The organism is Arthrobacter sp. NPDC090010 (assembly GCF_044748305.1).
Lineage (GTDB): Bacteria > Actinomycetota > Actinomycetes > Actinomycetales > Micrococcaceae > Arthrobacter_E.
In genome coordinates this window covers 149,688-204,534 of sequence record NZ_JBIVFT010000007.1, presented here as the reverse complement: position 1 = coordinate 204,534, position 54,847 = coordinate 149,688, and the positions used below count along the sequence as shown (strand labels likewise).

Annotated in this window: 58 protein-coding genes (2 of these 58 only partly in view); 22 read left to right on the top strand and 36 right to left on the bottom strand. The window is 65.7% G+C overall.

The window, feature by feature from the left end; translation table 11 throughout:
* The 3 genes in view from ACIPXZ_RS12260 to ACIPXZ_RS12250 are tightly spaced (at most 45 nt apart) and all read left to right on the top strand, a layout consistent with a single transcriptional unit that may run on beyond the window.
* Window positions 1–702, top strand: the 3' portion of a protein-coding gene (locus tag ACIPXZ_RS12260) for a 1,4-dihydroxy-2-naphthoyl-CoA synthase (protein ID WP_400594488.1). It extends 252 nt beyond the left edge of the window; the window shows 702 of its 954 coding nt (coding positions 253–954); the start codon falls outside the window, past its left edge; the stop codon is at window positions 700–702.
* A gap of 22 nt (window positions 703–724) precedes the next feature.
* The gene (locus ACIPXZ_RS12255) at window positions 725–1,840 is read left to right on the top strand and encodes an AMP-binding protein (protein ID WP_400594485.1); all 1,116 of its coding nucleotides are present in this window, start codon (window positions 725–727) and stop codon (window positions 1,838–1,840) included.
* A 45-nt stretch (window positions 1,841–1,885) separates the two neighbouring features.
* Window positions 1,886–2,767 (top strand): 1,4-dihydroxy-2-naphthoate polyprenyltransferase, encoded by an 882-nt coding sequence (locus tag ACIPXZ_RS12250; RefSeq protein ID WP_400594482.1) that lies wholly within the window; start codon window positions 1,886–1,888, stop codon window positions 2,765–2,767.
* A gap of 339 nt (window positions 2,768–3,106) precedes the next feature.
* Here the strand turns inward: ACIPXZ_RS12250 and ACIPXZ_RS12245 are convergent, their stop codons facing one another.
* Window positions 3,107–3,418 (bottom strand): hypothetical protein, encoded by a 312-nt coding sequence (locus tag ACIPXZ_RS12245; RefSeq protein WP_400594479.1) that lies wholly within the window; start codon window positions 3,416–3,418, stop codon window positions 3,107–3,109.
* Window positions 3,419–3,448: 30 nt separating this feature from the next.
* Window positions 3,449–4,012: a hypothetical protein gene (locus tag ACIPXZ_RS12240; RefSeq protein WP_400594476.1), complete on the bottom strand. Its 564-nt coding sequence runs from the start codon at window positions 4,010–4,012 to the stop codon at window positions 3,449–3,451.
* A 477-nt stretch (window positions 4,013–4,489) separates the two neighbouring features.
* Here ACIPXZ_RS12240 and ACIPXZ_RS12235 point away from each other — a divergent pair, with 477 nt between their 5' ends.
* The gene (locus ACIPXZ_RS12235; protein ID WP_400594473.1) at window positions 4,490–5,122 is read left to right on the top strand and encodes a TetR/AcrR family transcriptional regulator; all 633 of its coding nucleotides are present in this window, start codon (window positions 4,490–4,492) and stop codon (window positions 5,120–5,122) included.
* Window positions 5,123–5,264: 142 nt separating this feature from the next.
* Here the strand turns inward: ACIPXZ_RS12235 and ACIPXZ_RS12230 are convergent, their stop codons facing one another.
* Entirely contained in the window at window positions 5,265–5,537 is a 273-nt protein-coding gene (locus ACIPXZ_RS12230; RefSeq protein ID WP_400594590.1) for a DUF4229 domain-containing protein, read from the bottom strand.
* Window positions 5,538–5,662: 125 nt separating this feature from the next.
* Here ACIPXZ_RS12230 and ACIPXZ_RS12225 point away from each other — a divergent pair, with 125 nt between their 5' ends.
* Entirely contained in the window at window positions 5,663–6,058 is a 396-nt protein-coding gene (locus tag ACIPXZ_RS12225; protein ID WP_400594470.1) for a PLDc N-terminal domain-containing protein, read from the top strand.
* 22 nt (window positions 6,059–6,080) lie between these two features.
* Here ACIPXZ_RS12225 and ccsB read toward each other — a convergent pair whose 3' ends face one another.
* From ccsB to ACIPXZ_RS12200, 5 genes are read right to left on the bottom strand one after another with little or no spacing between them, the layout of a single operon-like run.
* Entirely contained in the window at window positions 6,081–7,121 is a 1,041-nt protein-coding gene (gene ccsB / locus ACIPXZ_RS12220; RefSeq protein WP_400594467.1) for a c-type cytochrome biogenesis protein CcsB, read from the bottom strand.
* On the bottom strand, window positions 7,118–8,821 hold the full coding sequence (locus ACIPXZ_RS12215) for a cytochrome c biogenesis protein ResB (RefSeq protein WP_400594465.1): 1,704 nt from the start codon (window positions 8,819–8,821) through the stop codon (window positions 7,118–7,120). Before ACIPXZ_RS12215 ends, ccsB begins: the two co-directional genes overlap by 4 nt.
* 47 nt (window positions 8,822–8,868) lie before the next feature.
* Window positions 8,869–9,627 (bottom strand): cytochrome c biogenesis CcdA family protein, encoded by a 759-nt coding sequence (locus tag ACIPXZ_RS12210; RefSeq protein WP_400594463.1) that lies wholly within the window; start codon window positions 9,625–9,627, stop codon window positions 8,869–8,871.
* Between the two features lie 3 nt (window positions 9,628–9,630).
* Window positions 9,631–10,269 (bottom strand): TlpA family protein disulfide reductase, encoded by a 639-nt coding sequence (locus tag ACIPXZ_RS12205; protein WP_400594460.1) that lies wholly within the window; start codon window positions 10,267–10,269, stop codon window positions 9,631–9,633.
* Window positions 10,270–10,271: 2 nt separating this feature from the next.
* The gene (locus ACIPXZ_RS12200; protein ID WP_400594457.1) at window positions 10,272–10,937 is read right to left on the bottom strand and encodes a histidine phosphatase family protein; all 666 of its coding nucleotides are present in this window, start codon (window positions 10,935–10,937) and stop codon (window positions 10,272–10,274) included.
* 304 nt (window positions 10,938–11,241) lie between these two features.
* Here ACIPXZ_RS12200 and ACIPXZ_RS12195 point away from each other — a divergent pair, with 304 nt between their 5' ends.
* The 4 genes from ACIPXZ_RS12195 to ACIPXZ_RS12180 all read left to right on the top strand — a co-directional run bounded on the left by ACIPXZ_RS12195 (window position 11,242) and on the right by ACIPXZ_RS12180 (window position 14,423).
* Window positions 11,242–11,787 (top strand): YceI family protein, encoded by a 546-nt coding sequence (locus ACIPXZ_RS12195; RefSeq protein WP_400594454.1) that lies wholly within the window; start codon window positions 11,242–11,244, stop codon window positions 11,785–11,787.
* A gap of 208 nt (window positions 11,788–11,995) precedes the next feature.
* Complete coding sequence (locus ACIPXZ_RS12190; protein WP_400594451.1) at window positions 11,996–12,505, top strand: hypothetical protein; 510 nt, start codon at window positions 11,996–11,998, stop codon at window positions 12,503–12,505.
* A 108-nt stretch (window positions 12,506–12,613) separates the two neighbouring features.
* On the top strand, window positions 12,614–13,354 hold the full coding sequence (locus tag ACIPXZ_RS12185) for a hypothetical protein (RefSeq protein ID WP_400594448.1): 741 nt from the start codon (window positions 12,614–12,616) through the stop codon (window positions 13,352–13,354).
* Between the two features lie 109 nt (window positions 13,355–13,463).
* A complete protein-coding gene (locus ACIPXZ_RS12180; protein ID WP_400594445.1) occupies window positions 13,464–14,423 on the top strand; it encodes a hypothetical protein in 960 nt (319 codons plus the stop codon).
* Window positions 14,424–14,448: 25 nt separating this feature from the next.
* Here ACIPXZ_RS12180 and ACIPXZ_RS12175 read toward each other — a convergent pair whose 3' ends face one another.
* Both ACIPXZ_RS12175 and ACIPXZ_RS12170 read right to left on the bottom strand, forming a co-directional pair.
* A complete protein-coding gene (locus ACIPXZ_RS12175) occupies window positions 14,449–15,168 on the bottom strand; it encodes a redox-sensing transcriptional repressor Rex (protein WP_400594442.1) in 720 nt (239 codons plus the stop codon).
* 12 nt (window positions 15,169–15,180) lie between these two features.
* Window positions 15,181–15,435, bottom strand: coding sequence for a glutaredoxin family protein (locus ACIPXZ_RS12170; protein WP_400594439.1), 255 nt, complete (start codon window positions 15,433–15,435; stop codon window positions 15,181–15,183).
* 64 nt (window positions 15,436–15,499) lie between these two features.
* Here ACIPXZ_RS12170 and ACIPXZ_RS12165 point away from each other — a divergent pair, with 64 nt between their 5' ends.
* Complete coding sequence (locus tag ACIPXZ_RS12165; protein ID WP_400594436.1) at window positions 15,500–16,318, top strand: HAD family hydrolase; 819 nt, start codon at window positions 15,500–15,502, stop codon at window positions 16,316–16,318.
* 193 nt (window positions 16,319–16,511) lie between these two features.
* Here ACIPXZ_RS12165 and ACIPXZ_RS12160 read toward each other — a convergent pair whose 3' ends face one another.
* The 3 genes from ACIPXZ_RS12160 to ACIPXZ_RS12150 all read right to left on the bottom strand — a co-directional run bounded on the left by ACIPXZ_RS12160 (window position 16,512) and on the right by ACIPXZ_RS12150 (window position 18,267).
* Window positions 16,512–16,610, bottom strand: a complete 99-nt coding sequence (locus tag ACIPXZ_RS12160; protein WP_003792170.1) for a 30S ribosomal protein bS22 — start codon at window positions 16,608–16,610, stop codon at window positions 16,512–16,514.
* Window positions 16,611–16,758: 148 nt separating this feature from the next.
* Window positions 16,759–16,962 carry a helix-turn-helix domain-containing protein gene (locus ACIPXZ_RS12155; protein ID WP_400594433.1) on the bottom strand — a complete coding sequence of 68 codons (204 nt, stop codon included), beginning with the start codon at window positions 16,960–16,962 and terminating at the stop codon, window positions 16,759–16,761.
* 171 nt (window positions 16,963–17,133) lie between these two features.
* Window positions 17,134–18,267, bottom strand: coding sequence for a 3-deoxy-7-phosphoheptulonate synthase (locus tag ACIPXZ_RS12150; protein WP_400594430.1), 1,134 nt, complete (start codon window positions 18,265–18,267; stop codon window positions 17,134–17,136).
* Window positions 18,268–18,701: 434 nt separating this feature from the next.
* On the opposite strand from ACIPXZ_RS12150, the gene ACIPXZ_RS12145 reads away from it, so the two are divergent.
* From ACIPXZ_RS12145 to ACIPXZ_RS12130, 4 genes are read left to right on the top strand one after another with little or no spacing between them, the layout of a single operon-like run.
* Window positions 18,702–19,715, top strand: a complete 1,014-nt coding sequence (locus ACIPXZ_RS12145) for a sulfate ABC transporter substrate-binding protein (RefSeq protein ID WP_400594427.1) — start codon at window positions 18,702–18,704, stop codon at window positions 19,713–19,715.
* Window positions 19,712–20,506, top strand: coding sequence for a sulfate ABC transporter permease subunit CysT (cysT, locus tag ACIPXZ_RS12140; protein ID WP_400594424.1), 795 nt, complete (start codon window positions 19,712–19,714; stop codon window positions 20,504–20,506). The genes ACIPXZ_RS12145 and cysT overlap by 4 nt, the downstream gene beginning before the upstream one ends.
* Window positions 20,499–21,425, top strand: a complete 927-nt coding sequence (locus ACIPXZ_RS12135; RefSeq protein ID WP_400594422.1) for a sulfate ABC transporter permease — start codon at window positions 20,499–20,501, stop codon at window positions 21,423–21,425. Before cysT ends, ACIPXZ_RS12135 begins: the two co-directional genes overlap by 8 nt.
* A complete protein-coding gene (locus ACIPXZ_RS12130; RefSeq protein ID WP_400594419.1) occupies window positions 21,422–22,378 on the top strand; it encodes a sulfate/molybdate ABC transporter ATP-binding protein in 957 nt (318 codons plus the stop codon). The genes ACIPXZ_RS12135 and ACIPXZ_RS12130 overlap by 4 nt, the downstream gene beginning before the upstream one ends.
* A gap of 22 nt (window positions 22,379–22,400) precedes the next feature.
* On the opposite strand, the gene ACIPXZ_RS12125 is transcribed toward ACIPXZ_RS12130, so the two are convergent.
* Both ACIPXZ_RS12125 and ACIPXZ_RS12120 read right to left on the bottom strand, forming a co-directional pair.
* A complete protein-coding gene (locus ACIPXZ_RS12125) occupies window positions 22,401–22,928 on the bottom strand; it encodes an ArsR/SmtB family transcription factor (protein WP_400594417.1) in 528 nt (175 codons plus the stop codon).
* Window positions 22,929–23,031: 103 nt separating this feature from the next.
* A complete protein-coding gene (locus ACIPXZ_RS12120) occupies window positions 23,032–24,279 on the bottom strand; it encodes an acetoin utilization protein AcuC (RefSeq protein ID WP_400594414.1) in 1,248 nt (415 codons plus the stop codon).
* 104 nt (window positions 24,280–24,383) lie between these two features.
* Here ACIPXZ_RS12120 and ACIPXZ_RS12115 point away from each other — a divergent pair, with 104 nt between their 5' ends.
* Both ACIPXZ_RS12115 and ACIPXZ_RS12110 read left to right on the top strand, forming a co-directional pair.
* Window positions 24,384–25,934, top strand: a complete 1,551-nt coding sequence (locus tag ACIPXZ_RS12115) for a TrkH family potassium uptake protein (RefSeq protein ID WP_400594411.1) — start codon at window positions 24,384–24,386, stop codon at window positions 25,932–25,934.
* The gene (locus ACIPXZ_RS12110; protein WP_400594408.1) at window positions 25,927–26,613 is read left to right on the top strand and encodes a potassium channel family protein; all 687 of its coding nucleotides are present in this window, start codon (window positions 25,927–25,929) and stop codon (window positions 26,611–26,613) included. The genes ACIPXZ_RS12115 and ACIPXZ_RS12110 overlap by 8 nt, the downstream gene beginning before the upstream one ends.
* 90 nt (window positions 26,614–26,703) lie before the next feature.
* Here the strand turns inward: ACIPXZ_RS12110 and proC are convergent, their stop codons facing one another.
* From proC to ACIPXZ_RS12050, 12 genes are all read right to left on the bottom strand, one after another.
* Window positions 26,704–27,531 (bottom strand): pyrroline-5-carboxylate reductase, encoded by an 828-nt coding sequence (proC, locus tag ACIPXZ_RS12105; protein WP_400594405.1) that lies wholly within the window; start codon window positions 27,529–27,531, stop codon window positions 26,704–26,706.
* Window positions 27,532–28,220: 689 nt separating this feature from the next.
* Window positions 28,221–28,817, bottom strand: a complete 597-nt coding sequence (locus ACIPXZ_RS12100) for a DUF305 domain-containing protein (protein WP_400594402.1) — start codon at window positions 28,815–28,817, stop codon at window positions 28,221–28,223.
* Window positions 28,818–28,864: 47 nt separating this feature from the next.
* Entirely contained in the window at window positions 28,865–29,275 is a 411-nt protein-coding gene (locus ACIPXZ_RS12095) for a hypothetical protein (protein ID WP_400594399.1), read from the bottom strand.
* Between the two features lie 7 nt (window positions 29,276–29,282).
* On the bottom strand, window positions 29,283–31,412 hold the full coding sequence (locus ACIPXZ_RS12090; protein WP_400594396.1) for a heavy metal translocating P-type ATPase: 2,130 nt from the start codon (window positions 31,410–31,412) through the stop codon (window positions 29,283–29,285).
* Window positions 31,413–31,483: 71 nt separating this feature from the next.
* Window positions 31,484–31,798, bottom strand: coding sequence for a heavy-metal-associated domain-containing protein (locus ACIPXZ_RS12085; protein ID WP_400594394.1), 315 nt, complete (start codon window positions 31,796–31,798; stop codon window positions 31,484–31,486).
* Between the two features lie 288 nt (window positions 31,799–32,086).
* Window positions 32,087–32,884 carry a sugar phosphate isomerase/epimerase family protein gene (locus ACIPXZ_RS12080; protein WP_400594391.1) on the bottom strand — a complete coding sequence of 266 codons (798 nt, stop codon included), beginning with the start codon at window positions 32,882–32,884 and terminating at the stop codon, window positions 32,087–32,089.
* A 1-nt stretch (window position 32,885) separates the two neighbouring features.
* Window positions 32,886–33,863 carry a Ppx/GppA phosphatase family protein gene (locus ACIPXZ_RS12075; RefSeq protein ID WP_400594389.1) on the bottom strand — a complete coding sequence of 326 codons (978 nt, stop codon included), beginning with the start codon at window positions 33,861–33,863 and terminating at the stop codon, window positions 32,886–32,888.
* A gap of 19 nt (window positions 33,864–33,882) precedes the next feature.
* A complete protein-coding gene (topA, locus tag ACIPXZ_RS12070) occupies window positions 33,883–36,621 on the bottom strand; it encodes a type I DNA topoisomerase (RefSeq protein ID WP_400594386.1) in 2,739 nt (912 codons plus the stop codon).
* A gap of 136 nt (window positions 36,622–36,757) precedes the next feature.
* Window positions 36,758–37,363 (bottom strand): MarR family transcriptional regulator, encoded by a 606-nt coding sequence (locus tag ACIPXZ_RS12065; RefSeq protein ID WP_400594383.1) that lies wholly within the window; start codon window positions 37,361–37,363, stop codon window positions 36,758–36,760.
* 395 nt (window positions 37,364–37,758) lie between these two features.
* Window positions 37,759–38,556, bottom strand: a complete 798-nt coding sequence (locus ACIPXZ_RS12060) for a hypothetical protein (protein ID WP_400594380.1) — start codon at window positions 38,554–38,556, stop codon at window positions 37,759–37,761.
* A 49-nt stretch (window positions 38,557–38,605) separates the two neighbouring features.
* The gene (locus ACIPXZ_RS12055) at window positions 38,606–39,397 is read right to left on the bottom strand and encodes a hypothetical protein (protein ID WP_400594377.1); all 792 of its coding nucleotides are present in this window, start codon (window positions 39,395–39,397) and stop codon (window positions 38,606–38,608) included.
* A 559-nt stretch (window positions 39,398–39,956) separates the two neighbouring features.
* Window positions 39,957–41,606: a methyltransferase gene (locus tag ACIPXZ_RS12050; protein ID WP_400594374.1), complete on the bottom strand. Its 1,650-nt coding sequence runs from the start codon at window positions 41,604–41,606 to the stop codon at window positions 39,957–39,959.
* 447 nt (window positions 41,607–42,053) lie between these two features.
* On the opposite strand from ACIPXZ_RS12050, the gene ACIPXZ_RS12045 reads away from it, so the two are divergent.
* The 3 genes from ACIPXZ_RS12045 (at window position 42,054) to ACIPXZ_RS12035 (ending at window position 45,355) form a co-directional block, all read left to right on the top strand.
* On the top strand, window positions 42,054–42,452 hold the full coding sequence (locus tag ACIPXZ_RS12045) for a YybH family protein (RefSeq protein ID WP_400594371.1): 399 nt from the start codon (window positions 42,054–42,056) through the stop codon (window positions 42,450–42,452).
* Window positions 42,449–43,804: a purine-cytosine permease family protein gene (locus ACIPXZ_RS12040; protein ID WP_400594368.1), complete on the top strand. Its 1,356-nt coding sequence runs from the start codon at window positions 42,449–42,451 to the stop codon at window positions 43,802–43,804. The genes ACIPXZ_RS12045 and ACIPXZ_RS12040 overlap by 4 nt, the downstream gene beginning before the upstream one ends.
* A gap of 105 nt (window positions 43,805–43,909) precedes the next feature.
* Window positions 43,910–45,355 carry a purine-cytosine permease family protein gene (locus ACIPXZ_RS12035; protein WP_400594365.1) on the top strand — a complete coding sequence of 482 codons (1,446 nt, stop codon included), beginning with the start codon at window positions 43,910–43,912 and terminating at the stop codon, window positions 45,353–45,355.
* Window positions 45,356–45,368: 13 nt separating this feature from the next.
* On the opposite strand, the gene ACIPXZ_RS12030 is transcribed toward ACIPXZ_RS12035, so the two are convergent.
* A complete protein-coding gene (locus tag ACIPXZ_RS12030) occupies window positions 45,369–45,956 on the bottom strand; it encodes a TMEM175 family protein (RefSeq protein ID WP_400594362.1) in 588 nt (195 codons plus the stop codon).
* A gap of 58 nt (window positions 45,957–46,014) precedes the next feature.
* Here ACIPXZ_RS12030 and ACIPXZ_RS12025 point away from each other — a divergent pair, with 58 nt between their 5' ends.
* A complete protein-coding gene (locus tag ACIPXZ_RS12025) occupies window positions 46,015–46,452 on the top strand; it encodes a hypothetical protein (RefSeq protein ID WP_400594359.1) in 438 nt (145 codons plus the stop codon).
* Window positions 46,453–46,543: 91 nt separating this feature from the next.
* Here ACIPXZ_RS12025 and ACIPXZ_RS12020 read toward each other — a convergent pair whose 3' ends face one another.
* Complete coding sequence (locus ACIPXZ_RS12020; protein WP_400594356.1) at window positions 46,544–47,437, bottom strand: rhodanese-related sulfurtransferase; 894 nt, start codon at window positions 47,435–47,437, stop codon at window positions 46,544–46,546.
* 163 nt (window positions 47,438–47,600) lie between these two features.
* Here ACIPXZ_RS12020 and ACIPXZ_RS12015 point away from each other — a divergent pair, with 163 nt between their 5' ends.
* Together ACIPXZ_RS12015 and ACIPXZ_RS12010 are read left to right on the top strand one after the other, a co-directional pair.
* Window positions 47,601–48,299 (top strand): GNAT family N-acetyltransferase, encoded by a 699-nt coding sequence (locus ACIPXZ_RS12015; protein WP_400594353.1) that lies wholly within the window; start codon window positions 47,601–47,603, stop codon window positions 48,297–48,299.
* 56 nt (window positions 48,300–48,355) lie between these two features.
* Complete coding sequence (locus tag ACIPXZ_RS12010) at window positions 48,356–50,725, top strand: DEAD/DEAH box helicase (RefSeq protein WP_400594350.1); 2,370 nt, start codon at window positions 48,356–48,358, stop codon at window positions 50,723–50,725.
* Between the two features lie 71 nt (window positions 50,726–50,796).
* On the opposite strand, the gene ACIPXZ_RS12005 is transcribed toward ACIPXZ_RS12010, so the two are convergent.
* From ACIPXZ_RS12005 to ssd, 7 genes are all read right to left on the bottom strand, one after another.
* Window positions 50,797–51,195, bottom strand: coding sequence for an Rv3654c family TadE-like protein (locus ACIPXZ_RS12005; RefSeq protein WP_400594347.1), 399 nt, complete (start codon window positions 51,193–51,195; stop codon window positions 50,797–50,799).
* Entirely contained in the window at window positions 51,192–51,527 is a 336-nt protein-coding gene (locus ACIPXZ_RS12000) for a TadE family type IV pilus minor pilin (protein WP_400594345.1), read from the bottom strand. The genes ACIPXZ_RS12005 and ACIPXZ_RS12000 overlap by 4 nt, the downstream gene beginning before the upstream one ends.
* A 38-nt stretch (window positions 51,528–51,565) precedes the next feature.
* Window positions 51,566–51,865: a DUF4244 domain-containing protein gene (locus tag ACIPXZ_RS11995; protein WP_400594342.1), complete on the bottom strand. Its 300-nt coding sequence runs from the start codon at window positions 51,863–51,865 to the stop codon at window positions 51,566–51,568.
* 63 nt (window positions 51,866–51,928) lie between these two features.
* Complete coding sequence (locus ACIPXZ_RS11990) at window positions 51,929–52,420, bottom strand: type II secretion system F family protein (protein WP_400594340.1); 492 nt, start codon at window positions 52,418–52,420, stop codon at window positions 51,929–51,931.
* 191 nt (window positions 52,421–52,611) lie between these two features.
* Entirely contained in the window at window positions 52,612–53,199 is a 588-nt protein-coding gene (locus ACIPXZ_RS11985; protein ID WP_400594337.1) for a hypothetical protein, read from the bottom strand.
* A 182-nt stretch (window positions 53,200–53,381) separates the two neighbouring features.
* Window positions 53,382–54,557 (bottom strand): TadA family conjugal transfer-associated ATPase, encoded by a 1,176-nt coding sequence (locus tag ACIPXZ_RS11980; RefSeq protein ID WP_400594334.1) that lies wholly within the window; start codon window positions 54,555–54,557, stop codon window positions 53,382–53,384.
* Between the two features lie 122 nt (window positions 54,558–54,679).
* Window positions 54,680–54,847: the 3' portion of a septum site-determining protein Ssd gene (gene ssd, locus ACIPXZ_RS11975; protein ID WP_400594331.1), read on the bottom strand. Its footprint extends 918 nt past the window's final position; 168 of the gene's 1,086 nt are visible here — the last part of the coding sequence; the start codon falls outside the window, past its right edge; the stop codon is at window positions 54,680–54,682.

Genomic DNA, 54,847 nt, shown 5'->3' with positions numbered 1-54,847 from the left:
GTGGCCACTGTACTGCTCACAGGCAACGGCCCATCCTCCAAGGACGGCGGCCATGCCTTCTGCTCCGGCGGCGACCAGCGCATCCGAGGGCGCGACGGCTACAAGTACGCCGAGGGCGAGACCAGCGAGACCGTGGATCCGGCCCGCGCAGGACGCCTCCACATCCTGGAAGTCCAGCGGCTCATCCGCACCATGCCCAAGGTCGTGGTCGCGGTCGTCAACGGCTGGGCCGCAGGCGGCGGCCACTCCCTCCATGTGGTGGCGGATCTGACCATCGCCTCCAAGGAACACGGAAAGTTCAAACAGACGGACGCCACCGTGGGAAGCTTCGACGCGGGCTACGGTTCCGCCCTGCTCGCGCGCCAGATCGGGCAGAAGAACGCCCGCGAGATCTTCTTCCTGGCCCGCGAGTACTCCGCGGACGACATGGTCCGGATGGGCGCCGTCAATGAAGCAGTGCCGCACGAGGACCTGGAGAACGTGGCTCTCGGCTACGCACGGGACATCGCCCGGCAGTCGCCGCAGGCGATCCGCATGCTCAAGTTCGCCTTCAACCTGGCCGACGACGGTCTGGCCGGCCAGCAGGTCTTCGCCGGCGAGGCGACCCGCCTGGCCTACATGACGGACGAAGCGGTGGAGGGCAAACAAGCCTTCCTCGAAAAGAGGGACCCCGACTGGTCCGACTTCCCGTACTATTTCTGATCCGGCCAGGGGAAACAGCCTCATGCAGAACCTCGACACCGTTCTGAAGCAGCTCGCCGCTGCTCTCCAGGGCGAGGGGCCCGCCGTCGAATTCGGCGACGAGATCACCACCGTGAACCTTCCGGAACATCCGGAGGCAGCCGTCGTCGTGCGCACCTCCGGTTCCACCGGCAGGCCCAAGACCGTAGTGCTCTCGGTCGATGCGCTGGCCGCCAGTTCCATGGCCACGGCCGTGGAACTCCGCGGCGAAGGACAGTGGCTCCTGGCGCTGCCCCTGCAGTACGTGGCCGGGGTCCAGGTGCTGGTCCGATCGCTTTTCGCAGGCACCCGTCCCTGGGCGATGGATCTCTCGGAGGGGTTCAGCCCCGATGCGTTCGCGGCTGCCGCCGACGAACTGAGCGACCCCATCCGCTTCACCTCCCTCGTGCCCACACAGCTGGCCCGGCTCCTGGAGGCACCCTCTGACGACGTGCTGCGAGTGCTGCGCCGTTTCGACGCGGTGCTCCTCGGCGGAGCCTCGGTCGCACCTGCGTTGCTCGCCCAGGCACGCGAACTGAACGTGAACGTGGTGACCACGTATGGCTCCGCAGAGACCTCTGGAGGCTGCGTCTACAACGGCCGGCCGCTCGACGGCGTCGAGGTGCGCCTGGTGGACGGGCGCATCCACCTCGGCGGCCCGACGCTCGCCGACTGCTACCTGGACGATCCCGAGGCGACCTCGGCGTCCTTCGTCGAGCTGGAGGATGAACGCTTCTTCCGCACGAGCGATCTGGGCGAACTCGACGACGACGGGCGGCTACGCGTCACAGGCCGCGTGGACGACGTCATCAATTCCGGCGGCAGCAAAGTCTCTGCCGTCGACGTCCAGCGTGCCCTCGAAACGCTCGACGGCGTCCGGCAGGCCTTCGTCGGCGGAATACCCTCCGCGGAGTGGGGCCAGGCCGTGGCGGCCGCCGTCGTCATCGAGCCGGGGGCGTCGTGGAGCGCCGATGCTCTCTCGGAGGCTCTGCGCCCGGAGTTCGGCGTCCTGCGACCACGACGGCTGTCCCTGTGGGCGGCTCTCCCCCTGCTGCCCAACGGCAAAGTCGACCGGCGTTCCATCCTTGCCCGACTCGAGGCCGAACATGGGGGAAAATAGGCTCAGCGCATCCGCGCCGTCGACATCCCCGAGCGAAAGGTAATCGTGGCTACAGCCGCCCAGTGGATCCAAGGGGCTCGCCCCCGCACCCTTCCCGCCGCCATCGCACCCGTGGTGATCGGCAGCGCGGCGGCCTATCAGCTCCACGCCTTCACCCTGCTCAACGCGGTCCTGGCCGCACTCGTGGCCCTTCTCCTGCAGATCGGCGTGAACTACTCGAACGACTATTCGGACGGCATCCGCGGAACCGACGAGGACCGGGTCGGACCGTTCCGTCTGGTGGGGTCGGGGGCTGCGCGCCCCAAGGCCGTCTTGAAGGCGGCCTTGATCAACTACGGCCTGGCCATGCTCGCGGGGCTGGGCCTCGTCCTCATCACGCAGACCTGGTGGATGATCCTTGTCGGCCTGGGAGCGGTCGTGGCGGCCTGGGGGTACACAGGCGGCCGTAACCCCTACGGCTACCAGGGCCTGGGCGAACTGTTCGTCTTCGTCTTCTTCGGTCTGGTGGCAACGCTCGGCACCACCTACACACAGGCAGGCCGGATCAGCCTGGCCGCCGTCATCGGGGCGGTGGGAACGGGCCTCATCGCCTGTGCAGTCTTGATGGCCAACAACGTCCGGGACATCCCGACGGACAAGGCGGCCGGCAAGAACACGCTGGCGGTGCGCCTCGGAGACCGGCTGGCCCGGCGTTCCTACGTGCTGATGCTCGCGGTGGCCGTCCTCTCGGTGGCGGTCCTCGCCCCGGAGAACCCGTGGTTCCTGTTGGTCCTTCTGCTGGTGCCGGCGTCGCTGCTGCCCTGCTGGCTCATGCTCTCAGGGCGTACGGGCAAGGCGCTGATCCCGGTGCTCCAGCAAACCGGCATGCTCAACCTGGGCTACGCGGCACTGTTCGCCGTTGCGGTCATCCTTCAGCACGGGATCTGAGGTCCGAGGACGCTCTTCGAGGGCTTCCAGCACCTGCTGCATGAGCAGCTTCCGCGCTTCGTGGTAATCGGGATCCTCTGCCTCCAGAAGCCGGTTCTCCCCACTCAGCGGGTCCGTCAGGCTCAGAAAAACTTTCATCGTGTGCTTCGCGGTCTTCCTCTTCGTACGGCGGGCTGACGGGAGCGGAGCAGCTGGCCCGGGGGCGCCCCCACTGGAGCCCCCGGGCCACTCTCCCGGTGTTCGTCACCGTCAGCGTGTGAACTGCAGAATGACCTGAGCGCACCGATGAACGCGGTCATGTGCATGACCGCGCAATCCGTGCGCTCAGGTCAAGAACCGCTACTGGGCGGTGGTGATGTTGTCCGAGGACCCGGTGCTGTCGAGCTTCCAGGCCCCGTCCTGCTTGACGATCACCAGCTGCGCCTGCTGACCGCCACCAGTCGCGGAGACCCGCCCGACGGTTCCGTTGCCGGAGAAGGTGGCCGCGTCGATTGCGAAATCGGCCGGGAACTGGACCTTGGCCACGGCTGCACCGGTGGGCTCGACCTCAGGTGCGAAGGCGACGGCCCCGGTGAAGGTGGCGACATTGTTCTGCTTGACGCCGGCGACGATCTCGTCGGCACGGGTCTGGGTGAAATCTGAACTGCTCATATTGTGTTTCTCCTAAGTTCTTGGACGGCGTCAGCTGCGGCCGCAGTAACCGACGAGGATCCCGAACACCGAGACGCCCAGCAGAGTGGTTCCCGCGGAATCGTCGGAGTGGATGCTGTTCGCATTGCCCAGGACGTTGCCCACGGACATCGTGTAGGTGCGGAGCACCTGGGCCGAGAGCAGGCCCGTCACGCGGAGGGTGATCGACGACCCGGCAGGGATGTCCTGGCTCAGGGTGAACTGGGCCGTGGTGCCGTTGATGATGTTGAGGAAGCCCGCACCGTTGGCGTTGCCGAAGGTCAGGTTGCCCAGACCGGTGCCCTGGATGTTGAAGGTCGAACCGGCGAGGATCGGCGCACCGACAGCCGTGATGGTGAACTCCGGGAAGGACTGGCCGACGCCGAGGATGTTGATGCCGTAGCAGCCTGCCGTGATGATCACGTTCTGCTGCGCCGGGGGAACGGAAGCAACTGCCGCCGGGGCGGCCATGGTGGCCGCGATGACGGGCAGCGACCACGCCGCTCCTCTGGTCACCGTACGGCGGGTTATCTGCTTGGTGCCGGTTCCGGACGGCTGCATCGATGTTTGGTTCATTGTTGAAAATCTCTCTTGTTCTGCCGCATGGTGGCGGTCAACGTCTTTGCCAGCGTCCGAGGCACCACGGCCTGGACGTACTCGAGTCACGGTCTTCTGTCTCCCCCTCAGTGCGAATGAATCGGCATCTGGGCAGCCCGGAGAGAACTTTGCGCGTGACCATGTGACCGGCAGACGTCATCGAGGAACGGCGCGAGAGCGCACAACGATGAACCGGCTCATCCGGACGAAATTCCGGCATGGCAGCAGAACGCGGTGTACGGACAGAGGCCCTCCTATGGCCTTGGGTCTGTCGCGGACTCCGCGGAAAACGGGCAGCGGATCTAACGGGCGCCTCCTCGCCCTACAACGCTTGCCCTAGCAGCCTCCTCCCCAGGTGCTCCTACCATTGATTATTCAACAGCCCGTGCGTTTAATCAACGGTGTGTTGATTTTGTCGACATGGGGCTTTATCTCATAGATGCTATGGTCCGAGATGTGATTTCTGGGGCAGAAGACCGGGCGAATCGCCGTCGAAGGGGCACACGGCCTTCCGGTGACGACCGCGAAGCCGCGCTCTTTGAGACTCTGGAACGCCTTCTCCAGGAGCAGAGCTTCGACGAGGTGACGATCGCCGATCTGGCTGAAGGTGCCGGGCTCTCCCGTCCGAGCTTCTATTTCTATTTCGCGTCCAAAGAAGAAGTCCTGGTCGCACTCCTGAAGCGTCTTGTCGCTCAGGCTGAAGAGGCCGGAATGGCTGCCCATCGCCGTCTGGCGGGCCGGCCAGGCCCTCACTGGCGGGAACTGATCGCCGCGCATCATTCCGTCTACTTGCAACGACGGAACATCGTCCTCGCCGGGCTCCAGGCCCAGTGCCGCTATCCGGAAGCCCGTCGCGTCATGGAGGAACTGCGCGAGTACCGCATCCAGCGCACCATCCAGACGATCGAGAAGGAACGTGGGGGCCGAACCCTGGCCAGCGGACTCAGCGCCCGGCAAGCCGCAGTGGCACTGATCGCGATGAACGAAGAAGTCCTCCACGCAGCGCTTCGGAAAGACCGGATGGCCCTTCCCGATGAGGAATCGATCACGGTCCTGGCAGCGCTCTGGACCCAGGTGGTCGACAGCTAGGCCGCCACGGCGTCCCTGGCAGGCCCTACGACGAAACCCCGGCACTCCTGGCACCGGGGTTTCGCGCTATTCAGGGTTCAGTCGTACTCAAAGTCAGGCGACGGCACTCAGGGCGCCGTGACGTTCAGAGCGGACGAAGGCTTCAGGCCTTCCCGTTCTCCGAGGCCTGAGTTCCGTCCAGGGCGGCATCCTCCGCGGCTGCGTCCTCCTCAGCACGCCCGGGCTTGGCCTTCCCCGCGAAGGTCCCCGCAAGCTGCACCGCGGCGTCGTCCCGCTGCCGGGTGAAGAAGAGATACCCAAGAGCAAAGGAGATCAAGGCGGCGAAGATCGCACCGAGAACCAGGCCAGTGCCCACCCACAGACAGATGGCCAAGGCCACCACGAAAAGGGCCAAGCGGATCAACAGGTACTTCATATTCGCCACGGTCCTATTCTACCGGGCCATTCTGGGCACTTCCCCGGCCGCTGGATCGTCGCCGGATCTGCCGATCGCCAACGCACGGTCCCGGCACGGCTCGCGTGGCTCAGTAGACTGGAAAGATGCCTCGCCTCATCCTCACCATCCTCGTAGTGGCCGTCTGCATCTACGCACTGATCGACTGCCTGCGCTCCGATTCCCGTGAGGTCCGGGGCGTTCCGAAATGGGCATGGATCGTGGCCCTGATCGTGTTGCCCGTGCTCGGCACCGTCCTGTGGTTCTTCCTCGGACGTCCCCGGAACACGAGTACTCCTGCCCCGCAACGGCAGGCTCCCGACGCGGCCCAGAACGGACGGCCCATCGGCCCCGATGACGACCCCCAGTTCCTCCGCAATCTGCAGGAGCGCCGTCGTAATGAGCAGGAAGCCCAGCGTCTGGCGGACATGCGGCGCCAGCTGGAAGACAAAGAGCGCCGCCTCCGCAATGGCGAAGACGACGCTCCCGGTCAGGACGGTTGACGCCCCACGGCTGTTCCCCTGCTCAGAGCCCCGAGTAGGAGTGCAGACCGTTGAAGTACTGGTTGACGATGGTGAAGTTGAACACCACGCACAGATAGCCCACGATCGACAGCCAGGCGGCACGGGTGCCGGTCCAGCCGCGAGTGGCCCGGGCGTGCAGGTAGCCTGCGTAGACCACCCAGATCACGAAGGTCCACACTTCCTTGGTGTCCCATCCCCAGAAGCGCCCCCACGCCTTCTCCGCCCAGATCGCCCCGAACATCAGGGTGAAGGTCCAGCCGACGAAGGCGATCGTGTTGATCCGGTAGCTGAGGTTCTCCAGGCTCAAGGCGTTGGGCACCAGGCTCATGAAAGCCAGCTTGTCGTTCCCACCCACTGCCAGCTTCGACTCGCGACGGGATTGAATCAGCTGGAGCACCGACATCGCGAAGGTCAGTGTGAAGAGGGCCGAGGAGAGCACCGCGATCGAGACGTGGATGATCAGCCAGTAGCTCTGCAACGCCGGGACCAGGTGCCCCACCGGGGTCCAGTAGGCTACTGAGGCCGCCACGAGCATGATGATCACCAGCGCCACCACGAAGGTTCCGACGAAGCGCAGATCGCGGCGCAGCAGGACGAGCAGGAAGACCACGGCCACGAGCCAGGCGCCCGTGGTGAGGAATTCGTACATATTGCCCCAGGGGACGCGACCGGCCGCGATACCGCGGCTGATGACCCCGGCGCCGTGGATGACGGCTGCGAGCACGGTCAGTGCGACGGCCACCCTGGCGGGGACCCGTCGCTCCTTGCCGTACCGCATCGATGAATCGGCGGTGACAGCCCCCCTCGGCGGTTCAGCGGACGACGACGTCGGCGCCGGCGCTCCTGCGCCCACCAGCTGCTTGGCGACCGCGGCCGTCTGCACTCCCTGAGTGCGTGCGGCCCGCTCGTCGATCGCCCGGAGGGTGGCACTGCTCTTGGCCAGGTCCCAGGCGAAGGCGATGAGCGCCACCGTGTACGTCCCGGCGGCGAGCAGCATGAAAAGCTCGCTGTACGAACCGAGTGTGAAGTTCAGCTCCGTCATGAGCTTTCCTTTCCATTGGACGCCGTCCCGTGCTGGGGGGCGGCCGAGTTCTTACCATTATCCGCCGATGGCGGTCCATCAGTTCCACCGCTCAGATTCCAGCGATCCTGCAGTGCCTTGCGGATCCGTTCGGTCTCACGCGCCAGGCCGTGATCCTCACCGCGTGCCAGCAGGCCGTATTCGATCATGACCCGGCCGTCCTCGGCGGTTCCGGTGCGGATCCAAGCGCGCCGACGGGCGGTGTAGAGCGAGATGATCAGACCGCCCACGGCGACGAGGGCGAAGATCAGAGCCGGAACCTGGCCTGGATTGTGGCGCACATCGATGGCGATGTAGCGCTTGAGCCCGTCGAAGCTGATCGAGCCCTTGCCGTCCGGCAGCTTGTACGTCTGGCCCGCGTCCAGGACGATGCCCTTGGTCGGCAGATCGCGGCCGTTGAGCTGCTTGAGGCTCTTCACGTCCAGGGTGTAGACGTTCTGCGGTGCGCCCTTGTCCAGGCCGAGGTCGCCATAGTACGAGTTCAGGTTGATCTGCGGCTTGAGCGGATCGGGATCGATGCTGAACGCCACGCCGTCGGCATTGGTCTGAGCCGCCGGCAGGAAGAAGCCGACGAAGCCGAGCTGATCGGGTTTGGCGTCCGGGACCTTGACGACCAGGGTGGAGGTGTAGACACCGTCCGTGGGGATCGACGGCACCGGGCCTTGGAGGGCGATGTTGCCCTTGCCGTCGCGCACCGTGATCACCGGGGCGTAACCGTTGCCCACCAGGTACAGTCCGGTCCCGCCGAGTTCGAGCGGATCGTTGACCTTGAGCACCTGCTTCTTCGGTGCAGCGTCCGGCGAGTCCTTGGTGGTCACGTTGGCGGTGAAGTCGATGGGCTGGCCGAACTGCTTCACCGACTCCCGGTCATAGCGGACGTCGAACTTGTCCAGTTGGACGGAGTACGGGCTCAGCCAGGCGGACTGGAAGTTGGTGCCGGGGCTGAACTGGTCGTAACCCACCAGAGTGTTGACGAACGTCTCGCCCTCAACGAGGGTCCGCTGTCCGCTGTAGCCGAACAGGCCGCCGATTGCCACGGAGACGAGAACGCCGACCAGTGAGGTGTGGAAGATGAGGTTTCCGATCTCCCGGAAGTAACCGACCTCCGCGCCGAGGTTCGGACGCTCGCCTTCCGTGTCACGCTGCTCCACACGGTAGCGACGCTTCTTGAGGACGTCCGCGGCATCCGCCAGGGCCGACGACGCCGTCTCACCCTGCCCTGCGGGGATCACCAGAGTGCCGTACTGGGGCAGGCGCGAGATACGGCGCGGGGTCCGGGGCGGGGCGCTGCGCATGGCCTTGTAGTGGACCCGGACCCGCGGGATGATGCAGCCGATCAGGGAGACGAACAGCAGCAGGTAGATGGCGGAGAACCAGTACGAGGAATAGACGTCGAAGAGCTGGAGCTTGTCCAGCCACGGCCCGTAGTCGGGGTGATCGGTGAGGTACTGGGTGACCACGGACGGGTTCGCCGGGCGCTGCGGAAACAGGGAGCCGGGCACGGCGGCCACGGCCAGCAGGAGCAGCAACAGAAGGGCGGTGCGCATGCTGGTCAGCTGGGTCCAGGCCCAGCGCAGCATGCCGACCGGGCCCAGCGCGGGAACCGCCACGTCCTGCTTGGACGCCTTGTTGCCCTTGCTCTTCTTCACCGTCTCACTCATCCGTGTCGTCTCTGTTCGCGTGTCATCATCGTCTCCATGATCCAGCCCTAGATGGGCAGCTGCACCTCATTCTGGAACCAGGTCTGCAGCTGTACCGTCCAGCTCCCCCACAGACCGCTGATCATCAGAAGTCCGAGCGCTATCAGCATGAGGCCGCCCACCCGCTGGATGGCGAGTTTGTGCTGGCGGAAGAAGCGCATGACTCCGACACCGCGGCGGAACGCCAGTGCGATCAGGAGGAAGGGGATCCCCAGGCCGAGGCTGTAGACGAAGGCCAGCAGCGCACCCTTCGCCGCCGTCGACCCGCCGGAGAGGCTGAGCAATTGCACCGCCGAATAGGTCGGACCGATGCACGGAGCCCAGCCGAGTCCGAACGTCATGCCGAGCAGAGGCGCACCCCAGAGGCCCGCCGGCGGCTTGGTCTTGAGTTTGGCATTGCGCTGGAAGAAGTCGAAGCCGCCCAGGAAGATGATCCCCATCACGACCACGACCACTCCGAGCCACCGGATCACGGTGGGCAGACGGTCCCCCGCGATCAGCCCGCCCAGCTGTCCGAACGCACCGCCCAGCAGAACGAAGACCACCGAGAATCCGAGGACGAAGAGCGCCACTCCGGCGAACATCCTCCCCCGGCGCTGTTTCTCCAGGTCCACTCCGGTGAGCCCCGTGACGTAGCCGAGGTAGCCGGGAACCAGAGGCAGGACGCACGGGGAGAGGAACGAGACCAGTCCGGCCAGGAGGGCGACGGGAACCGACAACAGCAAAGAGCCGTTGAGGATCGTCTCCGCGAAGGGATTGTTGGGCATCTCTCAGGAACGCTCCGCCACTGTCGAGGCGATGAGGGTCTTCAGCGTCCCCTTCTCGAGCTGACCGAGAACGCGCGCGCTGACCCGCCCCTTGCGGTCCAGGACGAGCGTCGTGGGGACGGCACCCGGAGGGACGACGCCGGACAGCGAGAGCAGCACCTGGCCGTCCTTGTCGTTGAAGCTCGGGTAGCCGATCGAGAAGTTCTTCTCGAACGCCTCCGCCGTGGCCTTCTCATCGCGCAGGTTCACGCCGTAGAACTCCACACCCTGGGACGCGAACTCCTCGTGCAGGGCGCGCAGGTCCGGTGCTTCAACTCTGCACGGTGCGCAGGCGGCGAACCAGAAGTTGAGCACCACGACCTTGCCCAGAAGGTCTTTGCTGGCGAGGTGTTTGCCATCGAAGAGCACGCCCTGGAAGTCCCGCGCACTCTTGCGCTGGTCCACTGCATACTCGGTCACGGACCCGTCACCGGCCACATAGTTCTTGTTGTCGCCGGCGCGCGCCTGGGCGGCCAGGGGGTCGTCCTGGCTGCAGGCGCTCAGACCCAGCCCCAGGAGTCCCGCTCCGACGAGGCCCAGGGCCTGACGGCGGCCCAGTTTCTTGTTCTGGCCGCCATCGGCCGCGAATCGTTCGGTGCTCATGATCAGGCTCCCGGAGTGGTGGAGGCGCCCACCAGGAGGTCGGCGGCGGGTTCGCGGTACATGACGCCCAGCAGCCGTCCGCCGTCGTCGAACAGAAGGGACGTGACGGAGGTGAGCGTGCATTCACGCTTGCGCGGGTCGTGGGCGAGGCGACGGCCCTCGGCGGCCAGACGCGTCGCCCAGATGGGCAGCTGATGGCTGACGATCACGGCCTCCGCTCCGGGGCCACCGCGCTCGACGGCGGTGCGTCGCGCCTGCTGCACAGCGGCCATGACACGCTCCACCTGGTGGGCGTACGGTTCGCCCCACGACGGGCGGAGCGGATTGACGAAGTACGGCCAGTGCCGCGGCTTGGCCAGTTCACGAGGCGTGACCTTGAGGCCTTCGAAGTGATTCTCCGCTTCGATGACCCGTTCCTCGGTCTCGATCTCCAGACCGAGGGCCTTCGCGGTCGGAGCGGCGGTCTCCTGGGCACGCAAGAGAGGCGAAGCCACGAGATGGGAGATGACGGCCCCGGATTCACGCTCCTGGGCGAAGAACTCCCCCAGGCGGTCCGCCATCAGGTAGCCACGCTCCGAGAGGTGGAATCCCGGAAGCCTCCCGTAGAGGACTCCGTCCGGGTTGTGAACCTCTCCATGGCGCATCAGATGAACGGTTGCATGGGGCATGCGTCCATTTTCTCAGAGTTTAAGGGCGTCCCGGTCCACTCCCGCCTGGTTCACGGCTGTGAATCCCCCATGAATCCGCACCTTGACCGGCCATCCCCCCGTTCGCCCCGCGCCTCTCACCGACGCCAACAGGCCGGACGTCGCCTCGACGCGCCCGAGCCCGGCTTCGGGGAAGTTCAGAAAAAGTTCGTCACGAAGTGGAATAAAAGATGCATATGCATGTTTATACTGGGTGACATCGATTGGTTGAGCTTTCAATCAATCCCCATGAGTCACCGAACCGTCGAGAAAACAGGAGAACACCATGAGCATCCCCACCAACCTCACCACCGGCACCTGGACCCTGGACCCCTCCCACAGCGAGGCCGCCTGGACCGTCCGTCACGCAGGCATCTCCAAGGTGCGCGGCACGTTCGGCGAGCTGGCCGCCACCGTCACCGTCTCCGATGAGGACGCCGTCGTCGACGCGACCATCCAGTCCGCGAGCATCACCACCGGAGACCCGAACCGTGACGGCCACGTCAAGGGCGAGGACTTCTTCGATGTGGAGAACCACCCGACGCTGACCTTCAAGTCCACCAGCCTGGACGGCTCCGGCGAGGACTTCAAGCTCAACGGCGAACTGACCATCAAGGGCGTCAGCGTCCCCGTGACCTTCGACGCGGAGTTCGGCGGGGTCGCCGTGGATCCGTTCGGCAACACCCGTGCAGGCGTCTCCGCCGAGACCACCATCTCCCGCAAGGAGTTCGGTCTGACCTGGAACGCCGCACTGGAGGCCGGTGGCGTCCTCGTCTCCGACAAGGTCAAGATCAACCTCGAGCTCTCCTTCCTGGCACCGTCCGCCAACTGAGCTTTCAGGGGTCGTTCCGTCACTGACGGCAGCGGGCCCGGGATGTGCCCGGCGACGCTTCACGGCGTCGTCGGGCACATCTGTTTAAGGTCACATCACCGCACGTCACCGTCGCTTCGTGACCTGGCGGTAACGGATGTGTTGCGCGGCGGCGAAAGAACTCACCAGGGGCTATCCGCACGGGGCTGACAAATCTAAAGTGAGCACTATGAGCACCCAATATCCAGGCGCCTCGGGCGCCGCACCCAGCAATGAACCTCCGGCGGGTCTCGGATACGCGGCACCGCCTCGCAATGCCTTCGGTTTCGAGATGAGCAATCTCGGCCGTCGGCTCACGGACGTCAGTGGCGTCCCCCAGCAACTCAGCTACTCCTACTGGCTCTGGCTCGCCGGAGCAGTACTCGGCATCGTCTTCTCCATCATCAGTGTCTTCATGATCAGCGCGAGCTACGGATCGTACGGCGGGGTCATGGCCGGTGCCGCTGTCGGCGGCATCGTGTGGGGAATCATCTGGGCCGCCGTCGTGGCGTTCATCGCCATCCGCCTGAAGGAAGGCTCCCGCTGGGCCCGCATCGTCCTGAGCATTCTTGGCGCTCTCGCCGTGATCGGGCTCCTGGTCAATCTGATCGCCTTCAACCTCAGTGTCATCTCCTCCGCGGCTTCCGTGGCCGCCGCGGTGCTGATGTGGCTTCCCGAGTCACGGAAGTTCTTCGCCTGAAGAATCATCCTTCAGAAGGGGGAATCCGGGCTCCTGTCCGGGATAGCGTAGAGAACGACGCCGCCTGGCGGCGCCGCCCGTATCCATGCCGCACCCGAAGGAGCTGTCATGAGCAGCACACCGCAAGAGCCTGGAAACCCGCAGGACCCGGCCCAGGCAGAGCAGGGCGCCCCGCAGCAAGGCGCTGCGCAGCGACCCGCTGAGCAGCCGTCCGCGGGGCAACAGCCCGCCGCGCCGCAATACGGCGCTCCGCCGTCCGCCCCAGGCGCGCCGCAGTACGGCGCCCAACCGGGCTACGGCCAGCAAGCAGCACCGGAAGCGCCGCAATACGGCGCCACCGGTTATGCACCGCCCCAGTACGGCCAGGGAACGCCCGCTGCGCCGCAATGGCCCAGCGAGAGCCCCTACGCCGGGCCGAGCAGCGCGATGCCCCGGCCTCAGAAGGTGGAGATCTCCTTCTGGCTGATCGTGGTCGCCGGCGTACTGAACCTGGTCAGCGGTTTGATCGGCGCTTTCACCATCAGTTCCAATTCTCAGTTCGACGCCGTCGTCCGGCAGATGCAGGAATCCGGTTCGAGTGCCCCCGACGCCGATGCCCTCCGCTCCATGGTCGTGGTGATGACTCTGGTCTTCGGGGTCATCCAGCTTGCGCTGTATCTCCTGGTCGCCTTCTTCGTCCGTAAGGGCGCGAACTGGGCCCGGATCCTGGGGACGGTCTTCGCGGCCCTCTCCCTGATCAACCTCGCCAGCGGTGTCTTCGGGATCATCGTGACCCTGATGGGCGTCGCCGCCATCGTCCTGCTCTATCTCAAGGACACCAGCCCGTACTTCAAGCGTCCGAAGTACTGACATCGCGGCCTTGCCGCCGTGAAAGCATCAAGACACCGAGCCGGGTGAGGCGCAGCATGCGCCTCACCCGCGCTTGTCGGAGAACGACTCCATAGCCAGTGAGAAGGTCATGAACGAGAACAGCCCCGCACCCGAGTCCCGCGATCCGCTGCAGTCACCGCAGCAGGAACAGTCACCGGAACACGGTGCGGCCCCGGACACCACGGTGACGCCGGCCGCGGCACCCACCGCTCCCGGGGTTTCGGACCAAGCCCCTCAGGATCCTCCGCGCTACGGTCTGCGAGCGGCAGACCTCGGCTTGCCCTCGCCTCTTCCACAGACGCCGCCCCAGCAGAGCTACGGCCAGCAAGGTTACGGCCAACAGAGCTACGGCCAGCACGGGCAGCCCCAGGGCCATCCGCAGCAGGGTCCCGGCCAGCAATTCCCCGGCGCTGGTTACCCGGGCTACCCGCAGCAGGGCCAGCAGCAGGGTTACGGCCAGCAGCCTCCCGGAGCGGGCTACCCCGGATTCGGACAGCCCCAGCCCTTGGGGGGCGGATTCCAGCCCCCTCGATCAGGTGGCTTCGGGGCTCCTCTGCAGCCGCTCGCGCCGATGCCCGTGCCCCGGACCGTCCAGTGGTCGTTCTGGCTCATTCTGGCGGCCGCCGCCATCGGGCTCATCGGCACGCTCACGGCTTTCATCGGCGTCGACTTCAATTCCATCCTGGACCAGGCGACGGAACAGGCTCAACGCCAGAACGGGCAGACCTTGGATCAGGACACCGTTCAGGCCGTCAAGGGCTTCGCCGTGGCCGTCATGGTCATCGCGTTCGCCATCAATCTCGGGCTGTACGTCCTGGTCGCGCTCTTCATTCGTAAGGGTTACAACTGGGCCCGCATCCTGGGAACAGTCTTCGCCGCGCTGTCCCTGTTCGGTCTGCTGACCATCAGCCTGCTCGACATTCTCAATGTCGTGCTCGGCGTCACAGCCATCGTGCTGAGCTGGGTGGGTGAATCCAACACGTACTTCGCCAACGCTCGCTATCAGCGCGAATACCGCAAGGCCGCGCGCTTCCTCCCTCAGCGCTGAGTCGCTGGACGCCCGGCGTCGGTGCTCAGTCCACCAGACGCTGGGCGTGATAGGCCAGGATCTGGAGCTCCGTCGCCATGTCCACCTTGCGCAGATTCACGCCGTTGGGAACCTGAAGGTTCACCGGAGCGAAGCTCAGGACGCTCTTGACGCCGGCCGTGACCACACGGTCGCACATCTCCTGAGCGACCGTCGCAGGCAAAGCGAGCACCACCATGTTCGCTCTCGTCTGGACCAGAACCGTCTCCAGCCCCAGGACATCACTGACCCTCAGGAAGCCGATCTCCTGACCCACCAGCATCGGATCGGCGTCGAAGATCGCGACGATCTCGAAACCGCGGGATTGGAAACCCCCGTACCGGGCCAGCGCACGCCCGAGGTTGCCCGCTCCGACGATCGCCACTTTCCAGTCCAACGTGAGCCCCAGCGCCGCTGCGATCTGACGGTTCAGATAGCCCACTTCGTACCCGACGCCCCGGGTGCCGTGCGAGCCGATGTAGCTCAGGTCCTTCCGCAAGGTGGCGGAGCTGACCCCGGAGGCCTCAGCCAGCGCCTCCGAAGAGACCCGCTCCACGCCGTCGCCTGTGAGCGAGTTGAGTGCCCTCAGATACAGCGTCAGGCGCGCGACGGCGGCCGGCGGGATCTGCTTGGCCTCCTGAGCCGGGGGCTGTCCGACCGTCACGGTACGCGCAACCGCAGGAGCGAGCGGAAGCCCTGGTCCGGCGTCGTGCTGTTTCTTCTTCATCGCGGCTCCGGTTCAGCCCTGCCGCGCTTCGCGCAGCTTGCGCTCCAGCCGGCCCGGATCGATGGTCCAGAAGTCCCGCTGGACCCCATCGATCAGCACCACGGGGACCTCTTCCGCGAAACGCTCCCGGAACGCGGCATCGTCATCGATGAGCCGTTCCTGCCATGGCAGGTCCAGCTTTCCGGTCACTTCCGCGACCGTCACCCGGGCCGCCTCGCACAGATGGCAGTCCTTCTTGGTGATGAGGAGAAGTTCGGGGACCCGCATTCCTTTACGGTAGCGTCCTGAACGCTCATTCGGCACATCGGCCCCGTTAGATAGACTCCTGTTCATGGCCACCACCCGCACCGAACCATCCTCCAGCGTCTCCGTGGCCGAACTCCACCGTCATGAGGCCGCATTCTTCGATGTGGACAACACCCTGATCCGTGGGGCGAGCATCTTCCACGCCGCGCGGAAGATGTATCAGCGCAAGGTCTTCACCATGCGGGACATCCTTGGTTTCGGCTGGCAGCAGCTGAAGTTCAGCATCCGGGGCGAGAACCTGTCCGATGTGCACAACATCCGTGACCGCGGCATGCAGATCGCAGCCGGCATCCGTGCCGAGGACGTCGCCACCCTGGGCGACGAAGTGTTCGATGAAAGCATCTCCGGCAAGATCTGGCCCGGCACGCGAGCCTTGGCCGAACAGCATCTGCGCGTCGGGCGCCGGGTCTGGCTCGTGACCGCCACGCCCTACGAGCTCGCCGAACCGATCGCCAGCCGTCTCGGACTCACCGGCGCCCTCGGCACCCGGGTGGAGGTCGTCGACGGCGTCTACACCGGTCGCCTCGTGGGCGACATCCTGCATGGACCGGCGAAGGCGGAGGCCGCCCGTGCACTGGCCGAGGCGGAAGGACTGGACCTGGCGGAGTGCTGGGCCTACAGCGATTCACACAACGACATTCCCCTGCTGAGCATGGTGGGGCACCCTGTGGCCATCAATCCCGATGCCGGGCTGCGTCGCCATGCGAAAGAGAAGAACTGGCCCGTCTACGACTTCCGTTCGGGACGCCGTGCCGCGACATTCGGGCTGAAAGCAGCCACCGTGGGCGGCGCGGTCTACGGGCTCTGGCGCGGCCTGTCCCATGCCCGGGGCAACAGGCGCTAGTTCCTCGTCTGCCCCGGCCATCGCGTCGAGTTTGCAGTTTCTCGGGGATCGCAGTCCTCCACCCCCGAGAAAGTGCAAGCTCGACGAGCGGGTCCCTCGCAAAGCGACTCCCCCGGCTTAAAGCACTCCCCCGGCTTAAAGCACCAGGCCCGGGACCATCCGGTCCCGGGCCTGAACGCTTTGGGAAGTATTTCTACTTCTTATTGCGGCGCTGGTGGCGAGTCTTGCGAAGCAATTTGCGGTGCTTCTTCTTGGCCATGCGCTTGCGACGCTTCTTGATAACTGAACCCACAGAAGTTCCTTACGGTGTTGCGCGACGCACCGATGATCTCCGAAGAACCCGAAGAATCGGTGGACACTTTTTTGCGTTGACGTAAAACGTTCCTTAACAGGGTACCGCCTTCACGGAGCGCCCTTGACCGTGAGGCCGGAACGCGATCTCAGGCGGTCTCCGAGCGATGACCCGTGACGGCGGCCTTGAGATACTCCTCAACAGCCACCTCCGGCACCCGGAAAGAACGTCCGAAGCGGACTGCCGGCAGCTCACCCGAATGGATCAGGCGGTACACGGTCATTTTGGACACGCGCATCTGCTCGGCGACTTCTGCCACCGTGAGGAAGTCCGTGTTCGCAAAGTTGGCCACGTCCGGCCTCCCCCTCCATGCACATCGATGCGGTTCGCGCCGCAGGGTGCCGCGGCGTGTCGGTACTGAGCTGTTTCCATCCCGAGTGCTAGTAACTCTAGTGGCTCACGGGCCTATTGTGAAAGACGGGAAACTGAATGTCTCCTTCGCATCGCCTGAAAGGCCTGGAACTCACCGCGCCCGGCGATTCCTGACGGCGCCGGCGAGCCCCTCCAGCACCTGGACCGTCACCTCCCAGTCCATGCACGCATCAGTGATGCTCTGTCCACGGACGAGCCCGTCCCTCGCGGACCGGCCCGCCGAGGGGTCGAACGGCTGAGCCCCACCGACCAGGAAGCTCTCCAGCATGACGCCTGCGATCGTCTCGGACGTGGGACCGCTCTCAAGCTGAGCTCCAATCTCCAAAGCCACCTCCGCCTGCCGGTGATGGTTCTTCCCGCTGTTGCCATGGCTCGCGTCGATCACGAGCCGCGGATTGGCACCCCGAGCGCTCAGAGCCTCCGAGACCGCCACCACAGATTCCGCCCGATGGTTGGGACCCGAAGAGCCTCCTCGCAGGATCACGTGCCCGTCCCGGTTTCCCGGAGCACTCACCAAGGAGACCCGTCCGTCGGCATCGGTACCCAGGAACGACTGTGGTCCGGACGCCGCCTCGCAGGCGTCGATGGCCGGCGCCGCGCTGCCGTCCGTGGCGTTCTTGAAGCCCACCGGCATCGGAAGGGCCGCTGCCATCTGCCGGTGGATCTGGCTCTCGGTCGTCCGGGCGCCGATGGCTCCCCAGGCCACCAGGTCTTCAAGGTAGGGCGCGCTCAGCGGTTCGAGGAACTCGGTGGCCACCGGCAGGCCCGTGCGCCCGACGTCGCGCAGAAAGCCACGGGCCTCTCGCAGGCCCCTGGCGATGTCATGCCCACCGTCGAGCCCGGGATCATTGATCAGGCCCTTCCACCCCACGGTCGTGCGGGGCTTCTCGAAGTAGCAGCGCATCACCACCAAGAGCTCCGAACGGTGCTGCCGGGCCTGCTCGGCGAGACGCTGCGCGTAGTCGAGGCCGGCCTCGGTGTCGTGGATGGAGCAAGGCCCCGCGATCACCAGGAGGCGATCGTCCAGTCCATCCAGGATGGCCCGGATCTCCTCCCGGGCGCGCTCCACCCCGGCCAGTGCGGCCTCGTCGGCCGGAAACAGCTCGAGCAGTCGAGCCGCTGAGGGCAGCGATTCGTAGACCGTCTCACCGGGCACCGTCCGGCCTGGGAGAACGCTCCCGGAGGTCACCGTCGGAAGGGTGAGGGCTTGGGCTGCTGCGGTCATGATGGGTCCTCTATCCTGTGGACGGACCCTGTTCTTCAGAGCCCGTCGGAATGACGAAGGGCAGGGAATGTATCCCTGCCCTGTGAGCTCTGAAGGTCGGTGTACGCGCGGCTATCGCCGATGGCCCTCCAGAGCCACAGCAAAATACGCATACCAACGCTTCGTCATGGTCCCACACTATAAACGCGCCTTTCCGTGCCCGCAAGCGGCACTCGGAAATGTGTCGTCGCGCGCCGGGCCCCAGGTCACGCAACTACACACGGCGACCTATATGACAGGCGGGCGCGACGACGTCGTACGCGGCTGAGTACATTGGCCAGCAACCGCCGTGAAACCGGCGCTCTCACCACCCTTCCGAACGCAGCGCATCGCGTCCGGCCGAGGGCCGGCAGAGAAACGCAGACCCCTCCCGGGGCCCCATCGAAGGAAGCACCATGAAGACCTGGAAGTCCCACCTGGCCGTCACTGCCACCGCTGTCGCAGCAGTCCTGGGCATGACCGCCTGCGGCGGCTCGGCCAGCGCTTCGGGCACTCAGCTTTCGATTGTCGGCTTCGCGGTCCCCGAGACCGCCAACAAGGCCATCGCCGCGAAGTTCCAGCAGACCGAGGCCGGCAAGGACGTGACGTTCAGCGGTTCTTACGGCGCCTCCGGGGATCAGAGCCGCAAGGTCGCCGCCGGGGCCAAAGCCGACTACGTTCATTTCTCCCTTGAAAGCGATGTGACCAGGCTGGTGAAGGCCGGACTGGTGTCCTCCGACTGGAACAAGAACGCCACCCGTGGCATCGTGTCCGACTCCGTCGTGGTCCTCGTGGTCCCCAAGGGCAATCCGCAGCACATCACCGGCTGGGACGACCTCAGCCGGGATGACGTCAAGATCATCACCCCTGATCCCAAGTCCTCCGGTTCGGCGCGGTGGAACATCCTGGGCGCCTACGGTCACGCTGTCGCCACAGGAAAGACCCCGGCACAGGCGGACGACTTCCTGAAGAAGGTGTTCTCGCACGTCACTCAGTGGGCCGGCAGCGGCCGCGAGGCGACCGAGGCCTTCGACAAGAAGGTGGGGAACGTGCTCATCTCCTACGAGAATGAGGCCATTCTCGCGCGGCAGAAGGGGAAGGACTACGACTACATCGTCCCGGACGACACGGTCCTGATCGAAAACCCGGGTGCCGTCCTGAAGGACGCCAACCCGAAGGCGAAGGACTGGCTGAACTTCGTGCTCAGCAAGGAGGGACAGACGGAGTTCGCGAAGACCGGCTTCCGTCCCGTCATCTCGGGAGTCCAGACCGAAGTCAAGGGGGCCAATGACCCCACCAACCCGTTCCCGACCCCCAAGCGACTGCTCACGGTGGAGAAGGACTTCGGCGGCTGGGCCGCCGTTGACGCGAAGTTCTTCGCCGACGGCGCGCTCATCGACCAGCTTCGCACGGCGGCCGCCGGGAAATGAAAGCTGAGAAGCTGACCCGCCCCGCCGCCGCGGGACTCGGGCTGGCGCTGCTGTGGTTCAGCGTGCTGGTGCTGATTCCCCTGGCCGCCGTCGTCCTGAGTTCGACGGCGGGCGGCTGGCAGGGTTTCTTCAGCACCATCAGCGACCCGGAGACGTTCGCGGCCCTCCGGCTGACCGTCCTCCAGGCGCTCGGCGCGGCCGTGGTCAACATCGTGGTCGGTACGACGATCGCGTGGCTTCTGGTCCGCGACAGCTTTCCCGGCAAGGCCGTGCTCGAGGTCATCATCGACATCCCCTTCGCACTGCCGACCATCGTGGCGGGCCTCGTGCTACTCAGCCTCTACGGCCCGGAGAGCCCGCTCGGAATCAACGTGGTCAACACGCAGCAGGGCATCTTCCTGGCGCTGCTGTTCGTCACCTTGCCCTTCGTGGTGCGAACCGTGCAGCCTGTGCTGCTCGAACTCGACCAGGATGTCGAGGAAGCCGCAGCGTCGCTCGGCGCAAGCCGTTTCACCACCTTCCGCCGGGTGATCCTCCCGGCCCTCATTCCGGCCATCACGGCCGGAGCCTCTCTCGCCTTCGCCCGGGCGATCAGCGAGTTCGGCGCCCTCGTCCTCATCTCCGGGAACACCCCGTTCGAGACCGAGGTCGCCTCTCTGAAGATCCTGAAATTCATCGAGAGCGACAACCGTGCAGCGGCCGCTTCCGTGGCACTCGTGCTGCTGGTGGTCTCACTCGTCGTGCTCGTGGCACTCGACATCCTCCAGCGGAAGGTGGCCCGCCGTGGCTGATACCTCCCTCGCATCCAGAACGCCGTCGACGGCGGTCCCGGAGGCGCACCCGGAAACCCCACCGGCCGGAGCGCCCAGGACCGCCCGCCGGTCCCGCCGCTCCGGGCCGCTGAAGATCGTCCTCCGCCTGCTCGTGGTGGCCTATCTGTTCTTCCTGGTGGTCTGGCCCGTGTCCTTGGTCGCCCTGCGGACCTTCGCCCCGGTCGGTGACACCGGCGGCTTCGCGGCCTTCCTCAGCCGCGTCTCAGACCCGGCATTCGGCTACGCCTTCGGACTGACCTTGACTGCGGCGGTCTGGGCCGTCGTGCTGAACGCCGTCTTCGGGCTGGGGATCTCCCTGCTCCTGGTCCGGTACTCCTTTCCCGGGCGCCGGCTGCTCTCTGCCCTGGTCGACCTTCCGATGTCCGTCTCCCCCGTCGTGGTGGGTCTGGCGCTGGTCCTGGCGTACAGCTCCAATCAGGGCTGGTTCGGACCCGTCCTGCAGGCCCTGGACTGGCAGATCGTCTTCTCCACCCCCGGCATCGTGCTGGCGACCACCTTCGTCTCACTGCCACTGGTGATCCGTGAGATCGTACCGGTGCTCGAGGAGATCGGGACCGAGCAGGAACTGGCGGCCCGCAGTCTCGGGGCCGGCCCCTGGCAGACGTTCCGTCGCATCACCCTGCCCGCCATCAAATGGGCGCTGGTCTACGGCGTCGTGCTCTCTCTCGCCCGCGCGCTCGGCGAGTTCGGCGCCGTGAAAATCGTCAGTCAGGGTGCGTCCTTCAACGGTGAGACGGCCACCCTCCTGGTGGCCAACCGCTACGGAAACTTCGACGAGGCGACCGCATATGCCGCCGCCTTCCTCCTGGTCCTGATCGCCATCACCGCCTTGGTGGTCGTGACCGTCCTCCGTCCTTCCAAGGAGCAGCGATCATGAGCATCACCGTCTCTGGTGTGAACAAGAACTTCGGGGACTTCGTGGCCCTGCAGGACATCGATCTGAACATCCCCAGCGGACAGCTGACCGCACTGCTGGGTCCCTCCGGAGGGGGCAAGTCCACGCTCCTGAGAATCATCGCCGGCCTGGAGAGCGCGAACTCCGGCAGTATCACCATCAGCGGTCAGGAAGCCACGCATCTGCCCGCCCAGAAACGCAACGTCGGCTTCGTCTTCCAGCACTACGCGGCGTTCAAACACATGTCCGTGGCCCGCAACATCGCCTTCGGCCTGGAGATCCGAAAACTCCCCAAAGCGCAGATCAAGGAGAAGGTCGACTCCCTTCTGGAGCTGGTGCACCTCACCCAGTTCGCGAACCGCCTGCCGGCACAGCTCTCCGGCGGCCAGCGTCAGCGCATGGCGCTGGCCCGCGCCCTGGCCATCGAGCCGAGCGTGCTGCTTCTGGACGAACCGTTCGGCGCCTTGGACGCCAAGGTGCGCAAAGAACTGCGGGACTGGCTGCGCCGTCTGCACGATGAAGTCCACGTGACCACCCTCTTCGTCACTCATGACCAGGAGGAGGCCCTGGAGGTGGCGGACAACATCGTGGTCATCAACCAGGGCCGGGTCGAGCAGATCGGGACCCCGGATGAACTCTACGATGAGCCGGCCAACGACTTCGTCCTCGGCTTCCTCGGCCCGGTGACCGAATTCGACGGCCGGCTGGTCCGTCCCCACGACCTCGAGGTCTTCCGCACCGAGACACCGGGAACCGTGCGCGGCCGGATCGTGCGCAGCACACGGGTCGGTTTCGAGGTCCGCCTGGAGGTCGAACTGAGCGCCGCCCCCGAGGCACCCAAGGTGAACGTCGTGGTGACGCGTGGCGAGGCCCGGGCGCTCGGGCTGAATGTGGGGGACACGGTGTTCCTCGGGCTTCAGGCCGCCTTGGTCTGAATCACGCGCCCCGGGACCTCGGCTATTTCTTACGGCCGAGCTTGGGCAGATTCGCCAGTACCTCGGCAGCGCGGGTCGCCGCACGGCTCGCGGCGCGGCCCAGCTGCTGCCCGGTGTTCGCACCGGGCTGTTCCGCATTTGCCGGTGCCAGCCGGGCGGCCTGCTGAGGATCCAGCGGCTGACGCCCGGCCCCGAGCGGGGCAAGGCGACCTTGTTCCACGCCGTGGACACGCTGTGTTCCGGACGAAGGAGCTGACGCGACGGGGGACGCCGACCGGGTGCCACGGGTCGCGACGTCGAGCGTCTCCAGCCATTGCTGGACGGCACGCAACGGTTCACGATCCAGCGAGTAGTACCGCTTCTGCCCCTGGGCCCGCATGGTCACCAGACCGGCCTCGCGAAGCACCCGCAGATGCTTGGAAATGGTCGGCTGGCTGGTTTCCAGCTCGTCCACGAGCTCACCGACCGCCTTGTCCTCCGACTGCAGCGCGGCCAGGATCTCCCGCCGCGTCGGTTCGGCAATGACCGCGAAGATGTCGTCTACCACCATGCCCCCACCCTAGCGACATATATCCGCGCAGGCATCCTTGGACCGCCCGATGACGCGGCCCGCCGCCTCATCCGAAATATGCCGGAAGTCGAATATTCGCGGATCAGTCGAACCAGGGGTCCAGGCCGAAGAGGGGGAACACCTCTTTCCGGGTGGCCATGATGGCGCGGTCCACCGGGTTGGACGGATCGTAGCCGGTCTCCCACGACCGCCACCAGATGTCGACGTCGTCGCCCATCGTCCCGGGCGCCAGGACTCCGAAATCGCGGCGCAGGCGCTCGGCCCAGTGGTCAGGAATCGGGGTGCCGACGCTGAGCGGTCTTCCGCTGGCGATCGCCACGAGATGGGTCCAGGAACGTGGGACCACCGAATAGACGTTGTAGCCTCCACCGCCCGTTGCTATCCAACGTCCTCCGCAATGACGGTGGGCCAATCCTGCCACGGAGCTCATGACCTCACGTTGCGCATCCACGGTGACCTGAAGATTGCTGAGCGGGTCATCGCGGTGCGAGTCCGCGCCGTGCTGGCTGACGATCGCCTGCGGCCCGAACTCCCTCACGACCGCCGGTACCACCGAATGGAACGCTCGCAGCCAGCCTGCGTCGGACGTCCCAGCCGGAAGTGCGATGTTGACGGCGCTCCCGGGAGCATTCCGGCCACCGGTCTCATTCGCGAACCCGGTTCCGGGGAAAAGGGTCTGCCCGGACTCGTGCAGGGAAATCGTGAGCACCCGGGGCTCGTCCCAGAAGATGCCCTGGGTGCCGTCACCGTGGTGCGCATCGACATCGATGTAGACGACGCGTTCCATGCCGCCGTCGAGCAGCCGTGTGACGGCCAGCGCCGCGTCGTTGTAGATGGAGAAGCCACTGGCCCGGTCACGTGCCGCGTGGTGCATCCCTCCACCGAAGTTGACGGCGTGCAGGGCCGCCCCGGACAGGATGCGGTCCGCGGCGAGGAGGGAGGCTCCTGCGAGCCGCGCGGCGGCTTCGTGCATGCCTCCGAACGCCGGGTCGTCTTCCGTGCCGAGCCCCAGCAGAGGGAGAGGAGAGGACGGATCGGCCGAGACTTTGCGGACGGCCGCTATGTAGTCGGGGTCGTGGACTCGTGCCAGTTCCTCGTCCTCCGCGACCTCGGGAGCGAGCACCGTGAGCTGAGGACGGTAGAGGACCCCGAGATCCTGGGCGAGCTGAGCGGTGAGTTCCAGACGGGCCGGAGCCATGGGATGGGTCGGGCCGAAGTCATAGGCCGTCATGGCCGGATCCCACACGACGGTCGTCGGGGGTTCTTCGCGCACGATGGCGCTGCCGCTCGTCAGCGGCGACGAGGACGACGGCGGCATGGTGGAGGACATCAAGGACAGGCTACACGTGTGCCGCGCAAAGCCCTCGAATGGTGGTTAACTACTCCAAGGACACCGGGGCCCGCTCCCCGCCCCGATTCGACGAAGGACGACGCATGGCCAGCTCCGGGCCTCATTCCCAGCCCCGCCAGCCCCAGCGGGCGACGCAGGGCGGCGCCCTCCGGGCACCCTCCGCCCGCACCCTCCGTGACGGAGTCCGTGGCACCTCCGCGAAGGGCCCGTCCGAGCCGCGGGGAGTCGATTCGCTCGCCGCTTGGCACAGCCCACAGGAGCCAGGAGGATTCGGGCCGCTGACCGCCGTACGGGACTTCGTGGACCGGCTGGCCAATTCGTCCCCTGCACGCCTGGCTCTGGTGGCCTTCACCGGTGTGATCCTGTTCTTCACTTTTCTGCTCTCCCTGCCGCTGGCGGCCGCAGACGGCAAAGTCACACCTCTTCATGAGGCCCTGTTCACCGCCGTCTCCTCCGTCTGTGTCACAGGATTGACGGTGGTGTCCACCGCCACCCACTGGACCTTCTTCGGGCAATTCGTCATCATGCTCGGCATCTTCGTGGGAGGTTTGGGCACCTTGACCCTGGCCTCGCTCCTGGCCCTGATGGTCAGCAAGAAGCTCGGTGTCCGAGGCAAGCTCATCGCCCAGGAGGCGATGAACAACGCCGGCCGCCTCGGCGAAGTCGGTACGCTCCTCCGGGTGGTCATCATGACCTCGGTGGTGATCGAGGGCGTGCTCGCCTTGGCTCTCATCCCTCGCTTCTGGGTACTCGGCGAGGGCTTCTGGATGGGCATCTGGCACGGGGTCTTCTATTCGATCTCCTCCTTCAACAACGCAGGATTCACGCCGCATTCGGACGGGATCGTGCCCTACGAGACCGATCTGTGGATCCTCATCCCGCTCATGCTGGGGGTATTCCTCGGATCACTCGGCTTCCCCGTCGTCATGGTGCTGCAGCAGAACGGCCTGAACTGGCGCAAGTGGAATCTCCACACGAAGCTGACCATTCAGGTCTCGCTGATCCTTCTCGTGGCCGGCAGCGTCCTCTGGGGTGCGATGGAGTGGAACAACAGCCGGACGATCGGCGACATGAGCGTGGGCGACAAGATGATCCACTCGGTCTTCGCCTCGGTCATGACCCGTTCCGGCGGATTCAATCTGGTGGACCAGAACCACATGAATTCCACCACGAAACTCCTCACGGACGCCCTGATGTTCGCGGGCGGCGGCTCAGCATCGACCGCGGGCGGCATCAAGGTCACCACCATCGCCGTCATGTTCCTCGCCATCCGGGCCGAGGCCCGCGGCGACGCCGACGTCAAGGTCTACGGCCGGACCATCCCGCAGGGCACCATGCGCGTGGCCATCTCCGTGATCGTCATGGGCGCCAGCTTCGTCTCCCTGGCCGCCTTCGCCTTGCTGGCGATCAGCGGGGCAAGCCTGGACCGCGTCCTCTTCGAAGCCATCTCCGCCTTCGCCACGGTGGGCCTGAGCACGAATCTCAGTGCCGAGCTTCCGCCGGCCGGCGTATATGTTTTGAGTGCCCTGATGTTCGCGGGCCGCGTCGGCACGGTCACCCTTGCCGCCGCCCTGGCCATCAGGCAGCGCAGCCAGCTGTACCACTTCCCGGAAGAGAGGCCGATCATTGGCTAAGACCCAGGGGGCGGCGAACCGCCCCTCTCCCAACGCGCCGGTCCTCGTCATCGGACTGGGCCGTTTCGGTGCCGCGACCGCTGAGCAGCTGGTCAAGCAGGGCCGTGAAGTCCTCGCCATCGAGCGGGACAGGACGCTGGTCCAGAAGTGGGCCCCCGCCTTGACCCATGTGGTGGAAGCGGACGCGACGAACATCGATGCACTCCGTCAGCTGGGCGCACAGGAGTTCTCCTCTGCCGTCGTCGGCGTCGGAACATCCATCGAGTCCAGCGTGCTCATCACGGTCAACCTGGTGGACCTGGGGATCGAGCACCTGTGGGTCAAAGCGATCACGCCGTCGCACGGCAAGATCCTGACCCGCATCGGCGCCAACCACGTCATCTACCCGGAGGCCGATGCCGGTGTCCGTGCCGCCCACCTGGTGTCCGGCAGGCTCCTGGACTTCATCGAGTTCGATGACGACTTCGCGATCGTGAAGATGTACCCGCCGAAGGAGACCGTGGGTTTCACCCTCGAGGAGTCCAAGGTCCGCTCCAAGTACGGCGTGACGGTTGTGGGCGTGAAGTCCCCCGGCGAGGATTTCACCTATGCCAGGCCGGACACCAAGGTCTCGACCCACGACATGCTGATCGTCTCAGGACACGTGGATCTGCTGGAGCGCTTCGCCGCGCGTCCGTGACACGTCACCCTTGCGCGAGGTGACAGCTGATGCCCCTAAAACTCGGTTTTAGGGGCATCAGCTGTCACCTCGCGGGTGTTGTGAAGTGCGTCAGTCGAGGCTGGCGGTGATCTCGGCGGCGCGGTCGGCCGCGTCCTTGGCTCCCTGCGCGATGATCGCCGGGATACCGCCTTTGTCGAAGGCGGCGATGGCGCGCTCCGTGGTCCCATTAGGGCTCGTCACCGCACGGCGGAGCGCGGCCGCATCGGCTCCGGGCTCGGCCAGCATGTATCCGGCACCGGCCACCGTTTCGCGCGCCAGAAGTGCGGAGAGCTCGGGATCCAGTCCCAGCTCCGCACCGGCCGCAGCCATGGCTTCTGCGAGGTAGAAGGCGTACGCGGGACCGGAACCGCTGATGGCGGACAGCGCGTCCACCTGTGACTCGGGGATCTCCACGACGGTGCCCACCGTTTCGAAGAGCGCCCTGACCTGCGCCAGCTGCTCTGCTGTGGCGTTCGTGCCACCGGAGATCGAAACGACGCCGTGGCCCAGACGTGCCGGCGTGTTCGGCATGGCCCGCACCACCGGCTGCCCCTTCGGGAGAGCCGCTTCGAGCTGTTCGAGGGATACTGCGGCGGCGACGCTCACCACGATGGTGTGCGTATCCAGGGACGGGGAGATCTCACGGGCCAGTGCGGCGATGCCGACGGGCTTGACGCCGAGAATGACGACGGCGGCGTCACGGACCGCTTCCAGATTGGCCTGCGGGTCTTCCGAACCGGCGATCGCCACGACATGGTGGCGCTCTGCGAGCTCGGCGGCCCGCTCGGCCCGGCGGACCGTCGCCACCACCTCACTGGGGTCAGTTCCGGCGGCGATCATGCCGCCCATGATGGCTTCGTTCATGGATCCGGTTCCAAGGAAGGCGATTCTGCTCATGCCTACATCTTGGCACGGAGCCGGGACGCCCCGGCGAGAGATGGGTGACGGCCGTCACCCACCGTTTCCCAGATTCCCAGGCTTTGCCCTGGTTCGCCGAAGGCTCCTCACAACTTGGCTTCCTAATGTAGTAACTACCTCAAAGGGTGCGAGTGAATCTGCGGATGCGAAAGCGTCCGCACGGACGCCGGTATCGTGAGGCGGGTTCCCCCTGATCCCCCGCTTCAAAAGATACCGGCGTCCGGTTTTTAACGGGTTGTTACGGAGAATCTGTAGGACTCGCCCGGAGCGCCGGCTTTCTTTGAATTAAGTTTTCCCAGTTCAGAGGCATGTTCTCGGCGAAGTTCAGGATTCTCAGGCAGTTCCAAGGCGAAAAATTGTTGTGTTGAGTACTTCGGGGAGTAAAGTGGAACTTGCCTCATGGAGGTGCGAGTGATGATCCAGCCCCGCAAGGGCTGGACGACGCCGGGTAGCTCAAGGAACGTTCCCCCCAAGTGTTCCTTGAAACAGCTGCCCGGCGTTCGCTCGTTAATGACGCTGTTTCAGTAAGGGCACTGTTCCGGCAGCGCCGGGTTCCGCTGACGCCCGGTGATGCAGACACCCGGCAGCGCCGGGACCCAGTTCTCTCGAAGCCGGGAGATGCCGACGGCGTGGTGCCGGACCGGCGTCCGGCACCACGCCGTCCATTCTCAGAGACCGGCCAGCAGTCGCTTCATCTCCTCGATCTCAGCGGCCTGGGCCTTGACGATCTCATTGCTCAGTGACACCGCTTGCGGGTTCTTGCCTGTCGAGCTCTCCGTCCGGGCCATACTGGGCGCTCCTTGGTGGTGGGCGATCATCTGCTCAAGAAACAGCCGAGCCGCGCCCCGGCCTTGTGCCGCCTTCAACGCGTCGAGATCCGAGCCGCTGAGCATACCGTCCATCTGATGTCCGGAATGCCCCTGCGAGTCTTCTCCCCATGCCTGGAGCCAGGACGTCATGGTCTTGATTTCGGGAGCCTGGGCGGCCTTGATCCTTGCAGCCAGCTGCGTCACAGTGTCCGGCAGCCCTTTTTTGGCCAGCATGATCTCGCTCATCTCAAGGGCCTGACGGTGATGCGGGATCATCATCGCGGCGAACATGGTGTCCGCGTCGTTGTGAGCGCTTGATGCCGAACTCGCCATAGGTACAGGGCTCGTAGTGCCGTGGTCCATGCCCGGCATGCTTCCGCCCGCAGGAGTGGAGCACGCCGACAGTACGAGAACCGAGGCCAGGCCGAGGGATACGAAGGTCAGAGTTTTCTTCATGATGGTGATTCCTTAAAGTCAACGGGATGGTGAGGGGCCGATCACCCTCACGTCCTGCTGATGCCCAGCTCCACGGTGGTCGGCCCGCTCACGAACCGTCCGCCGTCGTACGCCTCCTCATCCCAGCCCGGCCACATCGAGCCCGCGGGACGCCATTCGAGCGGCGACGGCAGCGACGGGCCGGGCGTGCCCGGAGCAGGATCACACGGAGCACCCGTCCTGGTGACACCGTTGCACGGACCCGGCCCGGACGAAACCGCGGCGTTCAGGTCCGGCGGCAACTGACTGACCGCGGCCGCGCCGTCGTCGTCGTGCGTCAGGACGGTGTGAGACGGCGACGCAAGGTGGCCGTGCGCTCCTGCGACAACGTGCATGCCGAGCAAGCCCGCCATGACCGCGAGCACCAACGCGGCCAGCCGGACGGTCGGCCACGGGACCAGGAACCTGATCATCGTCATCCGCGCTTCAACGGGCCTCTGCGGGGTTGAGACGCACCCGCCGCAGCAACTGGGCGTTGAGCGCCACGACGATCGTCGACAAGGACATCAGGACCGCGCCGGCCGCCGGCGAGAGCACCACCCCGGCGAACGCCAGGACACCCGCAGCCAGTGGAACCGAGAGCACGTTGTAGCCGGTAGCCCAGAGCAGGTTCTGCCACATCTTGCGATAGCCGGCCCGGGAGAGGTCCACCATGGAGAGAACGGCGCGAGGATCGTTGCCCGCCAGTACCACCCCGGCAGACTCGACCGCGACGTCCGTTCCGGCCCCGATCGCGATACCCACCTCGGCCCGGGCCAGGGCAGGCGAATCGTTGACGCCGTCGCCGACCATGGCCACCTTCAGGCCGCGCCCCTGGAGCTCGGCCACTTTGCCGTCCTTCTCGGCGGGAAGCACTTCGGCGAAGACCTCATCGATCCCCAGTCGCTCCGCCACGTTCTGCGCCACCTGCCGCGCGTCGCCGGTGATCATGGCGACGCGAATGCCGCGTGCCTGCAGCGCCGTAACGGCCTGCTGCGACTCCGGGCGTACCGCGTCCTCCAGACTGATGACACCCAGCACGCTCCGGCCACGCACCAGGTACAGCACGGCCGCACCACGGGCTTCCCAGGCGTCGACGACAGACTGGAGCCGTTCCGGTGTCGGGACCCCCAGCTCGCGCAGGAGGGCCGGTCCGCCCACCTGATGGATCTCCCCCTCGACGACGGCGCGCACACCACGCCCGGTCAACGCTTCGAACTCCGTGGCGCGGGGAGCGTCCAGTGCACGTTCGCGACCGGCCTTCACAATGGCGCGGGCCACGGGGTGCTCGCTGTCCGCCTCGACCGCCGCGGCCAGGACGAGGACTCGCTCCGGTTCCACGCCGTCCGCGGCTGCCACATCCTGCACCGCCGGCCGGCCCTCGGTGAGCGTTCCGGTCTTGTCGAAGAGCACCACGTCGACGGTGCGCATCCGTTCCAGGGCCAGACGGTCCTTGATGAGCACCCCGGCCCGGGCGGCCTGCTCGGTGGAAATCGCGATCACCAGGGGAATGGCAAGCCCGAGGGCGTGCGGGCAGGCGATCACCAGGACCGTGACGGTCCGTGTGACCGCTTCCGGCATATCGCCCAGAAGAGCCCAGACCACAAAGGTCAGAATCCCGGCGCCGGCTGCGAAATAGAAGAGGAACGCCGCGGCGCGGTCCGCCAGCGCCTGGGTCCTCGAGGACGACGCCTGGGCCTCCGCCACGAGTCGCTGGATGCCGGCCAGCGCCGTATCCGCTCCGACCGCGCTGACCTTGACCCGCACGGCCGTGTCGACCGAGACTGTGCCGGCCACGACCGGGTCCCCCGCCGACCGCCGGACGGTGCGCGATTCGCCGGTGATCATGGACTCGTCGAAATCGGCCGCGCCTTCGATGACGATGCCGTCCGCGGGGAGCCGGGCTCCCGGACGGACGAGAACCACATCCCCCTCCTTCAGCTCCGCGCTGGGCACGGTTCGGGTTCCTTCGCCGGTGATGATCTCGGCTTCGTCAGGAAGAAGCGCCGCCAAGGCATCGAGGGCGCCCTGCGCCGAGCCGAGAGCCCTCATCTCGATCCAATGCCCCAGGAGCATGATGGTCACCAGAAGCGCCAGCTCCCACCAGAAGTCCAGGTCGAAGCCGCCCAGCCGGAGGCTGGTGGCCCAGGAGGCGAGGAAGGCGACCGTGATGGCCATGGCGATCAGGAGCATCATGCCAGGCTTACGAGCGGAGATCTCCTGGACGGCGCCCTTGAGGAACGGGGCTCCGCCATGGAGGAAAATGACCGTGCCGAGCACGGGCGTGATCCAGTCCGAGCCCGGGAAGTGCGGCGGTTCGTAGCCTAGGAGATGCCCGAACATCGGGCTGAAGTAGACCACCGGGATCGAAAGGATCAGGGTCGTCCAGAAGCGATTGCGGAACATCGCGGTGCTGTGCCCCGCATGCTGGCCGTGCTGATGAACGTGGTGATCGTCGTCCTGGCCGCCGTGGCGGTGCCCGTGGTCCGGGGCCACCGTGAGGAGTTCACCCGGCGGCTGCTCGCCGGTGACAGGGCGTTCGTGATGGTGTTCGTGATGCTGGTGCGGGTTGTTCATGTCCCCTCCAGGGAAATACTTTTCGCGGTCCGGCCGCCACCCACTGCGGGGCCCGGCGGCGGACCGCGAAATCAGCGTTCGCTCAGGTGGTAACCGGCTCCGACGACGGCGGCACGGATCGCTGCCGGATCGGGCAGCCCGGAGACACGGAGACTGGAAACGCCTCCGGAGACGAGGTCGACGGAGACGGACTGCACGCCCGGAACCTCGGCGACTGCTTTTTCAACACTCTGGACACAATGTCCGCAGCTGAGCCCCTCCACGGGGTATTCCGTGGCCGAATCGGCCGGCTTCGGTTCGGAGGCTGCTCCCGTGGAGCAGCAGGAGCACCCGGAAGCGTCTGAGGCGACGAGCGGGAGTTCGGACCGGATTTGAGATTCGCACATGTCAGTTCCATTCCTCGATGAAAGGTTGGCGCTGGGGTTGACGGGCTGTGAAAGCGGCGGATTCGCCTGCCGGGACATACCAGGTCACTGACAACGATTCAAAAATACCCCCCAGGGGTATTTAAGTCAAGATCTCGCCTTCCGGACTCGCCGCTCCGGACCCGATGAAACAGTGAGTTCCCGACGGGACCGCGCACTAAACACACGGTTTCGCCGGGAACTCACTGTTTCAGCCAGGGAAGGAGAAAACGGGCAGGGACGGCCGCGAGTGTGAAGAAACGACGGACTCTAGCGAGCCAGGTGTTCGCGGGCGAAGGCGAGGGTGCGTGCGAGCATCTCCTCCCGCTCCCCCACGGCTTTGGCCTTTCGGGTGCTGATCTCCGCAACCACGACGCCGTCGAACGTCGAATCAGCCAGATGCCGCAGCGCTTCGACGCAGCGCTGATTCCCCTCACCGGGAATCAGGTGCTCATCCTTGCTGCCAGCGCCGGTGCCGTCAGTCAGATGGACGTGCCGCAACGTGGACCCGAGTTCCCGGATCGCGTCGAGACTGTCCATTCCAGCTGTCGCAGAATGCGAGAAGTCCCAGGTCACATGGGGGTAGCCGCGCCCGATCGGGTTCCAGTGCGGGAGGTACATGAGAATCTCACGGCCACGCACCCGCCACGGATACATGTTCTCCACGGCGATCTTCACCCCATGACGCTCCTGAGCATCCATGACGCCCTCGAAGAACTCCTCCGCGTAGTCGTTCTGCCACCGGAACGGCGGATGGACCACGACGACGTCGCAGCCCACCTCGCGTGCCATGAGGCAGGACTGCTCGATCTTGTTCCACGCCTTGCCCCACACCTGCTGGGTCAGCAGGAGAGTCGGCGCGTGGATCGACACGACCTCCTGCCCGTACTGCGCGCTGAGCTGCTTGAGGGCGTGCGGGTCCTGGCTGATCGGGTTGTTGGTGACCATGACCTCCACCCCATCGAAGGAGAGGTCCTGAGCCACGGCGAAGGCGTCATGAACGCTCAAGGGATAAACCGATGCACTCGAAAGCGCGACGGCGATGGGAGCCTTCCCCGATTCGCTCATCTCAGGCGTTCACCTCGTCCTTGACGTGCGCGGGCGGTTCCAGCGGACCGTCGAAGACCAGCTGGTCCAGGCGGCGCAGGATCAGCCCCTCGCGCAGAGCCCAGGGACAGATCACGATACGTGGCTGTTCGAACAGTTCCAGAGCCGCCTCGGCCACAAGGGCTCCCGCCAGCAATTGCGGCGCGCGGGCCTGGGAGACACCCGGCAGGTGCAGACGGTCCTCCGTGCTCATGGCGGAGATCCGCTGTGTCCAGAGCCCCAGGTCCTCTCTCAGCAACTCGCGCCGCACATACGGTCCGGCAGCGCTGGGAGCGGCACCTGCGATCCGGGCGAGCGAGCGGAAGGTCTTGGATGTTCCCGTCACCACATGGGGCGCGCCGATCTGAGCGAACTCCTTCACCACGGGCTTGAGGGTGGCACGGATGTACTTGCGGAGTTCCTTGACGCTGCGCGCCGTGGGCGGGTTCTCGGCAAGCCAGTCCCGGGTCAGGCGGCTGGCTCCCAAAGGGACGCTCGTCGCGATCTCCGGGAGTTCGTCCCGCCCCAACGCCATCTCGAAGGAACCGCCGCCGATGTCCAGATCCAGGATGGTTCCCGCCGCCCAGCCGAACCAGCGTCGGACGGCGAAGAACGTCATCTCCGCCTCCTCGCCACCTGAAAGCTCCCGCAGCGTCACGGTCGTCTCGCGCTTGACCCTGGCCAGGACCTCCGGTCCGTTGGTCGCTTCACGGATCGCCGAAGTACAGAAGGCCAGGAGGTCCTCTGCGCGGTGACGGGCGGCGAATTCCCAGGCCTCCAGGACGAACTCGATGAGCTCGTTCTGGCCTGCGGCGTTGATGCTGCCGTCCGATTCCAGGTACTGGACCAGCGAGAGAGGCCTCTTATGGGAAGCGAAGGGCACCGGCTGGGCGCCTGGGTGTGCATCAACCAAGAGGAGATGCACCGTGTTGGAACCGATGTCCAGGACGCCTAGCCGCATGTGCCCATTATGTCGTGCCTCAGGCCTTCTTCTTCGCCGCGGGTCGCTTGGCGCCACTGCGTGACGCCGTGCTACGGGTGGTCCGCTTGACGGGGCCCTTGGCTCGCTTTTCCGCCAGCAGCTCGATGGCGCGTTCTCTCGTGAGCTCTTCCACACTCGTGGAGCGCGGCACCGTGATGTTGGTGATCCCGTCCGTGATGTAAGGACCGAAGCGGCCTTCCTTGACCACGATGTTCTTCTCAGACACCGGGTCGGCACCGAATTCCGCCAGGGGCGCCACCGCGGCACGGGCGCCACGCTGTTTGGGCTGCGAATAGATCTCCAACGCCTGCTCCAAGGTGATCGTGAAGATCTCCTCTTCGCTTCCGATGGAACGCGAATCGGTGCCCTTCTTCAGGTACGGACCGAAACGGCCGTTCTGCACCGTGATGGGGTTGCCTTCCTCATCCTGCCCCAGGACCCGGGGCAGGCTCAGGAGGCCAAGGGCCTCATCCAGCGTGACGGTGTCCACGGTCATGGACTTGAAGAGGGAACCGGACCGCGGCTTGACCTTCACCGGCTTCTTGGGCGGCTTGGGCTTGCCGTTCTTGTAATACTCGACCGGCCTGGCGGCGAGTTCCTCCTCCGTCGGCTCGGGGATGATCTCCGTGACGAACGCTCCGTAGCGGCCGTTCTTCGCCACCACCGTGTGTCCGGTATGCGGATCCACGCCGAGAACGCGCTCTTCCGGAGCAGAGTTCTCCAGCAGTTCCTTGGCTTTCTCCGGCGTGAGCTCGTCCGGGGCGAGATCCTCCGGCACATTGGCTCGCAGCGCTTCGACCACTTCCCCGGTCTTGGCATCCACCGTGGGAACAGTGCTTTCCAGATAGGGGCCGAACTTCCCGACGCGGAGCACGACGCCTTCGGTCACGGGTATCGAGTTGATGTCCCGCGCGTCGATCTCGCCGAGATTGTTGACCACGGACTTCAGCCCGGGTTCCTTGTCCCCGTCACCGAAGTAGAAGTGCTTGAGCCAGCTGGAACCGGGTTCCTCGCCGCGGGCGATGCGGTCCAGGTCCGTCTCCATATCGGCTGTGAACTCATAGTCCACGTAATCCGAGAAGTGACGCTCGAGCAGCTTGACCACGGAGAAGGCAATCCAGCTGGGGACCAGCGCGGATCCCTGCTTCCGCACGTAGCCGCGGTCCTGGATGGTGGAGATGGTCGCAGCGTAGGTGGACGGGCGTCCGATGCCTTCCTTCTCCATCTCGGCCGTGAGGGAGGCTTCGGTGTACCTCGGAGGAGGCGAGGTCTGGTGCCCGACGGCGGCGATGTCGCGGGCGTCGAGGGCGTCCCCTTCCCCCACGTTCGGCAGCCGACGAGCCTCGTCCGAATCGTCGTCGCGGCTCTCGTCCTTGCCCTCCTCGTAGGCGGCCAGGAAGCCCGGGAAGGTGATGACCGTACCGGAGGCGGTGAACTCGGCGTCGCGCCCGTCGGCCGCGATGGCACCGAGCTTGATCGTCGCCGTCGAACCCTTGGCATCCGACATCTGCGAGGCGACCGTGCGCTTCCAGATCAGTTCGTACAGCCGGAACTCGTCCGCGGAGATCTGAGCCTTGACCTGAGCCGGGGTCCGGAAGGCGTCACCTGCGGGACGGATGGCCTCGTGAGCTTCCTGCGCGTTGGCGCTCTTGTTCGCATAGACCCGGCGGCTGGCGGGGATGTACTCGGAACCGTACAGCTCACTCGCCTGTTTGCGTGCGGCGTTCACCGCCTCGTCGGACAGCGCCGAGGAGTCGGTACGCATATAGGTGATGTAGCCGTTCTCATAGAGACGCTGCGCCACCTGCATGGTGATCTTGGAGGAGAAACGGAGCTTGCGACCGGCCTCCTGCTGAAGGGTGGAGGTGGTGAACGGAGCCGCAGGACGCCGCGTGTACGGCTTGGTCTCCATGGAACGGACGCTGAAGTCAGCGGATCCGAGTCCATCAGCGAGGCTGGTGGCGGAGGCTTCGTCCAGCAGCGCGACGGAAGAACCCTTGAGCTCGCCCTTGTCACTGAAGTCCTTGCCCGTGGCCAGACGGCGGCCATCGACGGCGCTCAGCTTGGCCTTGAAAGACTCGCCCGAAGCGGTGAATACGGCGGTGAGGTCCCAGTACGACGCGGTCTTGAACGCCATGCGTTCCCGCTCACGGTCCACCACCAGGCGAGTGACCACGGACTGGACACGGCCGGCAGACAGGCCGCTGGCGACCTTGCGCCACAGCACCGGGGAGATCTCGTAACCGTAGAGCCGGTCCAGGACGCGGCGGGTCTCCTGAGCATCCACCAGGTCCGTGTCGATCTCGCGCAGGCTCGACATGGCGCGTTGAATGGCCTCTTTGGTGATCTCACCGAAGGTCATGCGGTACACCGGGACCTTGGGCTTGAGCACTTCGAGCAGATGCCAGGCAATCGCCTCTCCCTCGCGATCACCATCAGTGGCGAGGTAAAGTTCGTCGGCGTCCTTCAGCTGCGCCTTGAGCTCCGCGACCTTCTTCTTCTTGTCACTGGAGACCACGTAGTAGGGCTTGAAGCCGTTGTCGACATCCACGGCGAACTTGCCCACCGAGCTCTTCTTCAGCTCCGCCGGGAGCTCAGACGGCTGCGGCAGGTCCCGGATGTGTCCGATGGAGGCTTCCACCACAAAGCCATCGCCAAGGTACTTGGCGATGGTCTTGCTCTTGGCGGGAGACTCCACGATCACGAGTTTCTTGCCGGTCTTGGCCTTGGTGGGCACGGTGCTCCTACTGGACTTCTTCGCTGGCGGGCCTTCAGACCCATATCTGCTTAGTTCACCACATTTTGCCCCACGGGTATGACACGAAGCATTCCTTGTGGACGGCGAACACCGCAGTACGGGGCCGCCAGAGACCTCAGGGGGTGCTGTCCGGGACGATGGACCACAGGGTTGCGATCCGTCGGCAGTCCTTGGGCCGGTCCTGTGCATCGGTCGGCAAATACTCCCGGACCAGCTGGTTCATCCGGTCGATCAACTCACCGGCCCGGTCGCGGTCCAGATAGACGATCTCAGTGGACAAGGACATCGAGGGGAATCGGAGCTCCTCCTCACCACGCAGCGTGAGTTCGTCACGTTCCTGATTGTGCGAAAGGATACGGCGCCGCTGCGCGTCCAGTTCCAGATCGAGAATGGCGAGTTCGGGGTGGCCCGAACCGCTGACGGACTTGATGGTGAAGTCCGTTCCGGCAGCCTTCCAGCGGCGCTCACGCGCGTCGCCGTCGCTCTCCGCCGGCTCCACCATGCCCCATTTCTGCAGCGCCCTGAGGTGATAGCTCATGGCGCTGGGCGTCAGACCCGTCACCGCCGCGAGTTCGGTGGCGGTGCGACTGACCTGACTGGAATAAAGGTCGCTGATCGCGGCCAGCCGGGCCGCATGCGCCAGGGCACGGATGGCTTTGGGATCGGAGATCTCGACCTGGCGGCGATCGGTGTCCTGGGGAGCTGAAGGGTCCGTACTCACCGGCACAGTGTATCCCCGGCCCAGGCGTGATCCACACCACTGATGAGCATTTCTCGGCCCGCGTCCGGATCGCATTCCTGCCAGCCGGGATCGAGCAGCCGGATGGCGGCTGCGGAACGATTCGGTCCGTCCGAACGAACTCAGCCGTCCCTGCGGTACCGCAGGACGAAACGGCTGCGCGAAGAGCGGACGGGCGCGAATCCCCGGCATCAGAACACATCGTCTTGGACGGTGTGACAATTCCGGAATTCAGCAAAAGCCTCGACAAATAGACTCCCTCGTAGCGGCGGGAAGTCTATTAATTAGGAGGGGCTTCCCGCCGCCGCATACTCCGACGGCTGAACGGTGCCATGCGGCACCAGGGATCGCCATTCGGCCAGGTTCAGGCGGAAACCCTAGTCGTCGAGCCTGCCCCATCGCGTGCTGATCGTGCCGGGCCCGAACTTCGACTTCATCTGAAGCAGGCTGCCGGCCGGGCCCGGCGAGGAATCCCTGGACCGTGCCCTGGAGCCGCTTCGTTCGACTTCCTCGATCCACTCCGGAGCATTCGCGAAATGGAACACATTGACCAGTTCACGTATTGACGACCAAGCACGGGTGACATGTGAACGCTGGGCCGGATAGTCCGCCGGGAAGATCGTGCGAAGCGCCACCACGGCCGTCTGGCCGACGGAGAGCCTACGGGACAGTTCAATCGCGTAGCCGGTCCCGAGACGCCCCGAGTGCCGATGGCTCGCAAGCAGGCTTCCGCCGTAGTGGACCTCGATGACGGGACTGGAATCGGCGGCGTGCGGTGACCGCCGGGTCACCGCAAAGGAATCCAGACCGTCCTTGACGCATTGCAACACCACCATGGTGTCGATCCGGCTGATGCACAGGGCTTCATCGACAAAGATCTCCTCCCGCAAGGAGAGCAGACGAATGTTCTCCAGGGGAGACGCAGGAAGCGCGGCGAGCAGTTCTGCGTCGACCGGGTCCACATCGGCCTGCCGCGGCACGCTGCCGATACGCGGGGACCGCCCTACGATGTGCGCCGTCAGCGCCCCGGCCTCAAGTCCGAGCACCTCCTCCAGCGCCGAGAGTGTCTGCAGCGAACGGAAGGCGTCTGGCCGTCGTCGCCCGGTCCGCCAACTGCTCAGGGTCGAGTGGGACACCTGGAGGCCTCGCTCCTGAAGCGCGGCAAGCAGTTCCATGAGATTCAGCCCAGCGGTCCTCATTCCTGCATCGAGTGCACGTTGGAAGCTATCCGCCGGCATCATCAGCCCCTTCCTCGTCCGGTACACCATCGATGGCGGGGTCCCACCTCAGCGCCATGCTCCCCGGTCCGAAATTCCACCGGAGAACATGGACACTACTGTCGGTGTCGAGGCCCCGCAGCACCGTGCGCTCTCCTTCCTCATCGACTTCGATCTGCTCCACCCGGGCCGGAACGGTGGAAGGCTCGAACCGTGCCCAGAGCATCAGCTTCTTGATCGAACGGCGGACCACCCACCCTGTCTCCGAGGTCTTGGCGGCATGTTCCGGAAAGTCGACCCGCACGTTCACCATCGCGATCTCACCGGGTTCCAGCGGCTCTGCCAGTTCAATCGCCGAGACGATCACTCCGCCTTCCCCGATGACCAGGTCCTCCAGGACGTGCCCGCCGAACGGCACCGAGATGGCGATCGGCCCGAAATCTTCTCGCGAGAAGATCTTGGCCACAGCGATCCGCTCCAGAGTCCCTTCGAGACACTGGACGACGAGGGTGAGGTTTTCGGAGGAAACGTAGCCTTGTCCGTCGACGTCGCACACGAGTTCGACCGAGACATCCCGGAAGTTCAACGACGTATCCGCCCCGAGCTTCAGCTCGGCGTCTTCGAGGAAGGCTTCGAAATCGTCCTGTCTGATGCGACGCGGCAAGTGGGGCTTCTCAAGCGATTCAACACTGATCTTCCTCCCGGGGACTTTCCCCAGCAGTGCGCCGCCGTCGAGCTCCAGAATCTCCTCGATCTCCCCGACGATCGTTTCGCTCCACACCGTCCGGGGAGCACGCAAGCCGGTTTTCCAGGAACTCAGCGTGGCCAAGGAAATCGGGTGCCCGCGAGCCACCAGCCTGTCCCGCAACCACGTCATCGACTGGCCGCTGTTTCGCACGGCATCGGTGAACGCTGCCGCGAATCCATCAGCATCTGGGGCCGGATGCTCGGATTTTCGCCGTTTCGGCTCTCCGCGGCCGGTTGGATTAGACCCCGCGTACGACACTGAGCTTCGGCAGTCCGGAACGTTCGCCGCCGGATACGGACTCACGGACCGTGTTCAGGCCGGAGCCCACCGGATGTGGCACTGCATGCGAGGAGGCGACGCTGTCGACCACCCGGGAATCTCGCCTGGCGACGCTCCGCCGCTCAACCCCACGTCCCCGGCCACCGAAGGCCGCTCGCGAACCGTGTCTTTTCGGTGCGTCTTGTTGTTCCGCCATGTGTTCCCCTACAGCATGTGCCTCTGCGCTGACGCGCATGGGCGGCTCTCCTTCCCCCGAGGCTAGCCGTTGGGGCTTCACAGCATTTGTTGAATTGTGCATCCGCTGCCGAGGCAGCGATCGATTCCTCCGGTTTCAGTCCCCACCGGCCGGAAGGAGAAAGCCGTCCAGCACCAGCTGTGCGACCTCTGCCAGGAGCGACTCGGTCCGTTCGGTGTCGCTGAGACTGTCGGCGCCTTCGGTCAGGCTGACGACGGCGGCAGCGAGAGCGCCCGCTGCGAAGTCGCCGTCGCAGGCGGAGACGAAGCCCGCCAGCTCGCTGCTGAGCAGGTTCGTGCGGCGCAGGCCGGCCCCTTGGCGGAGCAGGATGACGCCGGGATGCTCAGCGCCGGGGCGCTGATGGCGTTCCTCCGTGACATCCTCTGCCACCACGAGCGCCTCCTCGCCCAGTCGCCGTGCGGCGAGCCAGGAACGGCGCTCCAGAGCTGACTGGAGATGCGGCCCGAGCGGCTGCTCCACGGCATATCCGATCTCTTCGAAGCGCCGCAGCGGTTCCTGCGCCTCGTCAGCGGCCACACGGCGCAGCAGCACCATGCCGAAACCGACGGCTTCGACGTCGCGTCCGGCGAAGTCCTCCAGGTAGTCGCGGTAACTCGCGGCATACAGCTCAGGATCACGGCCCTCCGAGGCGTCCCGCAGCCAGGTTTCGGCGTAGCGTTCCGGGCCGACGGTCTCACGCTGGATCACCCAGGCCTCGGCGTCGTCCGGAAGCCAGGAGCGCAGGCGGTCGGCCCAGCCCGAGCCCTCATGGATCTCCCAGTTCCCGAGCATCTGGGCGACGGCGCCTGGCGCGAGGAAACCGGGCAGCGCCCGGAACAGTGTGGCGACGATCGTGTCGCCGGGCAGGCCGCCGTCACGATAGGTGAACTGTTCGGCCGCACTTTCACCCCGGTGGCGAGGTGTGATCACGAACGGCGGATTGGAGACGATCAGGTCGAAACGTTCACCCGCCACGGGTTCGAGAAGGGAGCCAAGACGCAGCTCGACGCGCTCGTGGAGCGCCAGCGGGTCCAGGTCCAGGGCCGCAGCATTCAGCAACAGGTTGAAGCGGGTGAACGCGAGGGCGCGCTCCGAGATGTCCGTGGCTGTGACGTGACGTGCGTGCCGGAGCAGGTGAAAAGCCTGGATGCCGCAGCCGGTTCCAAGATCCAGGGCCCGTTCCACAGGACGCCGGATGGTGGTCTGCACCAAGGTGGTGGACGCATGCCCGATGCCCAGGACATGGTCATGACGGAGGACACCCGGTTTCTGATGCGCTCCGAGATCGCTGGAAACCCAGATCCGGGTGTCCACGGGAACTCCCTCGGCCTCGTCGGAGAACTCATAGGGGCGTAGGTCCACCGCCGCCTGGACGGCTCCATCGCCGTCGTCCTCGGCCAGTCCGAGGCGGCGGAGACCTGCGGTCCGGGTCCGGGGCAGAGCGACGTCGAGCGCGTCTGCGCTCTGCGGGACAGCCAGCAGCCAGAGCCCTACAACGACGGCGAGAGGATCACCGGCGTGTTCCTCAAGGGCGAGTCGGGCCGGCACGAGCTGGTCCCGGCCCAGTGCCTCGTAGGCGGAGGCTCCGAGCAGTGCAGCCACCCCGTCGACTGTGAAGTCGAGAGCTTGGAGGTCGGCGGCGAGCGCCTGAAGCTGTGACGGATCGTCGGAGCAGGGGACGTCGAGGGTGCGGGCAGTCTCACTCACCCTGTCAATGCTAGGCGTCCGCACCCGAGAGCAGGCCATGGGAACTGCTCGGGCCTTCGCGATGAAACGTCAGGGCGCGATCTTCGCGGTGGCGGCGGAGTACTTGGCCACTGCGAAGTGACCAGACGTGGACCCGGGCGTCCAGCGTGATCACTCCGTCAGCGTCCGCAGTCGCCGCGGTGTAGCCGGAAGCGGTGGCCCGTGCCTGTCAGTGCGGCACCGACGAGCACCGCGGTCAACAGCAAGGCCTTGAAGCGGCCCAGGATGGGGTGTTTTCAAGGAATTCCTTGCCAAGATGCAAATGGACGGGAACCCAATCCAAGCGACTCATACCGGTTGCCAAACCACTTGTCCATAGGTAGAACTACCCATATGTCCGACTTTCGACACCTTCAAACCGAAGACTTGCCAGACGTGTTATTCAGGTAGCATCACGTGTTGCCTGGTGCGAAACAACCGGCCTCGAAACCGTCTCGAAGGAGAGCCATGGAAACCCCCAGCACATCCCGCGTGGAAGAGGCCGCCGCGGCCATCGTCCGCGCCTTCCGCGACAACGACCGCGCCGCCTATTTCGGGGCCTTCTCCGAAGACGCCAGCTTCGTCTTCCACCCGGAGGACCGCAGGCTGGACGACCGGGCGGCCTACGAGCAGGCGTGGGACGGCTGGCGGTCGGCGGGCTGGCGAGTACTGGAGTGCACCTCCTCCCAGCAACTGATCCAGGTCTACCCCGGCATGGCGGTCTTCACTCACACCGTGGACACCACGGTGGATCCGGGCGACGGCAGCCGGGAACAGTCCACGGAGCGCGAGAGCATCATCTTCCGCGTCGATGGCGACTCGCTCGTGGCCGTGCACGAGCACCTCTCCCCCGTTCCCGCTCCGTGAGCACCTCCGTTCAAGGGCTCTACGCCCGGCTCGATGCCCGGTTGGCAGCCGAAGCGGACAGCTCCGGACCGGTCAAAGGCACCCTGTCCGGCCCACGCATCGGCATGATCTGGCTTGCCGCGAACCTCGTTGTGACCACTTTGCTGACCGGGACGCTCTTCGTCACGGCGATCCCCTTCAGCACGGCCGTCGTCATGATCGTCGCCGGGACGCTCGTGGGAGCCCTTGCCCTGACCTCCATCGGCGCCATCGGCACCCGCACCGGACTGCCGACCATGGCCATCACGCGAGGGGCCTTCGGGCTGAAGGGTTCGCTCCTGCCGGTCGGGGCCAATGTGGTCGTCCTGATGGGCTGGAGCTGGGTGCAGGCGATGCTGGCCGGCGTCACCGTCGACCATGTGGTGCAGCAGTTCACCGGCTTCAGCAGCCCGGTCCTGTTCTCAGTGCTCTGCCAGCTCCTCGTCGTCATCCTGGCGATCTTCGGGCACACCGGCATCGCGCGGGTCGAACCGTGGCTCGCCGTCGTGATCCTCGCAGTGATCGCCTGGATCTTCGCCATGGCCTTCGGCCGTTTCTCCCCGGCCGACTTCTCGGGCATCGCCGTGGACACCTCACTGGGTTCGACACCGGCGATCGTGCTCGACGTCGTCATCGCCACCGCCGTGTCGTGGACGGTGCTCTCCGCTGACATCAACCGGATGGCACGCAGCACGCGGGCCGGCGTCGTGGGTGCGGGCGTCGGATACTCCGTCTCTACGATCGTCGCAATGCTTCTCGGAGCCACCGCCCTGGGCTACGTGGTCCTCTCCGGCGGAGATGCGGTGTCATTCGACCCGGCCACGATCGTCGACTCCTTCGGGGTCCCCCTGGCGCTGGTGATCTTCTTCTCGGTGATGGCGACCAACACGATGGTCGTCTACGGCATGACCACGTCCGTGGTGAATGCCAGGCCCGGCGGCAGGACGCGATTCCTGCCCGCAGCCCTCATCCTCGGGGCTCTGTCCATCCTGGGCTCGACCTGGCTCAGTCTGCTGGGCCAGTTCACCTCCTTCCTCACCCTCATCGGCTCATTGTTCGTGCCTGTGTTCGCCGTGGTGATCGTGGACTACTACTGGTTCAAACGTGCTTCCTACGGGAAAGACCTGCTTCTCAGCACGGGCGGACGATTCTGGTACATCCGGGGGGTCAACTGGATCGCGGTGGCCTGCTGGGCCATCGGCGCCGGCACATCCGTGCTGCTGAGCACCGTCTGGACGAGTCCGATCGGCGCCACCCTGCCGACCTTCGCGCTATCCGCCGCACTGTACTGGCTCGGCATGAACCTGCGCCCCAGCACGCAACGCAGCTCCTGACGCCAAATGACGCCCCGCAACGGGGCGTCATTTGGTAAACATCTGTTGCCCCTGAGACATCCCGACCTCATACTCAATGTGTCGGACATCACCTCAGGAGCCAATGTGTCAGCATCCACCCCCGCCTCCAAGAGCCTCATTGAGCACCGATCCATCGACTGGGTCCCCGAGAGCGAACGGCACGGCAAACTCTGGCACCAGGCGCCTCTGTGGTTCCTGGGCAACTTCCAGTACTTCTCCATCCCGATCGGATTCATCGGCCCGTCCCTCGGGCTCTCGCTCGGGTGGACCATCCTCGCGAGCGTCCTCGGCATCGCCGTCGGCACCGTGTTCATGGCGTTCCACGCCTCGCAAGGCCCCATCATGGGCCTGCCGCAGATGATCCAGTCCCGCGCGCAGTTTGGTTACCGGGGGGTGGTCCTGCCCCTCGTCGCCACCTTGCTGACCTACGTCGGCTTCAACATCGCGGACACTGTACTACTCAGTGAGGGGATCTCCAGCTCGTTCGGCCTCAACCCGGTCCTGGTCTCGCTGCTTGCGGGTGCCGTCGCAGTCGTCCTCGCCGTCTTCGGACACGACTGGGTTCACAAAGCCTTCCGGGTGCTGCTGTACTTCTCGCTGCCCGTCATGACAGTGGTCACGCTCGGCGTGATCTTCGGCGGCGCCGGTGGCTCCGGCGTCGTCGACAAGGGCGGTTTCACCCTTGTGGCGTTCATGGCCCAGTTCGCCGCCAGCGCGGCCTACAACATCACGTACGCGCCCTACGTCTCGGACTACTCCCGCTACCTGCCGAGCAAGACCTCACCGAAAGCCGTCATCTCCGCCGTGTTCTTCGGGGCCTCCAGCGCCGCGATCTGGCTGATCTCCCTCGGCGCATGGCTGGCCATCTTCCTCGGTGCCCAGGACGGGCTGGTAGGTCTGCAACAGGCCGGCAACAACGTCTTCACACACCTCGGCGACGTGGCTGCGATTCTCTCAGCCCTCGCGCTCGTGGCCACCATGGGTATGAATGCCTATGGCGGCATGCTCACCGTCATGACCACCGTCGATTCGTTCCGTCCGGTGCGGCCCGGGCCTCGCGCCAAAGCGCTCACGGTCCTCGCCCTGGCCGTCGTGTGGTTCATCGCGGCGAGCGCGATCAGCAGCAATGGCGTGGCCACGGTCTTCGCCGCCCTGACGCTCATGCTCTACGCACTCGTGCCCTGGACCGCCACCAACCTCATGGACTTCTTCTTCGTACGCCGCGGCCACTACGCGATTTCGGAACTGTTCAAGGTCTCCGGGGTGTACGGCGTCTGGAACTGGCGAGGCCTGGTCTCCTTCGGCGCGGGGCTCGCGGCCGAGATCCCCTTCATGGTGGTTCAGGGCATCTTCGTGGGGCCGGTCGCCGATGCTCTCGGCGGTGTGGACATCGCCTGGCTCGTGGGCCTCGCGGTCAGTGGAGTGGTCTACCTGGCGCTCAGCAAGGGCATCGACGTCGCAGCCGAAAAAGAAGCCATGCGTCACGACCGGGAAGCTCTGGCCGCCTTGATGGATGAAGGGAATTCCTGAGAGCCGGCCGAGATCAGGAGTCTGCGGAATCCGCCACCGCACGCTCGATGCGCCGGTCCGGCACGATCCAGACGGCGGCGACCGCCACATAACAGGCGACACTCACCCAGACACTGAGGTACGCCGTCACACAGCCGATCAGGTAGAGCGCCGTGGAGACCTTCTCCTTGAACCCCCGGTTGATGGCGGAGGCTAGGCGGCTGCCCTCACCCTGGATCCGGATGAGTCTGCCCTGCAGGATCGAATAGGCGACAGCGTTCATCAGAAGATTGAAGCCGTAGACGAGGACGGGCAACGGGCTCAGGGAGGAGTCGTCCATCCACCGCGTGGTGAACGGCACCAGGGAGAGCCAGAACAGCAGATTCAGATTGGCCCAGAGCGCTCCCCCATCCACTCGCTTGGTGAGATGCATGAGGTGATGATGATTGCTCCAGTAGATGCCGATGTAGATGAAACTGAGCACATAAGTCAGCAAGGTCGGCAGGAACTCAGCCATGCCCTTCAGGTCCGGGCTGTCCGGCGTCTTCAGTTCCAGAACCATGATGGTCAGGGCGATCGCCATGACTCCGTCGCTGAACGCCTCGACACGTGTGGTCTCCATGGACATCAGTGAATCACCTGGGCGCAAACGGACGACGGCGCACGGTAGCGTAGAAGGCATGAAATCCGCGCGTCCGCTCCCCCTCCGCACCCTGTCACTCACGCTCGGAGTGCTGCTCATCGGTGCGGTGGGAGGCTGCTCGCAGCAGCCCAGCATCGAGAAGGCGGACGTCCCGTCCTGGCAAGCGACCGCCCTCCCGGCCGATCCCCAGGCGGCCCTGAGTGGCCAAGGGAAGCTCTTGGACCGCAATCCAGCCGATGCCGGTCACGGCACCGTCGCCGCAGGCAACTACAGCATGACCATGACGTGCGCCGGAAACGGGAAGATCTACTTCGAAATCCTCTCCGGAGGGAAAACCGTGGGCAACGCCACGAGCGCCTGCAACGGCAACAAGGACCGTGTGGACCTCACGATTCCCGGTGGGGAGCTGACCGTGCGGGCCTCCTCAGTGGATGTCCCCCTGCTGTATGCCTTCTCCCTCGTGCCCAAGAAGTAGATCCCCGCCCGCTTTCCACGTCGCGGAGCATAGTCCGCCCATGCATGGGGCACCGTGAGCGCGAACGGCGGAAAGGACGCCCGAACGGAACTCAGACCGCGCAACCGTCCGGGCACCGGAGCGTCTGGGGATCGGCAGCGCACTCGGAGCAGTAGATCGTCAGTGTGCGGCACGCCGGGTTGGAGCAATTGTGGAACTCGCTGCTCGGTGCGGAGCAGCGCACGCACTGACCGATGGTCTTCGCATCCTCACTGAACTCCAGGTGCATGCGGCGGTCGAAGACATAGAGCGATCCTTCCCAAAGCCCCTTGTCCTTGTACTTCTCGCCGTAGCGGACGATCCCGCCGTCGAGCTGATAGACCTCCTGGAAGCCTCTCTTCCGCATGATGCTGGACAGCACCTCGCAACGGATCCCGCCGGTGCAGTACGTGACGACGGGCTGGTCCTTCAGCTCGTCGTACTTGCCGGATTCGAGTTCCTCGATGAAGTCATGAGTCGTGGCCACGTCGGGAACGATCGCGTCCTTGAACTTGCCGATCTGGGCTTCGAAGGCATTCCGGCCGTCGAAGAAACGCACCGGCCGGCCCGCCGCCTCACGCTCGGCGACCAAAGCGTGCAGCCCCTCCGGGGTGAGGTGCGCCCCGCCGCCGACGACGCCGTCGTCGTTCACTTCGAGTTCGCCCGGCGCCCCGAAGGAGACCAGCTCCTCCCGTGCCTTCACGCTCAGGCGCGGGAAGTCCTCGGCACCGCCGTCGGACCATTTGACGTCCAGGGCTCTGAAAGGGCCGTATTCCTTGGTGGTCCGCACGTAATTCTTGACCGCCTGGATCTCGCCGCCGACGGTTCCGTTGATGCCGTCCTTCGAAATGATGATGCGTCCACGCAGCCCGAGCTTCTCGCAGAGAGCCCGCTGCCAGAGCCGTACGGCTTCGGGGTCGGCTACGGGAGCGAAGGCGTAATACAGGGCAATCTTGTTCTGGGCCACCGTTAAAGGTTAACGGTGGCCCAGCTCCCCCTGGGAACCTGGTCGGCAGGACCGGAGGCGAGGCTGTGAACGCGCTGTGCGGCCGAGCTGGCCAGCTGGGACTTAACCGCAAAGTTACCGATACCGGCTGTCGCTTTAACCTGTGCTGACCTAGGCTCGAAGCATGACTGCGGAATCCCTGATGGAAGACATTGGCAGCCTGTTGGACGTCTGGGTGACCGGCTGGGCCGGTTGCCGAGGCTATCAGGTCGAGCACGTGGGGCGCTTCCCTGCGGTGGACCGCGACGACGCCATCAAGGCCCGGGAGTTCTTCGCCGTCGACCCGGATGACGAGGACTTCAGCGCTCTCTCGGAGCAGTTGCGTGAAGCACCCGACCGGCTCGTCACGGTGCTGACCAAGGACCCCCAGCGGTACCTGGCACTGGCCGACCGCCACGGGCTCTACGTCAACTCCACCTCTCAGTCGATGATGATCGTGGACATGGACACGCAGGACACCGAGGATCCCTGGCTGCCGGACGACGACCTGGAGGTCAGCTACTCGGTGGTCGAGGGAAGCCATCGGGCAGAGATCCGTTCCGGGGAGGAATTGGCCGCCGGCGGACGCGTCTTCGTCGTGGACGGTTCCGTGGCCGTGTTCGATCAGATCATCACCCAGGACGCGTTCCGCCGTCGCGGACTCGGGAGCTTCCTCATGAAGTCGCTGGCAGCCCGGTCCTTCGAACATCCCGTGGAGATCGGCCTGCTGCTGGCTTCCGCAGACGGCCGGCACCTCTACTCCCACCTGGGCTGGCAGGAAGTGTGCGCGGTCGTGATGCTCTCCGCGACTCAGCACAAGGTGCCGGACGTCTCGACCTCTTGACCCGGCTCGTCATCGTCGGCTGAAGAACCGGCCCTGCCGGGTGACACAATGTTCCGGTGCCGTCCTTCGACTCGCTGATCCCGCTGCTGGGCCGCTCCGCCGAGCCTGAGCAGCTTCAGCATGTCCGGACCATCCCGTCACGGCGGGCACGGCATGGTTCCTGGCCGCAGTGGGCTCATCCGGACGTCGTGGCGGCCTATCAACGTCTGGGTGTCGGTGAACCCTACGCGCATCAGGTCGCCGCCGCGAACGCCGTGCATGCGGGCCGCCACCTGGTGATCGCCACCGGCACCGCCTCCGGAAAGTCACTGGCCTACCAGCTCCCCGCGGTGGACGCCGTGCACCGTTCCGAACTGGCGATCCGCCAGGAACCCGGGAAACTGCACGATGACAGCGCCACCGTCCTGTACCTCGCCCCCACCAAGGCGTTGGCGGCCGACCAGCTGACCTCGTTGAGAACCCTCAAGCTGGACACCCTCCGGGCCGAGAGCTATGACGGGGACACCGACAGTAGCGCACGACGCTGGATCCGGGACCACGTGAACGTCATCCTGGCCAATCCGGACATGCTGCATCACGGCATCCTGCCCAACCATCCGTGGTGGGCACGTTTCTTCCGGCGGCTCCGCTATGTGATGATCGATGAGGCACACAGCTACCGGGGCGTCTTCGGTTCGCACGTTGCCAATCTGCTCCGCCGTCTCAGGCGAGTCTGCGCTCACTACGGTGCGGAACCGGTATTCGTCGGTGCCTCCGCCACGGCGGCGGAACCCGCCGACTCCTTCGCCCGGCTCATCGGAGCTCCCGTGGAAGCCGTGACCGAAGACGCTTCACCGAGGGGAGCCACGACGGTGGCATTCTGGGAACCCCGCCTGACCGAGCTCCAGGGTGAAAACGGGGCTCCGACCAGGCGGACCGCGATCGCCGAGTCCGCCGACATGCTGGCCAATCTGGTGTCCTCACACGTCCGGACCCTGGCGTTCATCAAGTCCCGGCGCGGTGCCGAGCGGATCTCATCGCTCACACAGCGTCTCTTGGAGGACGTGGATCCCAGTTTGCCTGGCCGTGTGGCCGCGTACCGTTCCGGTTATCTGCCCGAGGAACGACGTGAGCTGGAATCCGGTCTGAGGTCTGGTCGTCTCCTCGGCGTCTCCAGCACCTCGGCTTTGGAACTCGGCATCGACATCTCCGGCCTCGACGCCGTCCTCGTGGCCGGCTGGCCGGGGACACGGGCGAGTTTCTTCCAGCAGATCGGCCGCGCCGGGCGAGCCGGCCAGGACGCGGTCGCCGCGTTCGTGGCCAGTGACGATCCTTTGGATACCTACCTGGTGCATCATCCGGAGGCGGTGTTCGACGTCGGGGTGGAGGCGACGGTGTTCGACCCCTCCAACCCCTACGTCCTGGGACCGCATCTGTGCGCGGCGGCTGCGGAGCAGCCTTTGCGTCCCGGGGAGGAGGAGCTTTTCGGGCCGACGGCGGCTGCGATGCTGGACAGCCTCGTGGAGCGCGGCTTCCTGAGGCGGCGTCCGGCGGGCTGGTTCTGGACCCACCCGGAGAGCGCCGCCTCCATGGTCAGCATCCGCGACGACGGCGGCGGCCAGGTCCGGATCATCGACACCGAGACCGGGGTGGTGCTCGGTTCCATGGATTCCCCTCAGACGCACTACCAGGCGCATCGCGGCGCCGTGTATGTCCACCAGGGGGTGAACTACCTGGTGGAGGAACTGAACGAGACCGATCACGTGGTGCTGGTCAGCCGGGCCAGCCCCGACTACTACACGACTGCCCGCGACGTGACCCAGGTGGAAGTGCTGTCGGTCGACCGCTCAATGGAATGGGGCGATGTCGCCGTGCACTTCGGCGAAGTGAAGGTGACCACACAGGTGGTTTCCTTCCAGCGGAAATCCCTGATCTCCAACGAGGTCCTCGGGGAGGAGCCTCTGGAGCTGGAAGCCAGGGACCTGTTCACCAAGGCGGTCTGGTTCGTGGTGGGTGGCCAGAGTCTCGTCTCCGCCGGCCTGGTGGAAGCACAGTTCCCCGGGGCCTTGCATGCGGCCGAACACGCCTCCATCGGCATGCTGCCTCTCGTGGCTTCGAGTGACCGCTGGGACATCGGGGGCCTCTCGACCGCTCTTCACGCCGACACCGGCCATCCCACGATCTTCGTCTACGACGGTCACGCAGGAGGGGCAGGGTTCTCCGAGCGCGGTTTCACCAAGGCCCGGACGTGGCTTGCAGCCACCCGCGAGGCGATTCTGTCGTGTGAGTGCGAGTCAGGATGCCCCTCCTGCGTTCAATCGCCGAAATGCGGCAACAAGAACAACCCTCTGGATAAGGCGGCCGCCGTGCTCCTGCTGGAGGTTTTTCTGCGCGAGGCAAGCGACTTCGCGGCCCCGGAGGAAACAGGCCCCGAGGAACAGGCCTAGAGGAAACAAGCCCCGAGGAGAACGACGCCGGAACCTAGGTGCTGTCTTGCCCCGCGACATGAGCGGCGGCTTCACCACCCGTTCCCAGGCGGTGGCCCCGCACGGGCGCGGGCCTTGCCGGTCCCGATGCCCAGGGAACCTGCCACGACCGTTCTGACCTCGGCGATCTCTCCCCCGGCTCCCGTGAGAACGCAGCTTTCGACGATCGCCCCGTGCCTGCTCGCCACCTCGAACGCGATACGACAAGGATCTCCACGCAGGAGACCCCGGGCCGCGTCCGCCGCGGCCAGAGCTGAGAGGTCGGCGGCACTCGCCGCACGGGACGCGAGTGCCGCCGCCTGAGCCAGCATGGCAAGCAGCACAAGGCCGAGGATCAGCACCACGCCAAGCCCCAGCGCCAGCACCGTGCCGGAACCGTCTTCCGTCCCGGGTTGCAGGGGCTTGGCGGACTCCCTGGCCGTGTGGCTCATCCCTGTCCACCCCCGATCTCCCGCGCGGCCGTGGACCGGGCCGATTGAACCCAAGGAGACATCGCTCCGAGCACGCCCGGCGCCCGGGCCTGAACCACGGCAGCGACGAACTGTGCGCCGTCGTCGGTGATCTGGACAGACGCCCCTTCCCCTGCGAGCCGTTTGGCCATGGCTCTCGCGGCCTCCGGTGCGTCTCCCCGGGCCAAGGCCCGGGACGCCGCCCTCGCAGCTTCTTCGAGTCTCAGTTGTTGAGTTCCGGCAGCGACGGCTCCCATCACCAGAGACAGGAGCATCACCACGACCGGAAGGACGACCGCGAACTCCGCTGTCATGCCTCCCCGTTCCGGGCAACTGCGGGGCGCCGGTGACTTCACGGAATCGCCAGGGCTGTGCGGATGATCGCCAGCAGGAACCCCCGGACCTCATCACTGCGCATGATGACCACCAGCAGGCCGGCGAAGGCCACAGCCGCGAGGGTGGCGATGGCATACTCTGCCGTCGACGTCCCGGCCTGGCCCGTTCCAGCATCGATCCAGCGTCTCCGTACCGTGCTCAAGAACAGCCGAAGGTGAAACAGCAACAATGTGCCCCAGCCTGTCGCCTGTCTCCTCCCGGCATCCGGCACGGGAAAAACGCAGTCTCCTCTCGAGGTGCTGACGGTGTCTTCCATGGTGTTCTCCTTTCATACCCCTGGGGGCGTCATGCCCTGAAGGCGTCATGCCCTGAGGGCGTATCAGGCCGCTCCGGGCAGGAGGGCCAGGACAAGAGGGACGATGCCCAGACAGACGAAGGACGGGAGTGAGCACAGCCCCAGAGGCACCACGAGGCGTACTCCCAACGCCGCGGCTCTGCGCTCGGCATCTCTGAAGCGTCTGCGTCGCTCAGCGGCGGCCGCGGCGAACAGGATCCCCGCCGATGGGGCACCGCTGTGAGCCACGAAGCCGAGATGACGTTCCAGAAGCTGCAAGGCATCCATCGCGGTTCCACGCGGCCGATGGCGCCCAAGAAGCGCACGCTGGAGCCGTCCTCCCGAGAGGCCGCCCGTGACGGGAGATGTCGCGAGACGCCACGCAGCGCCCCAGCCCGTCCCTATGTTGAGCGCGCTGCTCACCTTGCCCAGGCTCACGGAAATGTCCTCGTGCGACGTGCTGTCCGAGAGGACGTCAAGACATCGGTGCACGCTGAGTCCCGCTTCGAGAAGTACGCCGGCGAGCTCCAATAGCAAGACTCCGTCTGCAGCTTCGCCGTTCCGGCTTTCCGACCCAGCGCGCGACGTCTCCGATGGCGTACCCGGAGCGAGCCTGGGCACCGTGTTCCTTTGCGGGGCGAATCGTCTGAGAGTTGCCGAAGGACCGGTCGAACAGAGCAGGTATGCAGCCAGTCCGAACGCGAGGACGAGAAGCAGCGACAGCACATTCATCGGATGCCCTCGGCTCCGGCCACGAGCCTCCGGGACCAGAACCGGCCGAGGACCCAGAAAAGCAGACCCAGCACCAGGACGGGCACTCCGAGCGGAGAACCCAGAAGGACATCCACTGGATCCACGCCCAGCAGCAACCCCAGGCCGCCACCGAGGAACGGCAGCCAGGACAGCAGGGCCACGCTGGCCCGAGGGCCTGCGAGCGCGCTCTGTCGCGCCGCTTCAGCGTCCGCGGACTGCTCCAGGTCCAGGGCGAGACGGGACAGCAGTGACGCCAAAGGACACCCGCTGAGTTCGCTGCTACGGACGGCCAATGCCACTCGTTCCCAGCACTCCCTCGCGACGCGGACCGCACTGTCGGCTGAGACCGGCCAGGACGCGAGTTCCTTGCGGATCGCCAGCGCGGGGCTCGCGCCCAGTTCCGCGGCGTGCGCCGCTGAGGCGAGAACCGCACGGGCGTGCTGTGAGCCGGGACCCGAACTCCTCGCACGCGAATCGTGGAATCGCAGCAGCTCTCCCCAGACGTGCCCGGCCCGGCCACCACTGTGGAGAAGCGCGGCCAGATGCCCGACCGACTCTGCCATCGCCTCAAGAACGGCTGAACGGTCCAAACGACGGCCACGTGCACGGCCCGGCAGACCGGTGTGCGGGTACCGTCCGGGAAACGGTTCCGGATCATTTCCAGGCTGGTGACGCCCTGGAATCCGATGCCACCAGGCGGTTCCGGCACCGAACAGGAGCATCAGCCCCGGAAAGAGGAAAAGACTTATGAGGACCATGGCGTGGCCTCCCCGCCGAGCTTCTCGCGAAGCCGGTCCCAGGCGGGGCCCGGCTGTGGATTCTCCCCGGAACCTCCGACGGCCGGAACCACCGTCAGGCGGCCTGCCCTCGCCTCGACCACACTCAGCTCTGCGAGCTTCCGGCCGTGCTGGGTTCGGACCACGTGAATCACGACATCCACCGCGCTGGCCACTTGGGCTCTTGCTGCCTCCGGCCCCAGTCCGGCCAGGGCGCACAGAGCTTCCAGCCGGGCAGGCACATCGGCTGCCGAGTTGGCGTGCAGTGTGCCCGCCCCGCTGTGCCCGGTATTGAGCGCCATGAGCAGCTCTCGCACTTCTGCTCCACGGCATTCGCCGACCACCAACCGATCCGGGCGCATCCGCAAGGATTGCCGCACCAGCTCGCGCAAGTCGATCTCCCCCTTGCCCTCGGTGTTGCCGTGCCGTGCTTCCAAGGCGATCGCGTGAGGATGCGGAGGATTCAGTTCGGCGGCATCCTCCACCAGCACCAAACGCTCGGCGGGGTCGACGAGGCCCAGTAACGTCGAAAGCATCGTGGTCTTACCCGACCCCGTGGCTCCGCTGACCAGAAAATTCAGCCGCCGCTCCACGAGGAGCCGTAGCAAGGCCGCGACATTCTCGCCGAACATGCCCGCTGCCTGCATCTCGTCCAGGGTGAAGGGCCGTGCCCTGCGGATTCTGATCGAGAGCACTGTTCCCGAGGGCGAGAGAGGCGGAATCACTGCATGTACCCGATAGCCGCCGTTGAGCCGCACGTCGACGCACGGGTTGCTGTCGTCCAGTCTCCGGCCACCTGCGGACACCAGCCGCTGGGCCAAGGCCCGAAGCTGTTCCTCGGAGCCGAGTGACACCGGACAGCGTTCCAGCCCTTCACCGCGATCCAGCCAGACATCCTGCGGCCCGTTGACGAAGATGTCCGTGGTACCGGGGTGGTCAGCCAAGGGCTGGAGCGGCCCGAGTCCTTTCAGTTCCGCGTTGATCATCTCGGCGGCGGCCAGAGCGACGGACGGACCGAGGAATCGCCCGGTCGAATTCACTGCGGCCACGACCCGTCGTGCCGTCACAGGTCCCGCATCCTGAAGGATGTCCCGCCGGACCGATTCGAGGACTCCCTCGTCGACGGCCCGTCCGGCGAGACTCATTCCGGCAGGCAGCGAGACCCCGTGGTCCGGACCCCTCTTTCTGAGTTCCCGTCGGGTGGCGGCGGGCAACGCATCCGCAGGCATCGGAGCTCCCGGTCGGCCGCCGGTCGCCGTCCGGTTCTTCATGCCACGGCACCGAGGGCGAGGAGGACTCCGCGCGCCACCTGTCGGACCTTCCGTGACCGGCCGGTGGAGAGCAGCCTGCCTTCGTCGGCCGATCGGGCGGTACCCCGGATGGTCGGAAGAACGCCCCGAAATTCAAGGCCGAGCCTCGTGGCCAGCTCCTCGGC

Bases quoted from the DNA above. Each gene is read 5' to 3' on its own strand.
- ACIPXZ_RS12255 (WP_400594485.1), top strand. From the start codon at position 725: ATGCAGAACCTCGACACCGTTCTGAAGCAGCTCGCCGCTGCTCTCCAG.
- ACIPXZ_RS12245 (WP_400594479.1), bottom strand. From the start codon at position 3,418: ATGAGCAGTTCAGATTTCACCCAGACCCGTGCCGACGAGATCGTCGCC.
- ACIPXZ_RS12240 (WP_400594476.1), bottom strand. From the start codon at position 4,012: ATGAACCAAACATCGATGCAGCCGTCCGGAACCGGCACCAAGCAGATA.
- ACIPXZ_RS12230 (WP_400594590.1), bottom strand. From the start codon at position 5,537: ATGAAGTACCTGTTGATCCGCTTGGCCCTTTTCGTGGTGGCCTTGGCC.
- ACIPXZ_RS12225 (WP_400594470.1), top strand. From the start codon at position 5,663: ATGCCTCGCCTCATCCTCACCATCCTCGTAGTGGCCGTCTGCATCTAC.
- ccsB (WP_400594467.1), bottom strand. From the start codon at position 7,121: ATGACGGAGCTGAACTTCACACTCGGTTCGTACAGCGAGCTTTTCATG.
- ACIPXZ_RS12215 (WP_400594465.1), bottom strand. From the start codon at position 8,821: ATGAGTGAGACGGTGAAGAAGAGCAAGGGCAACAAGGCGTCCAAGCAG.
- ACIPXZ_RS12210 (WP_400594463.1), bottom strand. From the start codon at position 9,627: ATGCCCAACAATCCCTTCGCGGAGACGATCCTCAACGGCTCTTTGCTG.
- ACIPXZ_RS12205 (WP_400594460.1), bottom strand. From the start codon at position 10,269: ATGAGCACCGAACGATTCGCGGCCGATGGCGGCCAGAACAAGAAACTG.
- ACIPXZ_RS12200 (WP_400594457.1), bottom strand. From the start codon at position 10,937: ATGCCCCATGCAACCGTTCATCTGATGCGCCATGGAGAGGTTCACAAC.
- ACIPXZ_RS12195 (WP_400594454.1), top strand. From the start codon at position 11,242: ATGAGCATCCCCACCAACCTCACCACCGGCACCTGGACCCTGGACCCC.
- ACIPXZ_RS12190 (WP_400594451.1), top strand. From the start codon at position 11,996: ATGAGCACCCAATATCCAGGCGCCTCGGGCGCCGCACCCAGCAATGAA.
- ACIPXZ_RS12185 (WP_400594448.1), top strand. From the start codon at position 12,614: ATGAGCAGCACACCGCAAGAGCCTGGAAACCCGCAGGACCCGGCCCAG.
- ACIPXZ_RS12180 (WP_400594445.1), top strand. From the start codon at position 13,464: ATGAACGAGAACAGCCCCGCACCCGAGTCCCGCGATCCGCTGCAGTCA.
- ACIPXZ_RS12175 (WP_400594442.1), bottom strand. From the start codon at position 15,168: ATGAAGAAGAAACAGCACGACGCCGGACCAGGGCTTCCGCTCGCTCCT.
- ACIPXZ_RS12170 (WP_400594439.1), bottom strand. From the start codon at position 15,435: ATGCGGGTCCCCGAACTTCTCCTCATCACCAAGAAGGACTGCCATCTG.
- ACIPXZ_RS12165 (WP_400594436.1), top strand. From the start codon at position 15,500: ATGGCCACCACCCGCACCGAACCATCCTCCAGCGTCTCCGTGGCCGAA.
- ACIPXZ_RS12150 (WP_400594430.1), bottom strand. From the start codon at position 18,267: ATGACCGCAGCAGCCCAAGCCCTCACCCTTCCGACGGTGACCTCCGGG.
- ACIPXZ_RS12145 (WP_400594427.1), top strand. From the start codon at position 18,702: ATGAAGACCTGGAAGTCCCACCTGGCCGTCACTGCCACCGCTGTCGCA.
- cysT (WP_400594424.1), top strand. From the start codon at position 19,712: ATGAAAGCTGAGAAGCTGACCCGCCCCGCCGCCGCGGGACTCGGGCTG.
- ACIPXZ_RS12130 (WP_400594419.1), top strand. From the start codon at position 21,422: ATGAGCATCACCGTCTCTGGTGTGAACAAGAACTTCGGGGACTTCGTG.
- ACIPXZ_RS12125 (WP_400594417.1), bottom strand. From the start codon at position 22,928: ATGGTGGTAGACGACATCTTCGCGGTCATTGCCGAACCGACGCGGCGG.
- ACIPXZ_RS12120 (WP_400594414.1), bottom strand. From the start codon at position 24,279: ATGTCCTCCACCATGCCGCCGTCGTCCTCGTCGCCGCTGACGAGCGGC.
- ACIPXZ_RS12115 (WP_400594411.1), top strand. From the start codon at position 24,384: ATGGCCAGCTCCGGGCCTCATTCCCAGCCCCGCCAGCCCCAGCGGGCG.
- proC (WP_400594405.1), bottom strand. From the start codon at position 27,531: ATGAGCAGAATCGCCTTCCTTGGAACCGGATCCATGAACGAAGCCATC.
- ACIPXZ_RS12100 (WP_400594402.1), bottom strand. From the start codon at position 28,817: ATGAAGAAAACTCTGACCTTCGTATCCCTCGGCCTGGCCTCGGTTCTC.
- ACIPXZ_RS12095 (WP_400594399.1), bottom strand. From the start codon at position 29,275: ATGACGATGATCAGGTTCCTGGTCCCGTGGCCGACCGTCCGGCTGGCC.
- ACIPXZ_RS12090 (WP_400594396.1), bottom strand. From the start codon at position 31,412: ATGAACAACCCGCACCAGCATCACGAACACCATCACGAACGCCCTGTC.
- ACIPXZ_RS12085 (WP_400594394.1), bottom strand. From the start codon at position 31,798: ATGTGCGAATCTCAAATCCGGTCCGAACTCCCGCTCGTCGCCTCAGAC.
- ACIPXZ_RS12080 (WP_400594391.1), bottom strand. From the start codon at position 32,884: ATGAGCGAATCGGGGAAGGCTCCCATCGCCGTCGCGCTTTCGAGTGCA.
- ACIPXZ_RS12075 (WP_400594389.1), bottom strand. From the start codon at position 33,863: ATGCGGCTAGGCGTCCTGGACATCGGTTCCAACACGGTGCATCTCCTC.
- ACIPXZ_RS12060 (WP_400594380.1), bottom strand. From the start codon at position 38,556: ATGGAACTGCTTGCCGCGCTTCAGGAGCGAGGCCTCCAGGTGTCCCAC.
- ACIPXZ_RS12050 (WP_400594374.1), bottom strand. From the start codon at position 41,606: ATGGCCTGCTCTCGGGTGCGGACGCCTAGCATTGACAGGGTGAGTGAG.
- ACIPXZ_RS12045 (WP_400594371.1), top strand. From the start codon at position 42,054: ATGGAAACCCCCAGCACATCCCGCGTGGAAGAGGCCGCCGCGGCCATC.
- ACIPXZ_RS12030 (WP_400594362.1), bottom strand. From the start codon at position 45,956: ATGGAGACCACACGTGTCGAGGCGTTCAGCGACGGAGTCATGGCGATC.
- ACIPXZ_RS12025 (WP_400594359.1), top strand. From the start codon at position 46,015: ATGAAATCCGCGCGTCCGCTCCCCCTCCGCACCCTGTCACTCACGCTC.
- ACIPXZ_RS12015 (WP_400594353.1), top strand. From the start codon at position 47,601: ATGACTGCGGAATCCCTGATGGAAGACATTGGCAGCCTGTTGGACGTC.
- ACIPXZ_RS12005 (WP_400594347.1), bottom strand. From the start codon at position 51,195: ATGAGCCACACGGCCAGGGAGTCCGCCAAGCCCCTGCAACCCGGGACG.
- ACIPXZ_RS12000 (WP_400594345.1), bottom strand. From the start codon at position 51,527: ATGACAGCGGAGTTCGCGGTCGTCCTTCCGGTCGTGGTGATGCTCCTG.
- ACIPXZ_RS11995 (WP_400594342.1), bottom strand. From the start codon at position 51,865: ATGGAAGACACCGTCAGCACCTCGAGAGGAGACTGCGTTTTTCCCGTG.
- ACIPXZ_RS11985 (WP_400594337.1), bottom strand. From the start codon at position 53,199: ATGGCAGAGTCGGTCGGGCATCTGGCCGCGCTTCTCCACAGTGGTGGC.
- ACIPXZ_RS11980 (WP_400594334.1), bottom strand. From the start codon at position 54,557: ATGAGTCTCGCCGGACGGGCCGTCGACGAGGGAGTCCTCGAATCGGTC.